This is a genomic window from Streptomyces sp. NPDC048171, assembly GCF_043202655.1.
Taxonomy (GTDB): domain Bacteria; phylum Actinomycetota; class Actinomycetes; order Streptomycetales; family Streptomycetaceae; genus Streptomyces.
This window is the reverse complement of record NZ_JBIDAU010000013.1, coordinates 113,152-167,775: the sequence shown is the minus strand read 5'-3', so window position 1 is coordinate 167,775 and position 54,624 is coordinate 113,152. Positions and strand designations below refer to the sequence as shown.

Annotated in this window: 55 protein-coding genes (2 of these 55 cut by a window edge); 26 read left to right on the top strand and 29 right to left on the bottom strand. The window is 73.2% G+C overall.

Annotated features, from left to right (window positions below):
- Positions 1–368: the 5' end (the start) of a dihydrolipoyl dehydrogenase family protein gene (locus ACGF3J_RS32625; RefSeq protein ID WP_393855441.1), read on the bottom strand. Its footprint begins 1,069 nt before the window's first position; the window shows 368 of its 1,437 coding nt (coding positions 1–368); the start codon lies at positions 366–368; its stop codon lies beyond the left edge, outside the window.
- Positions 369–485: 117 nt separating this feature from the next.
- Between ACGF3J_RS32625 and trxA the strand changes: the two genes are divergently transcribed.
- On the top strand, positions 486–875 hold the full coding sequence (trxA, locus tag ACGF3J_RS32620) for a thioredoxin (protein ID WP_393855440.1): 390 nt from the start codon (positions 486–488) through the stop codon (positions 873–875).
- Positions 876–882: 7 nt separating this feature from the next.
- Here the strand turns inward: trxA and ACGF3J_RS32615 are convergent, their stop codons facing one another.
- Both ACGF3J_RS32615 and ACGF3J_RS32610 read right to left on the bottom strand, forming a co-directional pair.
- A complete protein-coding gene (locus ACGF3J_RS32615) occupies positions 883–1,917 on the bottom strand; it encodes a LacI family DNA-binding transcriptional regulator (RefSeq protein WP_393855439.1) in 1,035 nt (344 codons plus the stop codon).
- Positions 1,918–1,965: 48 nt separating this feature from the next.
- The gene (locus tag ACGF3J_RS32610) at positions 1,966–2,643 is read right to left on the bottom strand and encodes a TetR/AcrR family transcriptional regulator (RefSeq protein ID WP_393855438.1); all 678 of its coding nucleotides are present in this window, start codon (positions 2,641–2,643) and stop codon (positions 1,966–1,968) included.
- 113 nt (positions 2,644–2,756) lie between these two features.
- Between ACGF3J_RS32610 and ACGF3J_RS32605 the strand changes: the two genes are divergently transcribed.
- Positions 2,757–3,320, top strand: a complete 564-nt coding sequence (locus ACGF3J_RS32605) for an NAD(P)H-dependent oxidoreductase (RefSeq protein WP_161330469.1) — start codon at positions 2,757–2,759, stop codon at positions 3,318–3,320.
- An 87-nt stretch (positions 3,321–3,407) separates the two neighbouring features.
- Here ACGF3J_RS32605 and ACGF3J_RS32600 read toward each other — a convergent pair whose 3' ends face one another.
- Positions 3,408–4,313 (bottom strand): LysR family transcriptional regulator, encoded by a 906-nt coding sequence (locus ACGF3J_RS32600; protein WP_161330470.1) that lies wholly within the window; start codon positions 4,311–4,313, stop codon positions 3,408–3,410.
- A 145-nt stretch (positions 4,314–4,458) separates the two neighbouring features.
- Here ACGF3J_RS32600 and ACGF3J_RS32595 point away from each other — a divergent pair, with 145 nt between their 5' ends.
- Positions 4,459–4,662, top strand: coding sequence for a hypothetical protein (locus ACGF3J_RS32595; protein ID WP_161330471.1), 204 nt, complete (start codon positions 4,459–4,461; stop codon positions 4,660–4,662).
- Positions 4,663–4,692: 30 nt separating this feature from the next.
- On the opposite strand, the gene ACGF3J_RS32590 is transcribed toward ACGF3J_RS32595, so the two are convergent.
- From ACGF3J_RS32590 to ACGF3J_RS32570, 5 genes are all read right to left on the bottom strand, one after another.
- A complete protein-coding gene (locus ACGF3J_RS32590; RefSeq protein ID WP_393855437.1) occupies positions 4,693–5,643 on the bottom strand; it encodes a TerC family protein in 951 nt (316 codons plus the stop codon).
- Between the two features lie 115 nt (positions 5,644–5,758).
- Positions 5,759–6,778 carry an RNA polymerase sigma factor RpoD/SigA gene (locus tag ACGF3J_RS32585; RefSeq protein WP_161331485.1) on the bottom strand — a complete coding sequence of 340 codons (1,020 nt, stop codon included), beginning with the start codon at positions 6,776–6,778 and terminating at the stop codon, positions 5,759–5,761.
- A gap of 58 nt (positions 6,779–6,836) precedes the next feature.
- Positions 6,837–7,262 (bottom strand): CBS domain-containing protein, encoded by a 426-nt coding sequence (locus tag ACGF3J_RS32580; protein ID WP_161331486.1) that lies wholly within the window; start codon positions 7,260–7,262, stop codon positions 6,837–6,839.
- Positions 7,263–7,283: 21 nt separating this feature from the next.
- The gene (locus ACGF3J_RS32575; RefSeq protein ID WP_393855436.1) at positions 7,284–7,730 is read right to left on the bottom strand and encodes a PPC domain-containing DNA-binding protein; all 447 of its coding nucleotides are present in this window, start codon (positions 7,728–7,730) and stop codon (positions 7,284–7,286) included.
- A gap of 257 nt (positions 7,731–7,987) precedes the next feature.
- The gene (locus tag ACGF3J_RS32570) at positions 7,988–9,979 is read right to left on the bottom strand and encodes a BTAD domain-containing putative transcriptional regulator (protein ID WP_393855435.1); all 1,992 of its coding nucleotides are present in this window, start codon (positions 9,977–9,979) and stop codon (positions 7,988–7,990) included.
- Positions 9,980–10,151: 172 nt separating this feature from the next.
- On the opposite strand from ACGF3J_RS32570, the gene ACGF3J_RS32565 reads away from it, so the two are divergent.
- Together ACGF3J_RS32565 and ACGF3J_RS32560 are read left to right on the top strand one after the other, a co-directional pair.
- On the top strand, positions 10,152–11,030 hold the full coding sequence (locus ACGF3J_RS32565; protein ID WP_161331869.1) for an alpha/beta fold hydrolase: 879 nt from the start codon (positions 10,152–10,154) through the stop codon (positions 11,028–11,030).
- Between the two features lie 110 nt (positions 11,031–11,140).
- A complete protein-coding gene (locus tag ACGF3J_RS32560) occupies positions 11,141–12,514 on the top strand; it encodes an MFS transporter (RefSeq protein ID WP_393855434.1) in 1,374 nt (457 codons plus the stop codon).
- 250 nt (positions 12,515–12,764) lie between these two features.
- Here the strand turns inward: ACGF3J_RS32560 and ACGF3J_RS32555 are convergent, their stop codons facing one another.
- On the bottom strand, positions 12,765–13,844 hold the full coding sequence (locus tag ACGF3J_RS32555; RefSeq protein WP_393855433.1) for a hypothetical protein: 1,080 nt from the start codon (positions 13,842–13,844) through the stop codon (positions 12,765–12,767).
- Between the two features lie 229 nt (positions 13,845–14,073).
- Here ACGF3J_RS32555 and ACGF3J_RS32550 point away from each other — a divergent pair, with 229 nt between their 5' ends.
- Both ACGF3J_RS32550 and ACGF3J_RS32545 read left to right on the top strand, forming a co-directional pair.
- A complete protein-coding gene (locus ACGF3J_RS32550; protein ID WP_393855432.1) occupies positions 14,074–14,445 on the top strand; it encodes an ArsR/SmtB family transcription factor in 372 nt (123 codons plus the stop codon).
- Entirely contained in the window at positions 14,442–14,756 is a 315-nt protein-coding gene (locus ACGF3J_RS32545) for a hypothetical protein (protein WP_161331751.1), read from the top strand. Before ACGF3J_RS32550 ends, ACGF3J_RS32545 begins: the two co-directional genes overlap by 4 nt.
- Before the next feature lie 82 nt (positions 14,757–14,838).
- Here the strand turns inward: ACGF3J_RS32545 and ACGF3J_RS32540 are convergent, their stop codons facing one another.
- Complete coding sequence (locus ACGF3J_RS32540) at positions 14,839–15,264, bottom strand: PPOX class F420-dependent oxidoreductase (RefSeq protein ID WP_393855431.1); 426 nt, start codon at positions 15,262–15,264, stop codon at positions 14,839–14,841.
- A 76-nt stretch (positions 15,265–15,340) separates the two neighbouring features.
- A complete protein-coding gene (locus ACGF3J_RS32535) occupies positions 15,341–16,231 on the bottom strand; it encodes an NAD(P)-dependent oxidoreductase (RefSeq protein ID WP_161331755.1) in 891 nt (296 codons plus the stop codon).
- A gap of 362 nt (positions 16,232–16,593) precedes the next feature.
- On the opposite strand from ACGF3J_RS32535, the gene ACGF3J_RS32530 reads away from it, so the two are divergent.
- A complete protein-coding gene (locus tag ACGF3J_RS32530; RefSeq protein ID WP_161331758.1) occupies positions 16,594–17,058 on the top strand; it encodes a type II toxin-antitoxin system PemK/MazF family toxin in 465 nt (154 codons plus the stop codon).
- An 18-nt stretch (positions 17,059–17,076) separates the two neighbouring features.
- Here ACGF3J_RS32530 and ACGF3J_RS32525 read toward each other — a convergent pair whose 3' ends face one another.
- Positions 17,077–17,892, bottom strand: a complete 816-nt coding sequence (locus ACGF3J_RS32525; protein WP_161331761.1) for a TIGR02452 family protein — start codon at positions 17,890–17,892, stop codon at positions 17,077–17,079.
- A gap of 287 nt (positions 17,893–18,179) precedes the next feature.
- Between ACGF3J_RS32525 and egtA the strand changes: the two genes are divergently transcribed.
- Genes egtA through egtD form a run of 4 tightly spaced genes read left to right on the top strand, consistent with a single transcriptional unit; the run spans position 18,180 to position 22,601 of the window.
- Positions 18,180–19,481, top strand: coding sequence for an ergothioneine biosynthesis glutamate--cysteine ligase EgtA (gene egtA / locus ACGF3J_RS32520; RefSeq protein ID WP_161331763.1), 1,302 nt, complete (start codon positions 18,180–18,182; stop codon positions 19,479–19,481).
- The gene (gene egtB / locus ACGF3J_RS32515; RefSeq protein WP_393855430.1) at positions 19,478–20,842 is read left to right on the top strand and encodes an ergothioneine biosynthesis protein EgtB; all 1,365 of its coding nucleotides are present in this window, start codon (positions 19,478–19,480) and stop codon (positions 20,840–20,842) included. The genes egtA and egtB overlap by 4 nt, the downstream gene beginning before the upstream one ends.
- Entirely contained in the window at positions 20,842–21,642 is an 801-nt protein-coding gene (gene egtC, locus ACGF3J_RS32510) for an ergothioneine biosynthesis protein EgtC (RefSeq protein ID WP_361359236.1), read from the top strand. The genes egtB and egtC overlap by 1 nt, the downstream gene beginning before the upstream one ends.
- Positions 21,639–22,601: an L-histidine N(alpha)-methyltransferase gene (gene egtD / locus ACGF3J_RS32505; RefSeq protein ID WP_393855429.1), complete on the top strand. Its 963-nt coding sequence runs from the start codon at positions 21,639–21,641 to the stop codon at positions 22,599–22,601. The genes egtC and egtD overlap by 4 nt, the downstream gene beginning before the upstream one ends.
- Before the next feature lie 12 nt (positions 22,602–22,613).
- Here egtD and ACGF3J_RS32500 read toward each other — a convergent pair whose 3' ends face one another.
- Positions 22,614–23,882, bottom strand: a complete 1,269-nt coding sequence (locus ACGF3J_RS32500; RefSeq protein ID WP_393855428.1) for an extracellular solute-binding protein — start codon at positions 23,880–23,882, stop codon at positions 22,614–22,616.
- Positions 23,883–24,139: 257 nt separating this feature from the next.
- Between ACGF3J_RS32500 and ACGF3J_RS32495 the strand changes: the two genes are divergently transcribed.
- Positions 24,140–24,355, top strand: coding sequence for a dodecin (locus tag ACGF3J_RS32495; RefSeq protein ID WP_122615348.1), 216 nt, complete (start codon positions 24,140–24,142; stop codon positions 24,353–24,355).
- Positions 24,356–24,378: 23 nt separating this feature from the next.
- On the opposite strand, the gene ACGF3J_RS32490 is transcribed toward ACGF3J_RS32495, so the two are convergent.
- Positions 24,379–24,870, bottom strand: a complete 492-nt coding sequence (locus tag ACGF3J_RS32490) for a hypothetical protein (RefSeq protein WP_393855427.1) — start codon at positions 24,868–24,870, stop codon at positions 24,379–24,381.
- A 59-nt stretch (positions 24,871–24,929) separates the two neighbouring features.
- On the opposite strand from ACGF3J_RS32490, the gene ACGF3J_RS32485 reads away from it, so the two are divergent.
- Complete coding sequence (locus ACGF3J_RS32485) at positions 24,930–25,949, top strand: LLM class flavin-dependent oxidoreductase (RefSeq protein ID WP_393855426.1); 1,020 nt, start codon at positions 24,930–24,932, stop codon at positions 25,947–25,949.
- 72 nt (positions 25,950–26,021) lie between these two features.
- Complete coding sequence (locus ACGF3J_RS32480; protein WP_393855425.1) at positions 26,022–28,367, top strand: ATP-binding cassette domain-containing protein; 2,346 nt, start codon at positions 26,022–26,024, stop codon at positions 28,365–28,367.
- Between the two features lie 45 nt (positions 28,368–28,412).
- Here the strand turns inward: ACGF3J_RS32480 and ACGF3J_RS32475 are convergent, their stop codons facing one another.
- From ACGF3J_RS32475 to ACGF3J_RS32450, 6 genes are all read right to left on the bottom strand, one after another.
- Positions 28,413–29,372, bottom strand: coding sequence for a DUF2382 domain-containing protein (locus ACGF3J_RS32475; protein WP_393855424.1), 960 nt, complete (start codon positions 29,370–29,372; stop codon positions 28,413–28,415).
- A 72-nt stretch (positions 29,373–29,444) separates the two neighbouring features.
- Positions 29,445–30,281, bottom strand: coding sequence for a lysophospholipid acyltransferase family protein (locus tag ACGF3J_RS32470; RefSeq protein WP_393855518.1), 837 nt, complete (start codon positions 30,279–30,281; stop codon positions 29,445–29,447).
- Positions 30,281–31,051 carry a GNAT family N-acetyltransferase gene (locus ACGF3J_RS32465; protein WP_393855423.1) on the bottom strand — a complete coding sequence of 257 codons (771 nt, stop codon included), beginning with the start codon at positions 31,049–31,051 and terminating at the stop codon, positions 30,281–30,283. The genes ACGF3J_RS32470 and ACGF3J_RS32465 overlap by 1 nt, the downstream gene beginning before the upstream one ends.
- 266 nt (positions 31,052–31,317) lie before the next feature.
- Entirely contained in the window at positions 31,318–32,064 is a 747-nt protein-coding gene (locus tag ACGF3J_RS32460; protein WP_122615354.1) for a succinate dehydrogenase/fumarate reductase iron-sulfur subunit, read from the bottom strand.
- Positions 32,061–34,010 (bottom strand): fumarate reductase/succinate dehydrogenase flavoprotein subunit, encoded by a 1,950-nt coding sequence (locus ACGF3J_RS32455; protein ID WP_393855422.1) that lies wholly within the window; start codon positions 34,008–34,010, stop codon positions 32,061–32,063. The genes ACGF3J_RS32460 and ACGF3J_RS32455 overlap by 4 nt, the downstream gene beginning before the upstream one ends.
- A 1-nt stretch (position 34,011) precedes the next feature.
- Positions 34,012–34,683 carry a succinate dehydrogenase gene (locus ACGF3J_RS32450; protein ID WP_161326319.1) on the bottom strand — a complete coding sequence of 224 codons (672 nt, stop codon included), beginning with the start codon at positions 34,681–34,683 and terminating at the stop codon, positions 34,012–34,014.
- Positions 34,684–34,814: 131 nt separating this feature from the next.
- Here ACGF3J_RS32450 and ACGF3J_RS32445 point away from each other — a divergent pair, with 131 nt between their 5' ends.
- Positions 34,815–35,699 (top strand): LysR family transcriptional regulator, encoded by an 885-nt coding sequence (locus tag ACGF3J_RS32445; RefSeq protein ID WP_161326318.1) that lies wholly within the window; start codon positions 34,815–34,817, stop codon positions 35,697–35,699.
- 105 nt (positions 35,700–35,804) lie between these two features.
- Here the strand turns inward: ACGF3J_RS32445 and rmdA are convergent, their stop codons facing one another.
- From rmdA to ACGF3J_RS32430, 3 genes are all read right to left on the bottom strand, one after another.
- Entirely contained in the window at positions 35,805–37,949 is a 2,145-nt protein-coding gene (gene rmdA / locus ACGF3J_RS32440) for a cyclic Di-GMP phosphodiesterase RmdA (protein ID WP_393855421.1), read from the bottom strand.
- Positions 37,946–38,758 carry an SAM-dependent methyltransferase gene (locus ACGF3J_RS32435; RefSeq protein ID WP_361359203.1) on the bottom strand — a complete coding sequence of 271 codons (813 nt, stop codon included), beginning with the start codon at positions 38,756–38,758 and terminating at the stop codon, positions 37,946–37,948. Before ACGF3J_RS32435 ends, rmdA begins: the two co-directional genes overlap by 4 nt.
- Positions 38,759–38,979: 221 nt before the next feature.
- The gene (locus tag ACGF3J_RS32430) at positions 38,980–39,921 is read right to left on the bottom strand and encodes an SCO0930 family lipoprotein (protein ID WP_393855517.1); all 942 of its coding nucleotides are present in this window, start codon (positions 39,919–39,921) and stop codon (positions 38,980–38,982) included.
- A gap of 763 nt (positions 39,922–40,684) precedes the next feature.
- Between ACGF3J_RS32430 and ACGF3J_RS32425 the strand changes: the two genes are divergently transcribed.
- The 3 genes from ACGF3J_RS32425 (at position 40,685) to ACGF3J_RS32415 (ending at position 42,313) form a co-directional block, all read left to right on the top strand.
- Positions 40,685–40,816 (top strand): hypothetical protein, encoded by a 132-nt coding sequence (locus ACGF3J_RS32425; RefSeq protein ID WP_307016582.1) that lies wholly within the window; start codon positions 40,685–40,687, stop codon positions 40,814–40,816.
- A gap of 16 nt (positions 40,817–40,832) precedes the next feature.
- Positions 40,833–41,597 carry a DUF4239 domain-containing protein gene (locus tag ACGF3J_RS32420; protein ID WP_202557495.1) on the top strand — a complete coding sequence of 255 codons (765 nt, stop codon included), beginning with the start codon at positions 40,833–40,835 and terminating at the stop codon, positions 41,595–41,597.
- A gap of 191 nt (positions 41,598–41,788) precedes the next feature.
- The gene (locus ACGF3J_RS32415; RefSeq protein WP_161326431.1) at positions 41,789–42,313 is read left to right on the top strand and encodes a hypothetical protein; all 525 of its coding nucleotides are present in this window, start codon (positions 41,789–41,791) and stop codon (positions 42,311–42,313) included.
- A 97-nt stretch (positions 42,314–42,410) separates the two neighbouring features.
- On the opposite strand, the gene ACGF3J_RS32410 is transcribed toward ACGF3J_RS32415, so the two are convergent.
- Complete coding sequence (locus ACGF3J_RS32410) at positions 42,411–42,905, bottom strand: hypothetical protein (RefSeq protein ID WP_161326430.1); 495 nt, start codon at positions 42,903–42,905, stop codon at positions 42,411–42,413.
- Between the two features lie 330 nt (positions 42,906–43,235).
- Between ACGF3J_RS32410 and ACGF3J_RS32405 the strand changes: the two genes are divergently transcribed.
- Entirely contained in the window at positions 43,236–43,901 is a 666-nt protein-coding gene (locus ACGF3J_RS32405) for a class F sortase (RefSeq protein ID WP_161326429.1), read from the top strand.
- 29 nt (positions 43,902–43,930) lie between these two features.
- Here the strand turns inward: ACGF3J_RS32405 and ACGF3J_RS32400 are convergent, their stop codons facing one another.
- Positions 43,931–44,764: a polysaccharide deacetylase family protein gene (locus ACGF3J_RS32400; RefSeq protein WP_161326428.1), complete on the bottom strand. Its 834-nt coding sequence runs from the start codon at positions 44,762–44,764 to the stop codon at positions 43,931–43,933.
- A 110-nt stretch (positions 44,765–44,874) separates the two neighbouring features.
- On the opposite strand from ACGF3J_RS32400, the gene ACGF3J_RS32395 reads away from it, so the two are divergent.
- A complete protein-coding gene (locus tag ACGF3J_RS32395) occupies positions 44,875–45,336 on the top strand; it encodes a universal stress protein (RefSeq protein WP_161326427.1) in 462 nt (153 codons plus the stop codon).
- Positions 45,337–45,436: 100 nt separating this feature from the next.
- Positions 45,437–46,843 carry an amino acid permease gene (locus ACGF3J_RS32390; RefSeq protein WP_161326426.1) on the top strand — a complete coding sequence of 469 codons (1,407 nt, stop codon included), beginning with the start codon at positions 45,437–45,439 and terminating at the stop codon, positions 46,841–46,843.
- 24 nt (positions 46,844–46,867) lie between these two features.
- Here ACGF3J_RS32390 and ACGF3J_RS32385 read toward each other — a convergent pair whose 3' ends face one another.
- Complete coding sequence (locus tag ACGF3J_RS32385; protein ID WP_393855420.1) at positions 46,868–48,022, bottom strand: CapA family protein; 1,155 nt, start codon at positions 48,020–48,022, stop codon at positions 46,868–46,870.
- 253 nt (positions 48,023–48,275) lie between these two features.
- Between ACGF3J_RS32385 and ACGF3J_RS32380 the strand changes: the two genes are divergently transcribed.
- From ACGF3J_RS32380 to ACGF3J_RS32370, 3 genes are all read left to right on the top strand, one after another.
- A complete protein-coding gene (locus ACGF3J_RS32380; protein ID WP_161331174.1) occupies positions 48,276–48,830 on the top strand; it encodes a sigma-70 family RNA polymerase sigma factor in 555 nt (184 codons plus the stop codon).
- A gap of 141 nt (positions 48,831–48,971) precedes the next feature.
- The gene (locus tag ACGF3J_RS32375) at positions 48,972–49,487 is read left to right on the top strand and encodes a hypothetical protein (RefSeq protein WP_161331173.1); all 516 of its coding nucleotides are present in this window, start codon (positions 48,972–48,974) and stop codon (positions 49,485–49,487) included.
- 170 nt (positions 49,488–49,657) lie between these two features.
- Entirely contained in the window at positions 49,658–50,308 is a 651-nt protein-coding gene (locus ACGF3J_RS32370; protein WP_161331172.1) for a zf-HC2 domain-containing protein, read from the top strand.
- 3 nt (positions 50,309–50,311) lie between these two features.
- On the opposite strand, the gene ACGF3J_RS32365 is transcribed toward ACGF3J_RS32370, so the two are convergent.
- Both ACGF3J_RS32365 and ACGF3J_RS32360 read right to left on the bottom strand, forming a co-directional pair.
- Entirely contained in the window at positions 50,312–51,175 is an 864-nt protein-coding gene (locus ACGF3J_RS32365; protein WP_161331171.1) for an Fpg/Nei family DNA glycosylase, read from the bottom strand.
- Between the two features lie 40 nt (positions 51,176–51,215).
- Positions 51,216–53,318: a SpoIIE family protein phosphatase gene (locus ACGF3J_RS32360; protein WP_161331170.1), complete on the bottom strand. Its 2,103-nt coding sequence runs from the start codon at positions 53,316–53,318 to the stop codon at positions 51,216–51,218.
- Positions 53,319–53,436: 118 nt separating this feature from the next.
- Here ACGF3J_RS32360 and ACGF3J_RS32355 point away from each other — a divergent pair, with 118 nt between their 5' ends.
- Positions 53,437–54,624 carry the 5' portion of a lipase maturation factor family protein gene (locus tag ACGF3J_RS32355; RefSeq protein ID WP_161331169.1) on the top strand. It continues 234 nt past the right edge of the window, so only the first 1,188 of its 1,422 coding nucleotides appear in the window; its start codon is at positions 53,437–53,439; its stop codon lies beyond the right edge, outside the window.

Sequence of the window (54,624 nt, the reverse complement as noted above, 5' to 3'; positions counted from 1 at the left end):
GGCCCGGCGAGCCGTCCCAGCCCGCGGTGCAGGTCGGCGCCGATGCCCTCCACCCACTGGACCTGGCCGTCGTCCTTCCAGTGGGAGGTGAACCCGTCCCGGCGGGCGAGCACCGCCGCGGTGTCGAGGGGGCCCTGCACCGAGTCGGCGAGACCGGGCAGGCGGCGGGCGTCCGCGCGGGCGAGGACCGGGCGCAGCAGGGCCTTGCTGGGCATGCACGCCCAGTAGGAGCATTCGCCACCGACCAGTTCGCTCTCCACGATCGCGGTCGACAGACCGGCCGCCCGGGTGCGGTCGGCGACGTTCTCCCCCACGGGGCCCGCGCCGATCACGACGACGTCGTACGCGATGGAATCCGATTGAGTCATGGGGTCAGTCTGATGGGTGGTGTGCGACGTGGTCACATGGGTACGCGCGCGGAATACCCACCAGGTCGGCAGTGTTGTGCCGACGTTGCACCCCGATTCAGGAAGAGGGATCACCTCATGACCAGCACCGTGGAACTCACCAAGGAGAACTTCGACCAGACGGTCACGGACAACGAGTTCGTTCTGATCGACTTCTGGGCGTCGTGGTGCGGTCCGTGCAAGCAGTTCGCGCCCGTCTACGAGAAGGCCGCGGAGGCCAATCCCGACCTGGTGTTCGGGAAGGTGGACACCGAGGCGCAGCCGGAGCTGGCCCAGGCCTTCGGTATCCAGTCGATTCCGACGCTGATGATCGTCCGGGACCAGGTGGCCGTGTTCGCGCAGCCGGGCGCGCTGCCCGAGGACGCCCTGACGGACGTGATCGGCCAGGCCCGGAAGCTGGACATGGACGAGGTGCGCAAGGCGGTCGCCGAGCAGCAGGCGCAGACCGACGGCGAGAGCGGCCAGTAGGACGGGTTCAGCTCGACTCGCGGTGGACCACCGCCGCGCCCAGCACCTTGTGACGCTCGGGCGCGGCGCCGGGGTCCTGGACCGCGCGGTCGACCAGTGCGGCCAGGTCGCGGCCGGAGGGCAGCTCCAGGTGGACGGTGCTGAGCCGGGGCCGGAGCAGGCGTCCCAGCATCAGATCGTCGGCCCCGATCACGGCCGCGTCGCCGGGTACGGCGAGGCCGGCGTCCTGGAGGGCCCGCATCAGCAGCATCGCGTACTCGTCGTTGTACGCGAACACCGCGTCGAGACCGAGCGAGCCCCAGCGTGCGGCCAGCCGGGCGGCGTCCCGCTCCTCGTAGGCGAGGGGCAGCTCGGTGACGGTGGCGCCGGTGCCGCGCACGGCACGGCGGGCGCCGTCGAGGCGGGGCGCCGAGAAGACGTCGAGGCCGGGTTCCGCGGGCACGACCACGCCGATGGCGCGCCGGCCCCGGTCGTAGAGGTGGCGGACCGCGCCGTGACCGACGCCCTCCTGGTCCGTGAGCAGGGCGTGTGCTCCCTCGACCGCCTCGGGGCCGAGGGTGACGACCGCGCGGGCGCCGGAGCGCTTGAGGACCTCCACGCCCTGCGGGTCCAGATCGGCGCCGGGGACGAGGACGGCCACCGGGCGCAGCTCCGCCCAGGCACGGGCGGCCTCGTAGCCGTGCAGCCCGACAGTGCCGTACTGCACGACCGTGTAGTCGAGGCGGGCCAGGGCCCACTGGAGTTCGCTGAGGAACCGGCTGTAGAGGGGGCCCGCGGGAAAGGACGGCGCGGGCATGAGGACCATCCGGCTGTGTCCGGCGCGCAGGGAGCGGGCCGCGGCGTGCGGGACGTATCCCAGCTCCCTGGCCGCCTCGTGCACCCGGCGGCGGGTGGGTTCGCTGATCCGGACTGCGCCGGTGTTGTTCAGGACGTAGGAGACGGTCGCGCGCGAGACGCCGGCCAGCCGGGCCACATCGGCGCTCGTGGGCACGGAGCGCGGTGCGAGGGACTCGGCGGCGGACGGTTTCGGTATCTGCACCATGACGTACGGCATCTTGGCAGAAGCCGGATACGGGGCTCCGGTCGGGGCTCAGGCGACCGGGGGCTCGGTGCGGGTGACCCGTGCCACCAGGTCCAGCCAGCCCTCGCGAAGCCGCTCCGAGGGCATCCCGCACTGTTCGGTGAGGTGGTGGAGCAGGGCGACGTCGAGGTAGGCCAGGAGGGTGTGGGAGAGCAGTTCGCTGTCCGCATCCGGGTCCGCCTGCCGGAGCAGCAGGGCCAGGTGACCGCGTAGGAAGCGGCGCGGGGCGAAGGTGTGGCGGCGCTCCGCGCTGGGCTCCGCGGCCAGTTGCACGTCCAGTTCGTCGATCGAGCGGCGCAGCATCGCGCAGCCGAAGGCGCGCAGCCGCTCGACGGGCGGGGCGCCGGGGCCGAGCGGCGGCGGTCCGCTGAGCAGGGCCGCCTGGAATTTGCGCTCGGAGTGGTCGAGGAGGGCCGCGAGCAGCCCGGTGCGGTCACCGAAGCGGCGGAAGACCGTCCCCTTGCCCACCGAGGCCGCGGCGGCCACCGCCTCCATGGTGACGCCGGCCGCGCCGTGCTCGGCGACCAGCCGCTCGGCGGCCTCCAGCAGCCGGGCTCGGTTGCGGGCGGCGTCGGCGCGCAGGCAGGGCTCGTCCTCGGCCGGCCCCGCGCCGAGTTGCAGCAACTCCAACTCGGTCTGGCCGACGTTCTCTTCGGACTTCGGGAAGGGCGGCGGGGCGGCGGACATGAACCCAGAGTAAAGCATGGGAAGAAAACTGGACCGCGGTCCGTTTGGGATGCTAGAAACTAAACGGACCCCGGTCCGGATCTATCGCGGCAATCGTTTCAGTGGGAGTACTCATGTCTGTCCGCATCCTTGCGCTCGTCGGCAGCCTTCGCGCCGGTTCGCACAACCGCCAGCTCGCCGAGGCGGCCGTCAGGTTCGCGCCGGAGGGCGCCGAGGTGCACCTCTTCGAAGGTCTCGCCGACATCCCCTTCTACAACGAGGACATCGACGTCGAGGGCAGCGTCCCGGCCGCCGCCGCGGAGCTGCGCGAGGCCGCCCGGGCCGCCGACGCCTTCCTGCTCTTCTCCCCCGAGTACAACGGCACCATCCCGGCCGTCCTGAAGAACGCCATCGACTGGCTGTCCCGCCCCTTCGGCGCGGGTGGCTTCGCCGGCAAGCCGGTCGCCGTGGTCGGCACCGCCTTCGGCCAGTACGGCGGCGTGTGGGCGCAGGACGAGGCCCGCAAGGCCGTGGGCATCGCCGGCGGCAAGGTGATCGAGGACCTGAAGCTGTCCATCCCCGGCTCGATGACGCGCTTCGCCGAGACCCACCCGTCGGACGACGCCGAGGTGGCCGCCCAGCTGACGGAGGTCGTCGCGCGGCTGCACGGCCACGCCGACGAGGCCGTCGCCGCCTGAGCGGCACCCAGGACGCGTGGGGGACCGGAGCCCGGGCGGGCTCCGGTCCCCCACGCGTGTGCGCCCGGCCTGCGTGACCGGCGTGTGTCAGGCCACCGCCGCGGCGGCCAGTGTGCGCAGTTCCGCCAGCGCCGCCGCGACCGCCGGCCGCCGGTGACCACCGCTCCTGGTGCAGGTCAGCAGCTTGCGGTGCGGGCGGTCCGCGCAGGGCACCCGGACGATCGGCAGCTCGGGGGTGAGCTGGGCCAGCCGGGGTATCAGCGCCACGCCGAGCCCGTGCGCGACCAGGTGGGCCGTGACGTTCCAGTCCAGCGCGTGGTGCACCACGTCGGGGGTGAAACCGGCGGCCCCGCACGCCGACATCACGTGGGGGCGGCAGGGGCTCTGCGGCACCGGCGCGATCCACGCCTCGTGCGCCACGTCGGCGAGGTCCGCCCCGGCCCGTCCGGCGAGCGGGTGCCCTTCGGGGACGACCAGGTCGAACGGGTCGTCCAGGAGCGGACGCTGGTCGAAGCGCGCGTCCGACCGCGTCGGGTTGGACGGCGTCGCCTCCACCACCGCCAGGTCGCTCTCGCCCTCGAAGAGCAGGTCGAAGCTCTCCGCCACCTCGACCTCCCGGATCCGGACCGACAGCCGGGGGTGCCGTTCGCGCAGCCGCGCGGCCATGGGCGCCAGCAGCACGGAGACGGCGACCGGGAACCCCGTGACCCGCAGCGGCCCGGCGGGGGCGCCCTCCCCCGCCCGCAGATCCAGTTCGGCCTCGTCCCAGCGGGCCTCGATGGCGTCGGCGTGCGCGAGCAGGCTCTCCGCGGCCGGGGTGAGCCGTACCCCGCGCCCCTGCGGTTCCAGCAGGTCCACGTCCAGGTCCCGGGCGAGCTGACGGATCTGCTGGGAGGCGGCGGAGGGGGTGAAGTGCAGGGCGCGAGCGGCCGCGGTGACGGTGCCGTAGTGGGAGACGGCCCGCAGGACGTGCAGCCTGCGCAGATCAATCATGAAGCGCACGCTTCACGGTGGTGTCCGTAAAGTCAACCTGGACGTGAACGGACGAGGAGTCGCACCCTGGCTGTGTCGCGGCGGCCGACGCGGCGTCACGTTCCGCCGGTCCCGCCGGCGCACCATCGAGCCACGAGGAGTCGCCATGCCCTGCACGACCGGCGCCGTCTGCCCGCACTGCGGGTGGCCCGACGGTGCCGAGCCCTTCCAGGTGCTGTCCGCGCATCCCACCGGGGCGGGCGGGACCCTGTGGACCCGGTGTGCCTGCGGTTCGCTCCAGGCCCGCGTCGTCGACGGCGGCGGCAGCCGTGTCGTCTCCCGCGGCCGGCCGTCACGGGCCGGCCGCTGACCGGCGGCCCGGCCCCGCGAGTCAGTACGTCTAGGGCTGCTCCTGCCGCCGCGCGGCCCACAGGCTCGTCGCCGTGGTGACGGCGAGGACGAGCACGATGAAGCCGAGCGAGAACGGGATGCTGATCTCGGGGACGTGCACGCCGGACTCGTGCAGGGCGTGCAGTACCAGCTTCACGCCGATGAAGCCGAGGATGACCGACAGTCCGTAGGAGAGGTGGACCAGCTTCTTCAGCAGGCCGCCGATGAGGAAGTACAGCTGGCGCAGACCCATCAGGGCGAACGCGTTGGCCGTGAACACGATGTACGGGTCCTGGGTCAGGCCGTAGATCGCGGGGATGGAGTCGAGCGCGAACAGGATGTCGGTGAAGCCGATGGCGAGCATCACGACCAGCATCGGCGTCATGACCCGCCGGCCGTTCTCCTCCACCCACAGCTTGGTGCCGTGGTAGCGGTCGGCGACACCGAAGCGGCGCTCGATCGACTTCAGCAGCTTGTTCTCCTCGTACTCCTCGTCATGCCCGCCCTTGCGGGCGTCCTGGATCAGCTTCCACGCGGTCCAGATGAGGAAGGCACCGAAGATGTAGAACACCCAGGAGAAGGCGGAGATGATCGCCGCGCCGGCCGCGATGAAGGCGGCGCGCAGGACGAGGGCCACGATGACGCCGACCATCAGCACGCGCTGCTGGTACTGCGAGGGCACCGCGAACTTCGCCATGATCAGGACGAAGACGAACAGGTTGTCGACACTGAGCGACTTCTCGGTGATGTAGCCGGCGAAGAACTCGCCGCCCGGACCGCCGCCGCCGACCAGGATCAGCCCCACGCCGAAGAGACAGGCCAGGATCACCCAGACGGCGGTCCAGATCCCGGCCTCCCGGATCGACACGTCGTGCGGCTTGCGGCCGATGAATAAGTCCGCGGCGACCAGGACGCACAGGCCCGCGACGGTCAGCAGCCAGACGCTGAGGGAGACGTTCAACCGGTGCTCCTCGGGCGGGCGGGGACGGGAAGCGCGTACGGGTTCTCCGTCAGGGTGTTTCCGGGATGCGGTCCGGGCAACCCCGGCCGCGCGTCCGGCCCGCGCACCGGTGTGGTCAGCTCGCCCAGTCCAGCAGGCGGTCCCGGGTCTCGGGGGCGCGCAGATGGGCCAGCGAGGCCTTCTCGAGCTGGCGGACGCGCTCCCGGGTGAGGCCCACGTGCTGGGCCACCTGGTGCAGGGTGCGGGGGCGGCCGTCGTGCAGGCCGTAGCGGAGGCTGAGGATCAGGGCCTCGCGGGGTGCGAGGGTGCCGACTGCCTCCCTCAGCTCCGCCGCGAGCGCCTGGAACTCGGCGACCTCCGGGGCCCGCAGCACCTCGGTGTCCGGGATGAGGTCGCCGACGACGGTCTCACCGGTCTCGTCCACCGGAGTGTCCAGGCTGACCGCGTCCCGTCCGACCCGGCGCAGCCAGACGACCTTGTCGGCGTCGATGCCGCTCTCGGCGGCGACCTCCTCGGTGGTCGGCTCGCGGTCGAGCCCGCCGCGGAGCCCCCGTTCGACCTTGGCGAGCTTCTGGAGCTGCTCCACGACGTGGACCGGCAGCCGCACCGTGCGCGCGTGCGTCGCCAGGCCCCGTTCGATGGCCTGGCGGATCCACCAGGTGGCGTACGTGGAGAACTTGAAGCCCTTGGTGTGGTCGAACTTCTCCACGGCCCGGATCAGTCCGAGGTTGCCCTCCTGGATGACGTCGAGGAGGGGCAGCCCGCGGTGGGCGTGGCGCTTGGCCATCGACACGACGAGCCGCAGGTTGGCCCGCACCATGTGGTCCTTGGCCGCCTGGCCGTCGTGGACGGTCTCCTCCAGTGCGCGGCGCGCGCCGGGCGTGGGGGCGGGTTCGCCGGTGTCGGCCGACTCCAGCTCCTCCCTGGCCCGGACGCCGGCCTCGATGCGCACGGCCAGCCGTACCTCGTCCTCGGCGGTCAGCAGGGGTGTCGCGCCGATCTGGCTCAGGTAGTGGCCGAGCAGGTCGGGTTCCTCGTCGGGTTCCGGGATCCGGCTGCGCAGCCGCGCGGTGCGGGCGGTGGTGCGGCGGTCCTCCCCCGCCTCCGCCCGGGGGGTTCGTGCCAGGGGGGCCATGTCGCTTCCTCCGTCCCTGCCCGGCGCCGGGCCCTCACGCTGCCCGCGCCCGGGTACGTCAGTGGCCGGGCGCGGCCCGGCTGATGTCCGCCAGCGCGGAGTGCGGTTCGTCGGCGGCGGCGAGGTCGCCGAGGGTGACCACGCCGACCGGGACGCCGCCGTGCTCGACGACGGGGAGCCGGCGCACGGCGTGGTGCCGCATCAGTTCGGCGGCGTGGTCGGTGGTGTCGTCCGGGTCGAGGGTGACGACGGGCGGCGGCGTGCACACCGCGCCGACGGTGGTCTCGTCCGGGTCCCGGCCGTCGGCGACGCCGCGGATCACGATGTCGCGGTCGGTGAGCATGCCGAACAGGTCGCAGTCGTACGTCACCAGGACGTCGCCGACGTTCTCCTCCCTCATCAGCCGGGCGGCCCGTGTCACCGTCGTCATGGGCTCGACGGCCACCGCGGCCGGTGACATCACGTCTCGGATGCGCCGTGTCATGATCGCGCCTCCTGAGCGTCGCTACGGGGTTGTACGGCCCGGGTCGATCAGGGCCAGGCCGATGTCGGGGTGGTGGGTCTTGGCCAGTTCGGCCGGGCTGTCCCGCACGACGACCTCCAGCGTCGGCCAGACCCGTCCGGACAGCAGGTGCCCTCCGCGGGTGGAGCCGTCGGAGAGGCCCAGTACGGCGTGCAGGTGCGGGGTGGGTCCCTGGTCGGCCACGGCGACGTCGCCGAGCAGCGACAGCACCTCGCACTGCTCCTCCACGGGGATGCGCCGGTAGTCCTTCGCCCGCCGGTCGAACCAGCCGACGACCGCCTCGGAGAAGGCACCCACGGCGGTGACCTGGGACGCTGTGAGCGACCGGTCGCGGGCGAAGGCGCCGAGTTCGGCGACCGCGTCCTCGCCGGCCTCCAGCACCACTACGTACACCGCGGACGGACCCCCCTGCACCTGCTGCCACTTCATGCGCACCGGGTACCCGACGCGGATCCGGGCAACCGGGCGACGGCCGACCGCCGAGCCGTCGGGGGTCACCACGTCAGGGGCCTGCCGCGAGGTCCCGCCTCCAGGGCCCGCGCGGCCGCTTCCAGCGTCGCGACCAGGGAGCGCAGGCCGCGCGGGTCGTAGCGCGGTCCTGCGGGAGCGGGACGTCCGCGACTACGGCTTCACGGACTGGGTGTACGGCCGCACCGCGCTGACCCCCGACGAGGAACCCGCGATGTTCACGCCGATCCCCCTGTCCCCAGCGCCCGCCTGATCGCCGCGAGCCAGTCGTCGACCGGCCCGAAGGTGAGCAGCCCGCTGCCCGCGCCCGCGAGTTCGCCGGAGGCGGGCAGCAGCCGTGCGTGGGTGCGCTCCAGGGCCGCGCGGTCGCCGAGCCGGAGGGCGAGCGCGGCCTCGGCGCAGCACAGTGCCTCGTACAGGAGGTCGGGCGGCGGCTCCGTCAGGGCGGCGAGGGCCGTGCGGGCCTCGGCGGCGCGGCCGTCGGAGAGGAGGGCGAACGGCTCGGCCCACGGGCGGTACGGCCCCCAGTCCGCGCCCGGGTCCACCTCGGCCGCCCGCCCGTGGGCGAGGCGCAGGCCGAGCAGGGCGAGGGGCAGCAGTCCGCGTTCGAGGCCGGGCATGCCCGCGCCGTCGAGCCGGGCGGCGGCGGCGCGGTAGGCGGCCGCGGCGGTGTCGTACGGGCTGCCCGTGGCGGCCAGGCGCAGGGCCCGGTACCAGTCGGTGAAGACGGCGACCAGCGGCCGGTCGTGCCGTGCGGCAAGGCGGTCCACGGCCGTGGCCTGCTCGTCTGCGGCGGTGAGGTCGGCGAGGGCCGAGCGGGCCTGGAGGCGGATCAGGTGGCCGAGGACGGTGTGGTTGACCAGGCCGTGCCGGGTGCCGAGGGCGACGAGTTCGGCGCCGACGGCGTCGCGGCGGGGGGCCAGCCCGGCTCTGGTGCAGGACTGCATGAAGACACCGTTGAGGGCGAAGGCGAGCAGCGCCGGGTCGTCCAGGCGGCGGGCGACGCGCTCGGCCTCGGCCGCCGCGCGCGGCCCGCGCTCGGACCGTACGCCCCGGGACTCCAGGGCGACGGTGGCCAGCAGGCGGCAGCGTGCCGCGTCGGCGGTGGCGTCGTCGGGGAGGGCGGCGAGGGTGCGTTCGGCCGCCTCGACGATCCGGCGGGCGCCCTCGGGGTCGTCGCCGCGGGTCCAGACGGCGGGGACGTCGTAGGCGCCGATCACCCGGGCCGTCAGCTCGGCGTCGCCCGTCTCCTCGGCTGCCGCGATCGCCGCCGTCCGGTGCTCCCGGGCGGCCTCCAGACCGCCGCCGCCGGTGACGGCGAGGGTGCGCAGCAGGCCGACGGTGGACTCCAGACGGGCGTGCGCGCCGGCGGCGACGGTGCGGTCGTACGCCTCGGTCGCCGCCGCCCACAACCTGGCCGCCGCGTCCGCCGGTTCACCGGGCGGGTCCAGTTCCGGGTCCTGGGCGAGGATGCGGGCCTCCAGGCCGCGCAGCCGGGGACCGGGGTCGAGGCCGAGCTGTCCGGCCAGCCGGCCGCGGGCCCGGCGCAGTACGGCGAGGGCGTCCCCCTGACGGCCGGTCCGGTACAGCGCCAGGGCGAGCAGGCGCCAGGCCTCCTCGCGCCAGGGGTGCCCGGTGAGGTGCGCGTCCAGGTCGGGGACGGCCTCGGCGGCCCGGCCCAGTTCCACGAGCAGTTCCGCCCGGCGTTCCACGGCCCGCAGCCGCAGTTCGGTGAGCCGGGAGCGCTCGCCGCGGGCCCACTCCGCCCCGCTGAACTCTGCGTACGCGGGACCCCGCCACTCCTCCAGGGCCGCCCGGAGCCGCTCCGGGGCCTGCGCGGCGGGCCCGCGGTCGGCCTCGGCGACGGCCGCCTCGAAACGCCACGCGTCCACGGAGTCGGGCGCCGCGCGCAGGGTGTATCCGGGGCCTTCGGTGACCAGCAGCCGGGCCGGGGCGCGTGGCGGGCGGTCGGGTTCCAGGGCCCGGCGCAGGTCCCCGACGAAGGTGCGCAGCGCTCCCACGGCTCGCGGCGGGGGTGCCTGGGATGTCTCCCACAGGTCCTCCACCAGGCGGGCGACGGGGACGACCCGCCGTCGGGCCAGGACCAGCCGGGCCAGTACGGCGCGGTGCCGGGGGCCCTTGAGGGCGAGCGGGTCGCCGCCGCGCTCGGCCGTGACCGGTCCGAGCACACCGAACGTGACCGCTTCCATGTTCCGTCCGTTCCGATCCGTCTCGCCCGTGCGGGCACCACGGTACGCGTGCTGATCGGTTGCTGATCCGGGCCCGGCAGGCTCGGAGGCAGTCACCGGCACGACGTACGGCAGTAGGCACGACGTACGGCGGAAGACCTGGTGTACGGCACGAGAGAGGCACGGCCCACCCATGACACCGACCATTCCCGACTTCACCCACGACCGCGTCACGGTCGCCGATGGTGTCGCCCTGCATGTGGCGGTCGGCGGCTCCGGCAGCCCGGTCGTACTGCTGCACGGCTTCCCGCAGACCCATCTGATGTGGCGGCACGTCGCCGTCGGCCTCGCGGCCGACCACACGGTCATCTGCCCCGACCTGCGCGGCTACGGCGCCAGCGACAAGCCGTCCGATCCCGACGGCACGGCCTACTCCAAGCGGACCATGGCCGCCGACGTCGTGGCTCTCGCCCGGGCGCTCGGGCACGAGCGGTTCGCGCTGGCGGGGCACGACCGGGGAGCGCTCGTCGCGGTGCGGGCCGGGCTCGACCATCCCGACGCGGTGACGCACCTGGCGGCGCTGGACGTGCTGCCGACCCTCGACATGTGGGACGTCCTGCGCGGCACCACGGCCGCGGTCGGGTTCCACCTGTTTCTGATGGCGCAGCCGCCGGGTCTGCCGGAGCAGCTCATCGGCGCAGCGCCGGACGCGTTCTTCGGTCACTTCCTCGACGTCTGGACCCGCGACCCGGAGGCCCTGCCCGCCGACGTCCGGGCCGCGTACCTCAAGGCGTCCCGTGAGGCGGTGCCCTCCATCGTGGCCGACTACCGGGCCTCGGCCGGCATCGACGTCGAGCACGACCGGGCCGACCGGGAACGGGGCAACAGGCTGCGGATGCCGGTGTCCGTGCTCCAGCAGGACTGGGGCGCGGCCCTCGGTTACGACGCCGCCGCGTTGTGGCGGGCGTGGGCGCCGGACCTGTCGCACGACACCGTCGACTGCGGGCATTTCATGGCAGAGGAGGCGCCGGGCGAGGTCACGGGGGCGCTCCGGACGCTGCTGGCGCGGTAGGGGCACACCGGGGCGCTGACGGCTCGGTCTTCGCATTCCCTCCATGCACAACCCTGGGTTGTGCCACTTGGATGGCCGGTTGTTTGATCCGGGGCCGTCCGCTCGTTTGGATGTCGGGCGTGACGGAATCGGGTGCGGTGGGATCGGGCGCGGTGGGATCGGGCGGGACCGGCGGCGGGTCGCTGGGGCGGGGGTTCGGGTGGCTGTGGGCCTCGTACGCCGTCAGCACCTTCGGCACACGGCTCGCGTTCGACGCCTTCCCGCTGATCGCGGTCCTGGCGCTGAACGCCGGTCCGGCACAGGTGTCGGCGCTGGCGGCGGCCGGTCTCGCGGTGGGCGCGGTGGTGGCGGTGCCGCTGGGGCCGTGGGTGGAGTTCCGGCGCAAGCGGCCGGTGATGATCGCGACGGATCTGATCCGGTGCGCGGTGCTGGTGACCGTGCCGGTCGCGTTCGCGTTCGGGCGGCTCGGCTTCGCCCACTTGCTGGTCGTGTCGGTGGTCGTCGCCGCTGCCGACATCACGTTCCGGGCCGCCGCCGGTTCCTGTCTCAAGGCGCTGGTGCGGCGGGAGGACCTGCTGGCCGCCAACGGCCGTTTCGAGGCGACGAGTTGGACCGCGACGATGCTCGGGCCACCGGTCGGCGGGGCGGCCGTCGGTCTCTTCGGGCCCGTGGTGACGGTGGCGGTCGACGCGGCCAGCTACCTGCTGTCGGCGCTGGGCATCCGTGCGATCGGCCGCGGCGAACCGCTCCCCGAGCACGCGGGCCCTGCCCGGACTTCCCGGCTGCGGTCCGGTGACCTGCTGGAGGGGTGGCGGTACGTCCTCACCTCGCCCGCGCTGCGTCCGCTGTTCTTCAACACGCTCCTGGTCAACGGCCTCATCATGGCGACCGCGCCGCTGATGGCCGTCCTCATGCTGGGCGATCTGGGCTTCGCACCCTGGCAGTACGGGCTCGCCTTCGCGGTGCCGTGCGTCGGCGGCCTGATCGGCTCCCGGCTGGCCGGACCCCTCGTGGCGCGCTTCGGGGAGCACCGGGTGCTGGTCACCAGCGGGGTGCTGCGGGTGTGCTGGCCGGTGGGGCTGGCCTTCGTCGGCCCGGGTGTGCCGGGTCTGGTCCTGGTGATGGCCGTCGAGCTGGCGCTGATCACGTCGGTGGGGGTGTACAACCCGGTGTTCGCCACGCGCCGGCTGGAACTGACCCCGCCGGACCGGGTCGCGCGCACCCTGACCGCCTGGACGATCAGCGGCAAGCTGACGACCGCGGCACTGACGGCCCTGTGGGGCCTCCTGGCGTCGCTGACCGGCCTGCGCACGGCGGTCGCCCTGGCGGGCGTGCTGCTCCTGGCGACGCCCTTGCTGCTGCCACGCTGGGGCGCGGGGTCCGGCCCGGAGGGGAGCCGGGGCTCCGACCCGGCCTCGGCCCCGGGTTCGGGCGCGGATCCCGACCCTGGACAGGGGGCCGGTTCCCCGAGCCCGGTCGCGTAGCCCCGTCGAGGACCGGGAACCCCCGGCGGGGGGGGGGGGGCGGCAAAGAGGGCGGACAGTCGTAGCCGTACGCAACCTCCGTCGCCGGGAGGCGGCGGCGCCGATCCCGACAGCAGACCCGGCCTCGGACCCGCGCCCGGCGACGGGCTCCCCGGACCGGCGGCCCAGCCCTCCCGAACACGCCCGCGCGACAACGGCGCCCGAGCGCGGCACGCGCAAGGTCCCGCCCAGAACCAGCGCCCCGACTCCCCTACTCCGGCGGCACACCCCGCCCCAGAACCGGGAACTCCCGCCGCGCCGCCGCGAACAACGCCGGGCAGTCCGGGCCGTACGCCATCGCCGCCGCGAAGACCGCGCCGATCGCGGCACGCAAGGGGTCCGGGTCGGCGGCGGCGCGCAGGGCGGGCAGGGCCATGGGCCGCCGTAGTGGGCCGCCCGGGCAGTCCGTGGACGGGTCCACCGCTGCCGCGGCGATGCGCTCGTCGGTGAAGAAGCGGTCCCAGACCTGGCAGGGGTCGTCGAACGGGGGCGGCAGGGGCGCTCCCCGGTCCAGCGCGGCCAGCGCGGCCGATATCCAGTCGAGGTCGGCCAGCCCCGCCACGGTGAGGGCACGGTGCGCCGCCCACCGCGCGAGACCCCGCTGCGTCGCCGGACCCGCGGCGTCGACGGCGTCGAGGAGGTCCCGGTCCAGCGGTACGAGCCCGCGCGCGTCGGCGCCGACCTCGCGCACCCGTCGGCTGGGCAGCCGGCCGCCCCAGGATCGGACCTCGGCGCGCTCACGCTCGGACGGCTCCCCGCATCGGGGGGCGGGCAGCGCGCGGGCGTACCGGTGCCGGTCCCGGGCGCTGCGCGAGGTCTGCCGGACGACCAGGTCCGCGGCGGGCGGGGCCGGCCAGAACTGGAGCAGATAGTGGCCGACGGGACCGGAAGCCGCGGTGGCGCGGAGGTCGGCCGCCCCACCCCGGTCCAGACCGCGCCCGCAGTAGCGCACCCGGTGGTCGGCCGGTGGCAGGTCCACCTCGCACAGCGCCGCGTGTCCGCAGGGCAGGACGGCCGTCGACGCGGAGACCGGCCGGAAGGAAGCCTCCACGACCTCCTCCCAGCCGTCGTCGAGGGGCGGCGGCGCCCGGTGCACCTCGACGGTCAGGCCGACCCGCCCGGTGCACGGTCCCGTGTCCAGCAGGAGACAACCCGGGACGGCCGCGCCGCACAGACCGTTGGTCTGCCCGGCGCAGGCCTCCGACGGCCCCGGGCCGTACGGGTCCCGACGGCTGTCCACGTGGAACCGTCCCTGGACGACCGGCAGTTCACCTCGGTAGACCGTCCGCACGCCCCATCCCCCTCACATCCGGCACATCCGGCTCCGTGAAGCCACCAGTATGCGGAGGGGGACTGACAACGGCCGGTTCAGCGGGCGAGCCCTCTCATGCGTCCCCCATCCGTCCCCTACTCGACCCCGACTTGTCCCCGACTTGTCCCCGAGATGTGTCAGGAATCTTTGACAGGTCTCCGCGCCCCCTGTCAGCCTTCACTGACAGGTACGACGGAAAGGGGCCGCGATGCCCGAGGTCCCGCCTCCGGCACCGACCAGCGACGAGCTGCTCAAGGTGCTCTCCGCGCTCGGCAACCCGCACCGCATGCGGATCGTCGCGGCGCTCCTGGAGAGCCGGAACTACGTCAGCGCGCTGGCCCGGCTGATCGGCATGGGCCGCCCGCTGCTGCACATGCACCTGCAACGGCTGGAAGCGGCGGGGCTGGTCGTCGGCACGCTGGAGGTCGGAGCGGACGGCAAGTCGATGAAGTACTACGACGTCACCCCGTTCCTCTACGAACTCACCCCGCATGTCGTCGCGCGGGCGGCCGCGACGCTCACCGAGACCACCGACCCCGACCGCGCCGCCGGCCGGACCGCGAAAGAGGAAGCTAAGTGAACGAGGACGTGGTGACTCTCGCCGCAGGAGCCGAGGAACTGGGGGTCCTGGTCGGTGCCGTGGGCGCGGCCGGGTTCTTCGGTCTGATGATCGTGATCGTCTGGCAGGTCGCGGCCACCTGGCGGGCCAGGATGGTGGCGGCGCGCGAGGAGCAGTACAAGGATCTCGCCACGAGGTACGCGCGACTCCTGGAGGACACCGTGGAGTTGCAGCGCCGTACGGCGGAGGAGCAGCGGCAGACCCTGGACGAGCTGACGCAGACCCGGCTCTCGGTCGGCTCGATGGAGAAGATGATGCGCGAGATCGAGTAGCCGCCGCGGACGTACGGCCGGGAGCGGCAACTCCCGGCCGTACCACGGCGGAACACCCCGGGGACCGGGCGGACGCGACGGGTCAGCCGGACGCCTGGTCGCTGTCCTTCAGTGAGCCCCAGCCGTGCCAGCGCTCCACCTCGATCCAGGCGCTGACCCGGGGGCGCTCCCGGTTCGGGTACGGCTTCCCGGTGTACCGCGTGGAGAGCCGGTCGATGCCCGTGAGGTCCTCGTCGTCGCGCATCTCGCTGACGCGGCCGATGAGGGTGACGTGCGTGTACCAGTCGTCGTCCGCGAGGACGGTGAGGGTGACGCGCGGGTCGCGGCGCAGGTGTCCCAGGCGGACGCGCCCGGCGTCGAGGTTGACCAGCACGCGGCCGTCGTCCTCCCACAGGTACCAGGTGGCCGTGGAGACGGGCGCGCCGTCCGAGCGGAGGGTCGCCATGACGGCCGGGTTGGGACGGCGCAGCAGTGCGACGGCCTCGGGCGGCAGCGGTGGCTTGGACATGCGGGCTCCTTCTCGTCCTCGTGTGCGCCGAGATCGGCTCGGCGTCGCGGTCTCGGGTTCCCCGTACCCCGGGCGCTCAGTGGGACGACTTCTCCTCGAAACTGGCGAAGTACGCCGCCGCCATGTCCTCGTCGCCGTGCCCCTGCGCGGCGGCGCGTGCCAGGCGGTCCGCGCCGGCCGCGGCGAGGTCCAGGCGGACGCCGTTGGCCTCACCGGCCTCGACGATGAGCCGGGCGTCCTTCTCGGCGGTGCCGACCGCGAACTGGGCGGGTGTCAGCGCGCCGTCGCGGATGAGGCCCGCCTTGGCGCGCAGATAGCCCATGTCGAGGGGCCCGCCGGCGATGGCGTCGAGGAAGGCGTCCGGGTCCACGCCGAGGGCCTTGGCGAGCGAAAGGCTCTCGCCCGCCGCGTTGTTGACGGCGAGCACCCAGCTGTTGGCCACCAGTTTCAGCCGGGTCGCGCTGCCGGCCGCGCCGTCCTCGCCGGTCCACACGGTGCGGGAGCCGACGGCGTCGAACACCGGCCCCACCCTGTCCCGGGCCGCGGCCGGCCCCGCGGCCAGCACCAGCAGCTGACCGGCCTCCGCGGGCTGCCGGGTGCCCAGAACGGGCGCGTCGACGAAGAGGAGGCCGTGCTCGTGGGCGAAGGCGGCCAGGTCGGCGACCGCGTCGACGCCGGCGGTGGTGGACTGCGCCCACACCGTGCCGGGCCGCAGACCGGGTACGGCGCGCCCCATGACGTCGAGCGCGACCGGGCCGTCGTACAGCATCGTGAGGACGACGTCCGCGTTCTGTACGGCCTCCTGGGGGTCGGCGGCGACGTACGCGCCGTCGGCGGCCAGCGGCTCGGCCTTGTCCCGGCTGCGGTTCCAGACGCGGACGGTGTGTCCGGCGCGGGCGAGGTTGCGGGCCATCGCGGCACCCATGATGCCGGTGCCCAGGACGGTCACGGTGAGCTGGTCGGTCATGACGTCGCTTTCTGACTCGTGCGGTCGCGGCCCCGCCCCCGGGCGGAGGCGGGGGCCCGGTGATCAGCCTGCCACCCGATCACGAACGGCGCCGACCCGAGGCGGGCGAGCCGGGGGACCACCCGCGGGCGTCCGAAGGGCGGCGACCGGGGCCGGGGGCACGGCGAACACGGGACACGGCGGCCGGGTGGGGGCCGACAGGCCGCGGCGGCCGGCCGGGACACGACGGGCAACCGGGACAGGACGAGCGGCCGACGAGCTGAGACCGGCGGTCAGCGGCTCCACGGGCGGCCGGGGCGCCGGGGCGGCCCGTCGCGGGTCCCCTCGCAGGGCCCGCGGCGACGTCCCGTACGGTACGGCCCGTGAGCGCCTCTACCGACGACATCGACAGCGACGGTGACACCGTCCCCGGCCGTTACGGTCCCTTCGCGACCACGGAGGCCGTCCCCGGGAGGGTGGGCCGGGTCCGTACCGAGTACTCCCCCGCGCACGACGGCGATCCCGATCCCGGTGAGATCGTCTGGACGTGGGTGCCCTACGAGGAGAACGACGGCAGGGGCAAGGACCGGCCCGTGCTCGTCGTCGCCAGGGAGGCGGCCGGCACGGTGCTGGCGGTGCAGTTGTCCAGCAGGCGGCACGACGGGGACCGGGACTGGGTGCCGATCGGGAGCGGGCCGTGGGACCGCTCCGGGCGGGACTCGTGGGTCGACGTGGAGCGGGTGCTGAGGCTGCACGACGGGGGCATGCGCCGGGAGGCGTGCGCCCTGGACCGGATGCGGTTCAATCTCGTACGGCAGCGGCTTCGGGAGCGCTACGGCTGGAGCTGAGGCGCTCCCGGCCGCCGGTCACCCGCCCTCGGGGAAGGCCCGCGCGAACGCCTCCCGGACCGTGGAGCCCGGCGTGCGGTCCAGGATGCCGAACGCCACCCGTTCGAAGGCGGTGGCGAAGCGTCCGCCGGGCCCGAGCAGCGTCCGGAACGCGCCGGCCACCTGGGCCGGGTCGTTGCGGAACACCCCGCAGCCCCAGGCGCCGAGCACCAGCCGCCGGTACCCGTGGGCCACGGCCGTCTCCAGCACCCGCTCGGCGCGCGCTGACAGGGCGGCCGGCAGTTCGCCGGCGCGCTCCGGGGCCGTGCGCAGCACCACGCCCGCGTTGGGCGCGGCGGAAGTCAGGAATCCGGCCGGGTACGGCTCGTCGAGCAGGCGGCCGCGGTCGTCCCGGAAGACGGGCACGGCCGGGGAGTGGATGACGCGGTCGGTGTAGAACGGGTCGCGGTGGGCACGGTGGTGGTCGTAGAACTCACGCGCCCGCAGCAGGCAGGTGTACAGCGCGGAGCCCCGGCACAGGGCCTCCTCCTGCGCCTGGGCGCCGTTCAGGTAGCCCCCGCCGGGATTGCGGGCGGAGGCGAAGTTGAGCACGGCGACCTCGCCGCCGAGCCGGCGGGCGGCCTCCAGGCTGCTCTCGCCGGTGACTTCGAAGACGGTCCGCACCGGGGTGAAAACGCCTGGTGCCACGGGCTCCGGCCCGTACATCCGCGTGCCCTCGCGGGCCCGTTCCACCGCCGCGCCGACCGGCACCTCGCGGCCGGCCGCCGTGCGGTAGCTCCCGGCCGCCACGATCTGCTCGGTCTGCTGCGCGAGGCCCCGCAGGCGCGCGCTCACGGCGCCACCCCCGTGGACGCCCTGACCACGCGCCGCGCGGTCTCCCCCGTCGTGCTCATGCGGGAATCCTGAGTGATGCTGGTGGTGCGTCGCAACGGAGTTTTGCTGTCGGCAGACGCTGGGGAAAGTCCCCGGAAACAACCGGGTCGCGGACATTACCGATCTGGAACGTCCCGAAATGCGTCCTTGTGCGGACCGGCACGAGGGTCTTGGGTGGGACGAGTGTGCCGACCCGGCCCACCTGATCATGGGTCGGCGGCATGGTGGAATCTCAGGAGGATCCCGACATGTCCGATTCGGTTGGTGGCTGTATCCGGCCACGTACCGCCGTCAGTGAGGCCGAGGTCGAGGCGCTGGTCCACGGCATCTGCTTCAAGACCGGTCCGCCCAGGCTCCTCGGTGTCGAGGTGGAATGGCTGGTCCACGAGCTGCGCGCGCCGCGGCTCCCCGTATCACCCGAACGGCTCCAGGCGGTGTACACCGCGCTGCGGGCCGTGCCCCTGAGGTCGGCGCTGACCGTCGAACCGGGTGGCCAGCTGGAGCTGAGTTCGCTCCCCGCGGCCTCCCTGATGGAGTGCGTCCGTACCGTCTCCGCCGACCTGGACGCCGTCCGCGCGGTCCTGCGCGAGGACGGCCTCGCCCTCGTCGGCCTCGGCCACGATCCCTGGCACGAGCCCCGCCGCTATCTGCGGCAGCCGCGCTACGACGCGATGGAGGCCTGTCTCGACCGTACCGGCCCTGCCGGGCGCTTCATGATGTGCACCTCCGCGTCCGTGCAGGTCTGCGTGGACGCCGGGCAGGAGGAGCCCGGCCCGCTGGGGCACGTACGCCGCTGGTGGCTGGCCCACCAGCTGGGCGCGGTCCTGGTGGCCGCGTTCGCCAACTCCCCGCTGGCCGGCGGCCGGCCCACCGGCTGGCGGTCCACCCGGCAGCTGCGGTGGGCCGAGATCGGCACCGAGCGGGCCGGCGGCCCCCGGCTCGACTCCGACCCGCGCGGCGCCTGGACCCGGCACGTCCTGGACACGCCGGTGATGTGCGTGCGCAACGACGGCGGGCCCTGGGACGTACCGGAGGGGATGACCTTCCGGGAGTGGACCCGGAACCAGGTGCCGAGGCCGCCGACCCGGGAGGACCTCGACTACCACCTGACCACGCTGTTCCCGCCGGTCAGGCCGCGCGGCCACCTGGAGCTGCGCATGATCGACGCGCAGCCGGGGAACGACGGCTGGATCGTGCCGCTGGCCGTGACGGCGGCGCTGTTCGACGATCCGGAGGCCACCGAGACCGCCTACCGGGCCGTCAAGCCGCTCGCCGAGCGCACCCTCGGCCTGCCCGGCCCGCACAACCCGCTGTACGAGGACGCCGCGCGTGACGCCCTCACCGATCCGGAGCTGCGCGAGGCGGCAGACACCTGCTTCACGGCCGCGCTCGACGCGCTGCCCCGGCTCGGCGCCACGACCGCGGTCACGGACGCCGTCGCCGGGTACCTGGAGCGCTACGTCCGCAGGGGCCGCTGCCCCGCCGACGATCTGCTGGAGATGCCGGACGGCGCGAGCCGTGGCCCGCACGGGAGGGAGACCCGCTCATGACCGACCCCGCCATGGACACCGCCACCGACACCCACACCCACACCGCCGCCGACCCCGGCGACGGCGACGCGCTGCGCGAGCGGGCCCTGTCGTCGCTGGTCCGGGCCCGCGCCCGCACCACGCTGCTGACCAGCTGCGTGGAGGGCCCCGACCTCACCGGCCAGGTGTCGCCGCTGATGTCCCCGCTGGTCTGGGACCTGGCGCACATCGGCAACCAGGAGGAGCAGTGGCTGCTGCGCGCGGTGGGCGGGCAGGAGGCGATACGGCCCGAGATCGACAGCCTGTACGACGCCTTCGAGCATCCGCGCGCCGAACGGCCCCGGCTGCCGCTGCTGTCGCCCGCCGAGGCCCGCGGGTACGCCGCCGACGTGCGCGGACGGGCGCTGGACGTGCTGGAGGGGGCCGCGTTCCACGGGACCCGGCTCACCGAGGCGGGCTTCGCCTTCGGGATGATCGCCCAGCACGAGCAGCAGCACGACGAGACGATGCTGATCACCCACCAGCTCCGCAAGGGCCCGCAGGCGCTGAACGCTCCGGACCCGGACCCGGCGGGGCTGTTCACCGGGCCGTCGGAGGTCCTGGTGCCCGGGGGCCCGTTCACGATGGGCACCTCGACCGAGCCGTGGGCGCTGGACAACGAACGGCCCGCGCACCGGCGGGAGGTGGCGCCGTTCTTCCTCGACACCACCCCGGTGACCAACGGCGCGTACCGGGCGTTCATGGACGACGGCGGCTACGACGACCCCCGCTGGTGGGCGCCGGAGGGCTGGGACCACATCCGCCGGCACTCCATCACCGCCCCGCTGTTCTGGCGCCGCGACGGCGGGCAGTGGCTGCGGCGCCGCTTCGGGGTCACCGAGGTGGTGCCGGCCGACGAGCCGGTGCTGCACGTGAGCTGGTACGAGGCCGACGCGTACGCCCGCTGGGCCGGCCGCAGGCTGCCCACCGAGGCCGAGTGGGAGAAGGCGGCCCGGCACGACCCGGCCGGCGACCGCACCGCCCGCTACCCGTGGGGCGACGCCGAGCCGGGACCGGAGCACGCCAACCTCGGCCAGCGCCATCTGCGCCCGGCGCCCGCGGGCAGCTACCCGGCCGGTGAGTCGCCGCTGGGCGTGCGGCAGTTGATCGGCGACGTGTGGGAGTGGACGTCGAGCGACTTCGCCCCGTACCCGGGGTTCAAGGCGTTCCCGTACAAGGAGTACTCGGAGGTGTTCTTCGGTCCCGAGTACAAGGTGCTGCGCGGCGGTTCGTTCGCCGTGGACGCGGTGGCCTGCCGGGGCACGTTCCGCAACTGGGACTATCCGATCCGGCGGCAGATCTTCTCCGGGTTCCGCACCGCGCGGTCGGCGGAGGTCGCCTGATGTGCCGGCATCTCGCGTACGTCGGCCCCGAGGAGCCGCTCGGCCGGCTTCTGGTGGCGCCGCCGCACGGCCTGTACCGCCAGTCGTGGGCGCCCCGCCACCAGCGGTACGGCACGGTCAACGCCGACGGGTTCGGCGTCGGCTGGTACGCCGCGGGCGACCCGGTGCCGGCCCGGTACCGGCGGGCCGGGCCGATCTGGGCGGACCAGTCCTTCGCCGACCTGGCCCGCGTGGTGCGCACCGGGACGCTGCTGGCCGCCGTACGGGACGCCACGCTGGCGGGCGCCGACGCGGAGGCCGCGGCCGCGCCCTTCGCGGCGGACACCTGGCTGTTCAGCCACAACGGTGCCGTGACCGGCTGGCCGGGCTCGCTGGCGGGGGTGGCCGGGACGCTGCCGGCCGGGGAGCTGCTCTCGCTGGAGGCCCGCAACGACTCGGCGCTCGTGTGGGCGCTGGTGCTGGCCCGGCTGCGGGCCGGGGACGACGAGGGCCGGGCGCTGGCCGAGACGGTGCTGGAGGTCGCCGCGGCGGCCCCCGGCTCCCGGCTCAACCTGCTGCTCACCGACGGCGCCGCGATCACGGCGACCACCTGGGGCGACACCCTGTGGTACCTGACCCGCCCCGGCGGCGGCACGGTCGTCGCCTCGGAGCCGTACGACGACGACCCGCACTGGCGGGAGGTCCCCGACCGCACGCTGCTCGTGGCGGGCCGCACGGAGGTGCAGCTAACCCCGCTCAAGGAACCGGGCGATCCCGCCCCCGCAGACGCCTTCGCCTCTCCCAAGGAGCCCCGCACGTGAGCCAGTTCCGACTGACCCGCACCCTGCCCGAGGACGCCACGGGCGCCGCCCTGCGCGCCGATGTCCTGGCGGGCCTGACGAGCACGCCCAAGTGGCTGCCGCCCAAGTGGTTCTACGACGCGCGGGGCAGCGAGCTGTTCGAGGAGATCACCGCGCTGCCCGAGTACTACCCGACCCGGGCCGAACGGGAGATCCTCGTCGACCGGGCCGGCGAGATCGCCGCGGCGACCGGCGCCCGGACCCTGGTGGAGCTGGGTTCCGGCTCCTCGGAGAAGACGCGGTTCCTGCTCGACGCACTGACCGGCCTGCGCGGCTATGTGCCGGTCGACGTCAGCGAGAGCGCTCTCGCCCAGGCCGGGGAGGCGATCGTCGCCGAGCGGCCGGACCTCCGGGTGCACGCGCTGATCGCCGACTTCACCGGCGGGCTGACGCTGCCCGACACGCCGGGGCCCCGGCTGGTGGCGTTCCTCGGCGGCACGATCGGCAACCTGCTGCCGGAGGAACGGGCCGCGTTCCTGTCCGCCGTACGCGCCCTGCTCTCCCCGGGGGACGCCCTGCTGCTGGGCACCGACCTGGTCAAGGACGAGGAGGTGCTGGTCCGGGCGTACGACGACGCGGCCGGGGTGACCGCCGAGTTCAACAAGAACGTGCTGTCCGTGATCAACCGGGAGCTGGAGGCCGACTTCGCGCCCACCGCCTTCGAGCACGTGGCGCGGTGGAACGCCGAGCGGGAGTGGATCGAGATGCGGCTGCGTTCGCGGGCCGCGCAGACGGTCAAGGTCCAGGCGCTGGACCTGGCCGTGGACTTCGCGGACGGGGAGGAGCTGCGTACCGAGGTGTCCGCGAAGTTCCGGCGGGAGGGCGTGCGGGCCGAACTCGCCGCGGCCGGGCTGGATCTGACCCACTGGTGGACCGACGGCGCGAAGCGGTTCGCGCTGTCGCTGAGCGTGGTGCGCTGAACCCGCGCGGGCTCAGCGGGCGTTGACGTCCAGCAGTTCGGTGATGCGGTCGGAGGCCCGGCGGGCCTCCGACTTCGCGTCGGACCCCGAGAGCACCTTCGTCATGTAGTCCTTGATCGGGTTGTCCGCCTCCACGGCGCCCCAGCGGGGCGTCCCGGGGGTGGCCCGGCCCTGGGCCGCGCCGGCCGCCATGGCCTCGGCGCCCTCCTCCCCGGCGACGGCCTTGGCGAGGGACGTCTTGTTGGGGACGTAGTTCATGGTGCGGGCCAGGTCGGTGTTCCACTTGGCGCCGGCCAGCGCGTCGACGACGGCGAGGGCGCCCTCGTGTTCGTCGGCGTTCTTCGGGACGACGAGGTCGGAGCCGCCGGTGAAGACGGCGCCGGGCTTGTCGGACGTCTTGCCGGGCACCGGGAAGAAGCCCAGCTCGCCCTTGAGTTCGGGGTTCGCGCGGACGATGGACTGGGCGAGGCCGGGCACCGCGACGATCTGCGCGACCTGGCCCTCGGCGAACACGTCGCCCTGCGGGGGGTGTTCCTCGTCGGCGTCGACCGGGCCGTCGCCGAGGGCCTGCAGTTCCTGGTAGAAGTCCATGCCGCGCAGGGCGGCCGCGGAGTCCAGGGCGCCCGTCCAGGTGCCGCCGTCACCGGCCTGGTCGGCCAGCTCGCCGCCCTCGTCCCAGATGAAGCCGGAGAGCGTGTACCAGTCCTGTCCGGCGAGGTAGATGCCCTGGCGGCCGTCCGCGTCGAGCTTCTCGGTGGCGGCGATCCACTCCTCGCGGCTGCGGGGCGGCTCGGCGACGCCGGCCTGCTCGAAGAGGTCCTTGCGGTAGATGACGACGCGGTTGGCGGCGTACCAGGGGATGCCGAACTGCTGGGACATGTACTGTCCGGGTTCGGCGAGGCCGGGCAGCCAGTCGCGGATGCCCCAGTCGCGCATCGACTCCAGGGTCAGGTCCTGGAGCCGGCCGCCCTCCGCGTACTGCGGCACCTGGGTGTTGCCGACCTCGATGACGTCCGGCCCGTCCGCGCCGTCGCCCTTCAGGGCGGTCTGCACCTTGTCGCCGATGCCGGTCCACTCCTGGATGCGGATGTCGAGGTCGAGTTCCGGGTGGTCCTTCTCGAAGTCCTCGGTGAACCGCTGCAGGAAGTCCTGGGAGGCGCTGTCCTTCATCAGCCACACGGTGACGGTGCGCCGGTCGCTCCCGCCGTCCTGCGAGATCAGTCCGCAGCCGCTGAGCAGGGAGGCGGACACACAGACAAGGGCGAGGGGGCGTCGTCTCACGAGGGGTCCTTCTGTCTGACGGACAGGGGGCGGAGGCGGACAGGGGTGTCCTGCGCACGCGAAGGGAGACCCGACATGGGGGGCGAGCCCGAGGCTCGAACGGGTGTCTGGAATTTTGGTATGTACCAATAGGAGGGGTCAAGGGGGTGACGCAGAGTTACCCGCCGGGGAGGGCGATGCCTCGCGCTCGGCCGCGACTTGGGGCACGGTGGAGTGACGCATGACACACCGCCGCCCGCGCGGAAGGGAGCACCCGCATGTCGAACCACACCTACCGGGTCACCGAGATCGTCGGCACCTCGCCGGACGGCGTCGACCAGGCCGTCCGCAACGGCGTCAGGCGCGCCCAGCGGACGCTGCGCAACCTGGACTGGTTCGAGGTGACCCAGGTGCGCGGCCAGATCGAGGACGGCGAGGTCGCGCACTGGCAGGTCGGCCTCAAGGTCGGCTTCCGCCTGGAGGAGTCGGACTGAGCCCTCGGCGCCTCACCGGACGGTCAGGTGCGCCCCTCGCGCTCCTGCGCCACCCGCAGTTCGGCCGAACGCGCCGCCCAACGCGCCCGGACGACGGCGAAACCGGCCCGCGCCGCGTCGTCGCAGACCAGTTCATCGTCGTCGACGAGGACCCGGACCTCGCGGGTGCGGGCGAGCCGCCGCAGGATCTCCAGCTTGGTGCGCCGGGCGGGCCGCCGGTCGGTGTTGCCCCGCATGTGCACGGGCCCCTCGGGCAGGCCGTGCGCGGCCAGCCAGTCGAGCGTGTCGCGGCGGCAGCGCTCGGGCCGCCCGGTGAGATAGACGATCTCGCACTCCTCGGCGTGCTCCCGCACCAGCGCGACGCCTTCCGCGAGCGGCGGATCGTGCGGGGCGGCGGCGAAGAACGCGTCCCAGTCGCGCGGCCGGCGCTCCAGAAAGCGCTGTCGGTGCGCGGTGTCCGCGAGGGTGTTGTCCAGGTCGAACACGGCCACCGGGGGCCTGCTGCTGTCGGTCACCCGACCACACTAGAACGCGGCACCGGGAATCTGTGCGGGCCCCGGACGTTGAACCGGATGTGACCTCGACGATCGCCACCACACGCTTCTCCGTCCTCGACCGCTCCCGCATCCGGGCGGGCCGGACCGCGGCGGAGGCGCTGCGCGACACCGTGGAGCTGGCGCGGGAGGCGGAGCGGCTCGGTTACCACCGGTTCTGGGTGTCGGAGCACCACGGCGTGCCCGGGGTGGCGGGCTCGGCGCCGACCGTGCTCGCGGCCGCGGTGGCCGGCGCCACCAGCCGCGTACGCGTCGGCACCGGGGGCGTGATGCTGCCCAACCACCGGCCGCTGGTGGTGGCCGAGCAGTTCGGCGTGCTGGAGTCGCTCTTCCCCGGCCGGATCGACATGGGTCTCGGCCGCTCGGTGGGCTTCACCGACGGGGTCCGCCGGGCGCTGGGCCGCGACAAGGACGACGCCGACGACTTCGAGGGACAACTGGCCGAGCTGCTGGGCTGGTTCCGCGGCACCTCGCCGACCGGCGCGCACGCCCGCCCCGCCGAAGGGCTGGACGTGCCGCCCTTCGTCCTGGCGATGGGCGAAGGGGCGGCCGTGGCGGCCCGCGCGGGCCTGCCGATGGTCATCGGCGACCTGCGCGACCGCGACCGCATGCGCCGGGGCATCGACCGCTACCGCGCCGGGTTCCGCCCCTCCGAGTGGAGCCCGGAGCCGTACGTCGTCGTGTCCGGCACCGTCGCCGTGGCCGGCACCCCCGAGGCGGCCCGGCGGCTGCTGGTCCCGGAGGCCTGGTCCATGGCCCACGCGCGCACCCGCGGCACGTTCCCTCCGCTGCCCCCGGCCGAGGAGGTCGAGCCGCGGACGATGACCGCCAAGGAACGCGACCTGTACGAGTCCGGGCTCGCCGGGCACATCGCCGGCACCGAGGAGCAGGTCGCCGAGGCGCTGGAGACGCTGGTGGAGGAGACCGGCGCCCAGGAGGTGCTGGTGACCACCAGCACGTACGACCGCGCGGCGCTGCTGGACTCCTACCGGCGGCTCGCCCGCGTCGTCGGCGCGGGGACGTCCGCCGCCACGGCGTAGAATCGCGGGGTTTGTCCCCCCGCTCTCCCCGCTCTCTCCCCCGAGACCGAAGACCGTTCGGAGTTCCCCGCGATGCACAGCCCCCACGACCCGTACGTCCGGGTGCGCGACGCCCGCGAGCACAACCTCAAGGGCGTCGACGTGGACGTCCCCCGGGACGTGGTCGCGGTGTTCACCGGTGTCTCCGGCTCCGGGAAGTCGTCGCTGGCCTTCGGGACGGTCTACGCGGAGGCGCAGCGGCGCTACTTCGAGTCGGTCGCGCCGTACGCCCGCCGGCTGATCCACCAGGTCGGCGCTCCGAAGGTGGGCGAGATCACCGGGCTGCCGCCCGCCGTGTCGCTCCAGCAGCGGCGCTCCGCTCCGACGTCCCGGTCCTCGGTGGGCACCGTCACGAACCTCTCCAACTCCCTGCGGATGCTCTTCTCGCGGGCCGGCGACTACCCGCCGGGCGCCGAGCGGATGGACTCCGACGCCTTCTCGCCGAACACGGCTGCCGGGGCCTGCCCCGAGTGCCACGGGCTCGGCCGGGTGCACCGCACGACCGAGGAACTGCTGGTCCCGGACCCGGGGCTGTCGATCCGGGACGGCGCGATCGCCGCGTGGCCGGGCGCCTGGCAGGGAAAGAACCTGCGGGACGTGCTCGACGCCCTCGGGTACGACGTGGACCGGCCCTGGCGCGAGCTGCCCGCCGCCGAGCGCGAGTGGATCCTGTTCACGGACGAGCAGCCCGTGGTCACGGTGCATCCGGTGCGCGACGCGGGCCGCATCCAGCGGCCGTACCAGGGCACGTACATGAGCGCCCGGCGGTACGTGATGAAGACCTTCTCGGACTCCAGGAGCGCCACGCTGCGGGCGAAGGCCGAGCGCTTCCTCGCCAGTACGCCCTGTCCCGTCTGCGGCGGCGGGAGGCTGCGGGCCGAGTCGCTGGCGGTGACCGTCGGCGGCCGGACCATCGCCGAACTGGCCTCGCTGCCGCTCTCGGAACTGGCCGGGGTGCTGCCGACCGGGGGCGAGACGGCGAAGGTGCTCACCGGGGACCTGGTCTCGCGCATCACGCCCGTCGTCGAGCTGGGCCTCGGCTATCTGAGCCTGGACCGCCCGACGCCCACCCTGTCGGCGGGCGAGCTGCAGCGGCTGCGGCTGGCGACGCAGCTGCGCTCCGGGCTGTTCGGGGTGGTGTACGTCCTCGACGAGCCGTCGGCGGGGCTGCACCCGGCGGACACGGAGGCACTGCTGACGGTGCTGGAGCGGCTGAAGACGGCCGGCAACTCGGTGTTCGTGGTGGAGCACCACCTCGGCGTGATGCGCGGCGCCGACTGGATCGTGGACGTCGGCCCGCTGGCGGGCGAGCACGGCGGACGGGTGCTGTACAGCGGCCCGGTCGCCGGACTGGCGGAGGTCACCGGGTCCGCGACCGCCCGTCATCTCTTCGACCGCTCCCCCGCCCCCGTACGGCGGACGCGAGCCCCCCGGGGCACCGTGACGGTCGGTCCGGTCACGCGGCACAACCTGCGCGGGGTGACCGCGGCCTTCCCGCTCGGCGTGCTCACCGCGGTGACCGGCGTGTCCGGCTCGGGCAAGTCGACGCTGGTCGGCGAGATCACCGAGGACCTGCCGGGGGTGGGGCGGCTGGTCTCCGTCGACCAGCGGCCGATCGGACGCACCCCGCGTTCCAACCTGGCCACGTACACGGGCCTGTTCGACGTGGTGCGCAAGGTGTTCGCCGCCACCGACCAGGCCGGGGAGCGCGGTTACGGCGTGGGCCGTTTCTCCTTCAACGTGCCCGGCGGGCGCTGCGAGACCTGCCAGGGCGAGGGGTTCGTCAGCGTCGAGCTGCTGTTCCTGCCGAGCACGTACGCGCCGTGCCCCGACTGCGGCGGGGCGCGCTACAACCCCGGGACACTCGAAGTGGCGTACCGGGGACGGAACATCGCCGAGGTCCTCGACCTCACGGTGGAGGACGCGGCGGAGTTCTTCGCGGACACCGCGCCGGTGGCGCGCAGCCTGGCCGCACTGCTCGACGTCGGGCTCGGCTATCTGCGGCTCGGCCAGCCTGCCACCGAGCTGTCCGGCGGGGAGGCGCAGCGCATCAAGCTGGCGAGCGAACTCCAGCGGGGCCGCCGCAGCCACACCCTGTACCTCCTCGACGAGCCGACGACCGGCCTGCATCCGGCGGATGTCGAGGTGCTGATGCGCCAGTTGCACGGTCTCGTGGACGCCGGGCACACGGTGGTCGTCGTGGAACACGACATGGCCGTGGTGGCGGGCGCCGACCACGTGATCGACCTCGGGCCGGGCGGCGGTGACGCGGGCGGGCGGATCGTCGCCGCGGGGTCGCCCGCCGAGGTGGCGCGTGCCGAGGGCAGTGCCACCGCGCCCTATCTGGGCCGGGCCCTGGACGGCGGGACGCGCCGGTGAAGCCGGTTCACCAGCGCTGGTTCTCGCGGTGAGGGCGGGGAAGGGTCACTCGCGGCCCCGCGGGACGTCGTCCTCGTCGAAGGTCTCGGTCTCGGCCTCGATCCGCTCCTTGCGGACCTGGCCGCGCACCGTCTCGTTCTCGGTGTGCTCCTCCATGGTCATGCGGACGCGCTCCACCGGGACGGCCTCGGTCTCCACGACGGGGCGTTCCGCGTGCAGCGTGATCTCGTGCTCGGCCTCGCTGATCTCCGGCCCGGACAGCGCGTCGCCGCGGTTGGCGTCCGTGATCGGCTCGCGCACCACACGCACTTCCTCGTGCTTCAGGGGCACGGTCTGCTGCACCTCTTCGGTGACCACGTACTTGCGCAGCCTGGCGCGGCCCGTCTCACGTCGCTCGACGCCGACGTGCATCTGCTCCTCGGAGCGGGTCATGGCCTCGTCTTCGCGCAGGCCCGTACGGTCGGGGGCGTCCCGGCGTCCGGCCATTCCGGCCGCGCTGCCCGTGCCCATGTCCGTACCGGTGCCGATGCTCGTGTCGCGGCCCATGTCCGTGTCGCCGGTCCCACGGGTCGTGTCGGCCAGACCCGCGGCACCCGCCGCGCCGGCGGCTCCCGCCGTGCCCGCCGGTCCGGGACCGGCGGCCCAGCGGCCGTCGTCGGTCCGCTCGGCCTCGGACAGCACGCTGTCCCAGTTGATGCCGTAGTAGTCGTAGAGCCGGTGTTCCTCGGTCTCCGACAGATGGCCGCCCGCGTCGACGTCGACACTGGGCGCGCCCTTGACCTGGTCCTTGCCGTAGGGAACCTCTAGGTGGTCCTGCACCAGCGCGGCGTCGCGAATGGGCACGAAGGACTCGCTGGAGCCGAACATGCCCGTCTTGACGCTCACCCACTCGGGGCGCCCGGTCATGTCGTCGAAGAAGACATGCTTGGCGTCGCCGATCTTGTTGCCGTCCCCGTCGTAGACCGGTTGGTCCAGGACGTTGGCGATCTCTTCACGGGTGATCATCTGCCATCACCCTCCTTTCGAGTGCCTGCCTTCCGGTTGTCCGCATCCAGCGCTACGGAAACGGCACATACCTCACAAAACACACATACTTTTCGAAGGTGCTTTCCCCAGGTGACCGTGCGGGTCGCCGGGCGGAGCCATCCGCTGGGCCGCCTCCGCCAGGGCGCGGCGGTCGGGGTGGCGGCCAGGCGGGACGACGGGGCACACCTCCACCTCGGCGGTCAGCCCGCGGGCCGACGCCACCCGCCACATCGAGGCGAGCAGGGTGTCCGCGCCGACGAACGCCGGTGCCGTGCTCACCCCCCGCTCCCCGGCCCGGTACCGAAGACGCACCGGCTGGACCGGCACCCCGGCGTCCAGCGCGGCCTGGAACACGGCCCGGCGGTAGGCGCCCCCGGCGCGCCCGCACCAGGTGCTGCCCTCGGGGAAGGCGGCGACGGCGGCGCCCGCGCGCAGGGCCAGCGCGAGCGCGGCGACCGTGTCCGGCAGCGCCCGCAGCCGGTCGCGTTCGATGAACAGCACCCCGCCGCGTGCGGCCAGCGCGCCCGCCACCGGCCAGCCCCGGATCTCGCTCTTGGCCAGCATCCTGGCGGGGCGTACGGCGGCCAGCAGCGGGATGTCGAGCCACGAGACGTGGTTGGCGACCAGGAGCAGCCCGCCCGCGGGCGCGGCGGCACCGCTGACGCGGACCCGCACACCCGCGGCCCGCACCACCCACCGGGACCAGCGCGCCACCACGACGGACGGCACCCACAGCCGGACCGGCGTCAGCACGACCGCGACCGCGGCGAGGACCAGCACGGCGACCGCTGCGAGCCGCAGCACGGCGCGCGGTACGGCCACCGCGGCCCGGGACGGGTCCACGCAGGTCGCCGGGGTGCAGGGGGCGACCGGCAGCCAGGCGCCCATCACGCCGGGACGAGCGAGAGGAAGTGCCGCAGGTAGCGCGGGTCGACCCGGCTCATCGGCAGCAGCACGTACAGGTCCGCGACGCCGAAGTCCACGTCGTGCGCGGGTTCCCCGCACACCCAGGCACCGAGGCGGAGGTAGCCGCGCAGCAGGGCGGGCAGCTCGGTGCGGGCGGCGGGCGCGGGCGTGCGCGGGATCCACGGCAGCAGCGGCCGCACCCGGTACTCCTCGGGCGCCAGGTTCTTGGCCCGCACCCGGTCCCAGGTGGCGGCGGCCAGCGATCCGCCGTCTGCGAGCGGGAGCGAGCAGCAGCCCGCCAGCCACTCGTGGCCCCGGTCGGTCATGTAGCGGGCTATGCCGGCCCAGATGAGCCCGATGACGGCGCCGTCACGGTGGGCCGGGTGCACGCAGGAGCGGCCGACCTCGACCAGCCCGGGCCGGATCGCGTCGAGCGCCGTGAGGTCGAACTCGCTCTCCCCGTACAGCCGTCCGGCGACCGCCGCGCGCTCCGGGGGCAGCAGCCGGTAGGTGCCGACGACCTGCCCGGTCGCCTCCTCGCGCACGAGCAGGTGGTCGCAGTACGCGTCGAAGGGGTCGACGTCGTACCCGGGCTGCGCGCTCGCCAGCAGCGCGCCCATCTCCCCGGCGAAGACGTCGTGCCGCAGCCGCTGGGCGGCCCGCACGTCGTCCTCGTCGCGGGCGAGGGCGACCGTGTAGCGGTGGGGTACGGCAGGCTTGGAGGGACGGTCTGCGGTCAGTACGCCGGTCATGGGTGCTCTCCTGGTCGCGGTGCGGGTCCGCCACAGTTCTTCCGACGCCGGCTGTACTGCGCGTGACCACTGCCGGGAGAGCGGATGTGCGCTTGCTGAATGCCGGGCGCGCAAGCGAGACGGGGCCGAGGGGAGCACCTCCCCCGGCCCCGCCCGTCCGCACCTGACGGCGAACGTTCACTTGCACGCGCCCCAAAGGGGCGCGGGGAACCGCGCGAGCAGCCACGACCTACCCGCAGCCGCCCGACGACAGCACCCCCACGGCGCTACCGCTGCACCTTCCGCGCAGCCCGCAGCCACTCCTTGTTCATGCTGGTGATGGACATCAGCGGAATGCCCTTGGGGCAAGCGGTCGCGCACTCACCCGTCAGCGTGCACCCGCCGAACCCCTCCTCGTCCATCTGCCCCACCATGTCCAGCACCCGCGTCTCCCGCTCGGGCGCCCCCTGCGGAAGGACGTTGAGATGGTTCACCTTCGCGGACGTGAACAGCATCGCCGCCCCGTTCGGGCACGCCGCGACACATGCCCCGCACCCGATGCACTCGGCGTGCTCGAAGGCGAAGTCGGCGTCCGGCTTCGGCACCGGCGCGGCGTGGGCCTCCGGGGCGGCGCCGGTCGGCGCGGTGATGTAGCCCCCGGCCTGGATGATCCGGTCGAAGGCGGACCGGTCGACGACCAGATCCTTCACGACCGGGAAGGCCGAAGCCCGCCACGGCTCGATGTCGATCGTGTCGCCGTCCTGGAAGGACCGCATGTGCAGCTGGCAGGTGGTGGTGCGCTCGGGTCCGTGCGCGTCGCCGTTGATGACCAGCGAGCAGGCGCCGCAGATGCCCTCGCGGCAGTCGTGGTCGAAGGCGACGGGGTCCTCGCCCTTGAGGATGAGTTCCTCGTTGAGGGTGTCGAGCATCTCCAGGAAGGACATGTCGCGGGAGATCCCGTCCACCTCGTACGTGGACATGGCGCCGTCGGCGTCGGCGTTCTTCTGCCGCCAGACGCGCAGGGTGAGCTTCATGCGTAGCTCCGCTGGGTGGGGTGGACGTACTCGAAGACCAGGTCTTCCTTGTGCAGGGTGGGCGCGTCGCCGGTGCCGGTGAACTCCCAGGCGGCGGCGTAGCCGAACTCGTCGTCCTTGCGGGCCGCCTCGCCGTCGGGGGTCTGGGACTCCTCGCGGAAGTGGCCGCCGCAGGACTCGGAGCGGTGCAGCGCGTCGAGGCACATCAGCTCGGCGAGCTCCAGGTAGTCGACGACGCGGTTGGCCTTCTCCAGGGACTGGTTGAACTCCTCGCCGGTGCCCGGGACCTTGATGCGGCGCCAGAACTCCTCGCGGATCTGCGGGATGCGTTCCAGCGCCTTGCGCAGGCCGGAGTCGGTGCGGGCCATGCCGCAGAACTCCCACATCAGCTCGCCCAGTTCGCGGTGGAAGGAGTCCGGGGTGCGGTCGCCGTCCACGGAGAGGAGCAGGTTGAGCCGGTCCTCGGTCTCGGCGACCACCTCCTGCACCGCCGGGTGGTCGTCGTTCACCTCGTCCTTGTGCGGGTTGCGGGCGAGGTAGTCGTTGATCGTGGCCGGGAGGACGAAGTAGCCGTCCGCCAGGCCCTGCATGAGCGCGGAGGCGCCGAGCCGGTTGGCCCCGTGGTCGGAGAAGTTCGCCTCGCCGATCGCGAACAGGCCCGGGACGGTGGTCTGGAGGTCGTAGTCGACCCACAGACCGCCCATCGTGTAGTGCACGGCGGGGTAGATCCGCATCGGCACCCGGTACGGGTCCTCGTCGGTGATCCGCTGGTACATGTCGAAGAGGTTGCCGTACTTGGCCTCGACCGCCTTGCGTCCCATGCGCTCGATCGCGTCGGCGAAGTCCAGGTACACGCCCTGGCCGCCGGGGCCGACGCCCCTGCCCTCGTCGCAGACGTTCTTCGCGGCGCGGGAGGCGATGTCGCGGGGGACGAGGTTGCCGAAGGACGGGTAGATGCGCTCCAGGTAGTAGTCGCGCTCGTCCTCGGGGATCTGGTTCGGCGGCCGGTCGTCGCCCTTGGCCTTCGGCACCCAGATCCGGCCGTCGTTGCGCAGCGACTCGCTCATCAGCGTGAGCTTGGACTGGTGGTCGCCGGTGCGCGGGATGCACGTGGGGTGGATCTGCGTGAAGCAGGGGTTGGCGAACCAGGCGCCGCGCCGGTGCGCCCGCCAGACGGCGGTCGCGTTGGAGTTCATGGCGTTGGTCGACAGGTAGAAGACGTTGCCGTAGCCGCCGCTGGCCAGCACGACGGCGTCCGCGAAGTAGGTGTCGATCTTCCCGGTGATCAGGTCCCGGGCGACGATGCCGCGGGCCCGCCCGTCCACGACGACCAGGTCGAGCATCTCGGTGCGCGGGTGCATCTCGATGTTGCCGGCCGCGATCTGCCTGCTGAGCGCCTGGTAGGCGCCGAGGAGCAGCTGCTGGCCCGTCTGGCCCCGCGCGTAGAAGGTGCGGGAGACCTGGACGCCGCCGAAGGAGCGGGTGTCGAGGAGGCCGCCGTACTCGCGGGCGAAGGGCACGCCCTGCGCGACGCACTGGTCGATGATCTCGACCGAGATCTGCGCCAGCCGGTGCACGTTGGACTCGCGGGAGCGGAAGTCTCCGCCCTTGACCGTGTCGTAGAACAGGCGGTGGATCGAGTCGCCGTCGTTGCGGTAGTTCTTCGCGGCGTTGATGCCGCCCTGCGCGGCGATGGAGTGCGCCCGGCGCGGGGAGTCCTGGTAGCAGAACTGGACGACGTGGTAGCCCTGTTCGGCGAGGGTGGCGCCGGCGGAGCCGCCCGCGAGGCCGGTGCCGACGACGATGACGGTCTGCTTGCGCCGGTTGGCGGGGTTGACCAGCTTCGCCTCGAAGCGGCGCGTGTCCCAGCGCTCGTTGACCGGGCCCTCGGGGGCCTTGGTGTCGGCGACCGGCTCACCGGTCGTGTAGTCGGCGTAGGTTGTCATGTCAGCTCACCACTCCGGTCATGACGCCCACGGGTACGGCGACGAAGCCGGCCGTGAGCAGCAGCGCGAGGACGTTCGCGACGGTCTTCAGGGCGCGGTCGCGGGTGCGGCTGCCGACGCCGAGGGTCTGGGCGGCGCTCCACAGGCCGTGCCGCACGTGGAACCCGAGGGCGACCACGGCCGCGATGTAGATGACGTTCCCGTACCACGTGGAGAACGTGTCGATGATGTTCTGGTAGGGGCGCAGGTGCTCGTAGCCGCCGGGGTGCACGGTGCCGGTCGTCAGGTCGAGGATGTGCCAGACGATGAACAGGCCGAGGATGATCCCGCCCCAGCGCATCGTGCGGGTGGCGAAGCTCTTGCCCGCCTTCTTGTTCGCGTACTTGGTGGGGCGCGCCTTGATGTCGCGGCGGCTCAGCTGGTACGCGGAGGTGGCGTGCGCGACCACGGCGGCCACGAGGACGACGCGGATCAGCCAGAGCGTCCACTCGTAGTGCATGAACGGCTCGCCGACGGTGCGCAGCCAGTGGGCGTAGTGGTTGATCTCCTCCGGCCCGAAGAAGATCTTCAGGTTCCCGATCATGTGGGCGACCAGGTAGAGCAGCATGACGAGACCGCTGACCGCCATCACTGTCTTCTTGCCGACGGTCGAGTCCCACACGGTGCGCGCCATGGACGGCCGTCGGTCCGTCCGCGTTGCCAGAGCCATGTCACAGGACGCTACGGGGAGGATGCCCCATCGGTCCAAGACATGGTCTGCCTGGATTCCATAGGCAGTCCCTATCGAGGGCGTATGCTCGCCGTATGCAGTTGCAACAGCTTCAGTACTTCGTGGCGGTCGCCGAGACGCGGCACTTCACCCGCGCCGCGGAGGCGGTCCACGTGGCGCAGCCGTCGCTGTCCCAGCAGATCAAGGCGCTGGAGCGGGAGCTGGGCGCGGACCTGTTCCTGCGGGCCCGCGGCAACATCACCCTCACCGACGCCGGGGAGGCGCTGCTGCCGCTGGCCCGGCGCATCCTGGCCGACGCGGACACCGCGCGGCACGAGGTGCTGGAGCTGGTGCAACTGCGTCGCGGCCGGGTGCGGCTGGGCGCGACTCCGAGCCTGTGCACCGGGCTGCTGCCGGACGTGCTGCGGGCCTTCCACGACCGCTATCCCGGCATCCAGCTCATGATCGAGGAGGGCGGCTCGCACGACCTGGTCCGGGAACTGGCGCGCGGCGCGCTCGACCTCGCGCTGGTCGTGCTCCCGCTGCCCACCGCCTCGCCGGCACTGACCACGGTGGAGCTGCTGCGCGAGGACCTGGTCGTGGTGTCGTCCCCGGAGTCGGCCCGGCCGGGCGGGGGACGCCGGGCCGTGGACATCGCGGATCTGGAGGGCGAACGTCTGGTGATGTTCCGGCACGGCTACGACCTGCGGGAGCTGACCGTGGCCGCGTGCCGCTCCGCGGGGTTCGAGCCGGACTTCGCGGTGGAGGGCGGGGAGATGGACGCGGTGCTGGGATTCGTCCGGGCCGGGCTGGGGATGGCGGTCGTCCCCCGCATGGTCGCGGCCCGCTCCGGCCGCGGGCTGCGGGTGACACCGCTGGCCCGGCCCGGGCTGCACCGGACCATCGCGCTGGCGCACCGCAGCGATGTGGCTCCGCCGCGGGCGGCTCGGGAGTTGCAGCGGATGCTGCTCGAACGGTGACGGTTCCTTCGCCCGAGCCCCGGGGGCGCCGTTTTCGTTCAGCGCCGTCCGGGGCCGCGGGTGCGTCGTGGCTGGTCGCGCAGTTCCCCGCGCCCCTTCGGGGCGCTAGGCCGTCGCGTCCACCAGGGCCAGTTCGTGCAGGCGGTCCGGGGGGCCGGGGCGGGCGTAGTACCAGCCCTGGGCCGTGTCGCAGCCCAGTATGCGCAGCTGTTCCGCCTGGGCGCCGGTCTCCACGCCCTCGACGGTGACCGAGAGGTCGAGGCTGTGGGCCAGGGCGACGATGCCCTCGACGATCTTGAGGTCCACGGGGTCGGCGGGGAACCGCTGCATGCTCTGCGTGAAGGAACGGTCCAGCTTGAGGACGCTGACCGGCAGCCTGCGCAGGTTGGCGAGGTTGGAGTAGCCGGTGCCGAAGTCGTCCAGGGCGATGTCGACGCCCATCTCGGCCAGCCGGCGCAGCGGCTTGAGCAGGTCGTCGTCGGCTCCGATGAGCGCCGACTCCGTCACCTCCAGGCACAGCGCGTCGGGCGCGACCCCGGTCCGCTCCAGGATCTCGACGGTGTCCTGGACCAGGCCCGGGTGGGTGAGCTGGCAGGGCGAGAGGTTGACGTTGATCCGCAGCGGGCCCGCCGCGGTGGTGTCGCCGTACCGTTCCCGCCAGGCGCGGGCCTGCCGCACGGACTGCTCCAGGACCCAACGGCCCAGCGGCACGATCAGCCCCGTGTGCTCGGCGAGCGGGATGAAGCGGTCCGGGCCGAGCACCCCGTGCTGCGGGTGCAGCCAGCGCACCAGCGCCTCGGCGCCGCGCACACTGCCGTCGCCGAGGTGGACCAGCGGCTGGTACTCGATGAAGAACTCGCCGCGCTCCAGAGCGGCCGGCAGGGCGGTGGTGAGCCCGTGCCGGGTGATGACGCGCGCGTCGGCCTCCGGGTCGGCCAGCTCGAAGCGGTTGCCGCCCGCCGACTTCGCCCGGTACATGGTGATGTCGGCGCTGCGCAGCACTTCCGCCGGGCTGCGTTCGCCCGCCGGGCCCTCCACGATGCCGATGCTGCCGCGCACGGTCAGTTCGCGGCCGTCGACGCTGATCGGGGCGAGCAGCGCGTTCATGATGCGGCCGGCCAGCTCGTCGACCTCGTGCCGGGTGTCGGGGCCGGTGGTCAGGGCGACGAACTCGTCGCCGCCGAGCCGGGCGACCATCTCGCCGGGCGCCGTGGCGCAGGCCTGGAGCCGGTCGGCGACCTCCACCAGAAGCCGGTCGCCGGCCGCGTGACCGAGGCTGTCGTTGACGGTCTTGAAGCCGTCGAGGTCGAGGTAGCACAGGCCGAAGCGCTGGCCCGGGCCGGCGTTCAGGGCCTTCTCCAGGCGTTCGAAGAAGAAGCTCCGGTTGGGCAGTCCGGTGAGCGCGTCGTGGGTGGCCTCGTAGCGCAGCCGCAGGTTGAGCAGCCGCCGCTCCGTGGTGTCCTCCATCAGCGCCAGCTGGTACTGCGGGGTGCCGTCGGCGTCCCGCAGCAGGGACACGGTCAGGTTGGTCCACAGGACCGTGCCGTCGGGCCGGTAGAAGGCCTTCTCCACGTGGTAGTGCTCGCGCTCGCCGCGCACCAGCTCGTCGTAGAGCCGCCAGGTCTGCGGCGCGTCGTCGGGGTGCGTCCACTCGGTCGCCCTGCGGCCGCCGAGGGTCGGGTCGGCGATGCCGAACATGCGCATCAGCGCGTCGTTGACCTGGAGGACGTTGCCCTCCAGGTCGGCGATGCCGATGCCTATGGCGGCGCCCTCGAAGACCGCGCGGAAGCGGGCCTCGCTGGCGTGCAGCGCCTCGGCCACCACGCCCTGCGCCTTCAGCGCGGCCTGCGCGATGGCCTCCTGCTCGGCCAGGGTCCTGGCCCGCAGCGCGCCGGCGTACCCGGCGGCCATCGCGTGCTGGAGCCGCGCCGACCGGGCCCGCAGGCCCTCGGGGTCGCCGTCCTCGCCGCAGTAGAGCACGAGGTAGGCGTCGACGCAGTCGAGCGTCCGGGCGAGCGCCTCGGGGTCGGTGCAGTGGGCGTCGACGAGCGCGGCGCCGACCGCCCGGGCCTCGGCCGCGTCGAAGGCGCGGGCGCGCAGCACCTCGCTCAGCCGGCGGGCCAGCGGCAGCAGTTGCTCCTCGAACTCGGGCCGGGTGGACGACGTCGAGGTCACCGGGAACACGGCCCGGCTCCAGATCGTCGCGAACCTGCGCAGTCTGTCCTCCGGCCCGTCCGGCTCCGCCCTCACGCCGTACGTCCCACGCCGGCGAACCCGGAGAACGCGTACGGATCCTCGTCCTCCGGCGACCCCTCGGGCCGCCAGCGCGGCATCGGAACCAGTCCGGGTTCCACCATGTCGTACCCCTTGAAGAACCGCGCGATGTCGTCGCGCGAACGCATGATCAGCGGATTGCGGATGTCCCGGTACACGTCCACCGCTCCCCCGGCCCGCTCGGCGGGCAGCGGGATTCCCTCGTACGAGGCGTGCGTGAGCACGAGCAGGCTGCCGGGCGCGAGCGCGTCGCTCAGCTCGGCCACCGCGGCGTACGGGTCGTCCGCGTCTTCCACGAAGTGCAGTATGGCAACCAGCAGGAGGGCGACCGGTCGATTCAGGTCGATCAGCCCCCGCACCTGCGGGCTGTTGAGGATCTCCCCCGGTTTGAGGAGGTCCGCCGCCACCACCCCGGCGTCGTCGTTGCCCGCCAGGACGGCCTCGCTGTGGGCGACCGCCACCGGGTCGTGGTCGACGTACACGACGCGGGCGCCGGGGCGCGCGCGTCCGGCCACCTCGTGGACGTTGCCGAAGGTGGGGATGCCGGAGCCGATGTCCAGGAACTGGTCGATGCCCTCTTCGGCCGCGAAGCGCACGGCGCGGCGCATGAACGCCCGGTTCGCCTGCATGATCTTGGGGAGCCCCGGCAGGAACTCCATGGCGCGGCGGGCGGCCTCCCGGTCGACCTCGAAGTTGTGCGAACCGCCCAGGTAGAAGTCGTAGATCCGGGACACGCTGGGCACCGAGATGTCGATGCTGCGGGGGGCCCAGGCGGGACGCTCCATCCAGTTCTCCAAGGCGTAGCCGGTCCGGTGTTCGAGCTGAGGCTACTGATCGTCCGCCAAAGGAGCGAGCCCAAACGGAAATTGACCGTCCGTTCCCGGTCACTGCCTGCGGCACATGCGGGGCACCAAGGCACATCAAAGCGCACGAACGGGGCCGTCCCCTCCGTCCGGGGACGGAGGGGACGGCCCGCTGCGCGCGCCGAGGGCGGGGGCCGCTACTTCTACGGCGCCCCGACCGGCTTCCCGTCGGGCTTGACGGCGTACCAGGTGCCCCCGACGCCCTGTCCGTTGGTGTCACCGGCCTTCTTGTCGCCGGCGAAGGTGTAGATCGGCCAGCAGTCGATCGTCTGCTGGGCGGCGCCGTCGGGCCGGGTGAAGCTCATCAGGCCCTCCTTCTCCACGCCCTTGGTGTCGTTGGCCTCGACGGGGGCGACGACCGGCCACTTCTCCAGGCAGGCGCCGGTGCACGCCGAGACGGGCTTCGGCCAGGCCTCGTCCTTCATGAAGCGGTAGACGGTCATGCCGTTCTTGTCGACGACGATCTCGCCGAGCTTCGGATCCTCACGGGTGGAGAGCCCGGCCAGATCGGCGGCCTTGGCCTTCTTTCCGTCGGCGGCGAGCGCGAACCACTTGCCGCCGACCCCCTGGCCCTTGGCGTCCCCGGCGGCGGCGTCCTTGGCGTAGCGGTACGCGGGCCAGCCGCCGATGGTCAGCTGCTTGGTGCCGTCGGGGCGGGTGACCTCGCCGAGCAGGTCCTTGTCGATGCCCTCCCCGGCGAGAGCGTCGTCCGCGGCGACCGGCGGCCAGGCGGTGGCGCAGTCGTTCTCGCAGGTGGTCTTGGGCGGCTTGGCGGTGTCGGCGTCGAAGCGGTAGAGGGTGTGGCCGGCTCCGTCGGTCACCACCTCGCCGATCTCGGCGTTCGTGGAAACCGACAGCTTGCCCGCGGGCTCCGGCGCGCTCGCCGAACCCTGGGGCTTGGCCGAGCCGTTGCCGATTCCGTCGCCGGCCCCCGCCCCGATGTCGCCGACGTCGCCGGGCGCGGCCGTGGCGCCCACGTTCTGGCTGCCGGTGGCGGCGCCGCCGTCCTGGCCGCACGCCGTCGTCAGCGCCAGCAGCACCGCAGCGCTCGCCACGAGTGAGGCGCTCCGCCAGGAGGTCTTCATCGTCAATCCCCGATCATCGTGAAGGTGTTGCGGCTCCCGTCCGGGCGGCCGCACGACACTGGGTACGCACGGGGGTGCCGGTTGTGTTCAACGGAGGGCGGGATTCTTTCCGGCGGCCACCGCCGGCGGGGGTCGTACACGGGTGCGAGACCCGGCGCGGGCGGGCCGGCGGAGGTCAAACCGCTGGTCGGCCCGTGTCCCTCCTTCGGGGCAATCACCGGGCACTCGGGTGTGGCCCGGTGCTCCAGGCTTCATGATCTGCGTCGTGCATGGACCCGAACCGACCCGATCCGTCGCCGGCGGACGGGTGTTGGCCCTGGTGACGCTGACGTTCACGCTCGTCGGCGTGCCCGTCGGCACCGCGCAGGCGGACGCCTGCGCCTACGCGTCGACCGGACCGGACGGTGCGCACGCGGTGGCGGTGGCCGGGAGCAGCGCCTCCTGGCCCACTTTCCCGCCGTGCCCCAAGCCGACGCCAACACCGACGCCGACACCGACACCCACGCCGACGCCGACGCCGACGCCGACGCCCGAGCCTCCGCCCCCGAAACCCACTCCCCCAGCGCCCCCCGCACCGAAGCCCCCGCCGCCACCACCTCCCGCCAGACCGGAACCTCCGCCACCACCCCAGCCGCGACCGGCCCCCGCACGGCCCACGCCGACGCCGAAGCCGACGCCGAGCCCCACCCCCAGGCCGGCCCCTCCCCCGGCACCCGCCCCCTCCCCGTCGGCCACGCCGGCGCCCCGACCGTCGCTGAGTCCGGTGCACTACCCGCGCCATCGCGCCGCCCGGCCGGCCCAGCGGTCCTCGCGCGGTGCCACGTCGCCGCTCGTCTTCGTCCTGCTCATCACGGTGCCCGCGGTGGTCGCCGTCGCCGCGCTCCGTGCGCGCTGAATCCTGGAGGCCTCTCTTGCCGGAATGGCTTGTTCTCACCCTCGCGATGCTGGCCGCCTGCGCCGTGGTGGTCGTCGTCACCCTCCTGCGGCACCGCGCGGCGTCCGACGACGAGGACATCACCGAGACCCCGGACGTCATCGAGTACATGACGATGTGGATCGGGGTGGTGTACGCCATCGTCCTGGGCCTGGCCATCGCGGGTGTCTGGGAGGCACGCAGCGCCGCCCAGGACAACGTGCAGACGGAGGCCGTCGCGCTGCACGAGATCTCGGAACGTGTCCGGTCCTATCCGCCCGACGTCCGTGACCGCATCCGGGAGGATGTCAACGCCTATGTCGGACACGTCGTCACCGCCGAGTGGAAGGCGATGGCCGACCGCGGCGAGGTGACCGACCGCGGCACCGAGCTGCTCGACCGGGTCCGCGCGGACGTCACCGACTACGAGCCGAGGTCGGACTTCGAGGCCCAGGCGTACCAGCCGCTGGTGGACCAGGTGGCCGCGGCGGACCAGGCCCGCAGCTCCCGCGCCCAGTCGACGGGCGAGACCATGCCGGGGGTGGTGTGGTTCGGGCTGATCGCCGGGGGCGTCATCACGATCGGGATGGTCTTCGCCCTCCAGATCCGGCGCACCACGCGCGAGCTGGTCCTCGCCGGTCTGTTCTCGGCGCTGATCGCGTTCCTGCTCTTCCTCATCTGGGACTTCGACGCCCCCTTCAGCCGAGGGGTCGCCGCGTCGACCGATCCGTTCCTGAGCCTCTTCCCCGACGTGAAGGGCTGAGCCGGGCCAGGGGGCGTCGAGGCGTCCGACACGCCGTCACCGTCCCCTGAGCGGCCCACAAGGTTGCCCCATTCGCGCGACTGCGATCGCGTCTCCGGGTCCCGTTTCCTAGCGTTTCGGACATCGAGGAGCGTTTCTGGCGCGAGCGGAACAGGTCCGCCGCCGCTCCTCGGGGACCCGGAGGATTCACCATGCGCGCGATACCCGTCGCCTCGGTCGCACTGCTGGGGGTCGCCGCCCTCTCCGCCTGCGTACCGGCCGGGGCCGCCGTGGGCGGACACGACTCGACGTTCGGCTTCACCGTCACCCCCGCGACCGTCGCCCCCGGCGACGAGGTCACGCTGGGGGTGAGCCGCACCGACGCCGGGTGCCGAGGACGGGTCACGGTCACGTCGCCGGTGTTCGACACGGTGACCATCCCGCGGGACGACTACTCGGCGACGGCGCGGGTGCACCACGACGCCCGGCGCGGGGCGGTCTACCAGGTGACGTTCGACTGCAGGCACAGGACCGGCACCGTGGACCTGACCATCGCGGGCGGCTCGCACCACTGGACGCCCGAGTCCCACCACCCCAAGGGCGTGCACGCCGGCGAGGGCGGCAGCATCGCCGGAATCGACGTGAAGCAGCTCGGGCTCGGTGCCGCCCTCGTGGCCGGCTCGGTGGGCGTCGCGTACCACCTCTCGCGCCGCCGCTCCGGCGAGGACGGCGCCTGACCCTCTGAGCCTCCGCGCGCACGGTGCTTCGCCCCGGATCCCGTGAGGATCCGGGGCGAAGCACCGTGCGCGCGGGGACAGGGCGGACGGCAAGGCGTCAGATGCGCCGCTCCGAGCGGCGGCGCAGCCAGAACAGGCCACCGCCGGCGACAGCCGCCGCGACGAGCCCGCCGCCGATGGCGATGTCCGTCGACGTCGCCCCGTCGGAGCTGCTGCCGCCGATGCCGCCGCGGACACCGCCGATGACCGTGAAGGCGGCCGGGCGGGTGAGCCGCCTGCCCGAGCAGTTGACGGTGATGTCGTACGAGCCCGGGCGGGCGTCCTGCCTGATGGTGGCGGTGCCCCTGGACGTCTCGTTGGCGCCCCTGACCGGGGTCAGGTGGGTGGTCCGGAAGGCGTCCGAGGTCATCGTGCCGCCCTGCGGGCAGCCGTCGACCGTGACGGTCATCTGACCGCCGCGGGCGATGACGCTGGGCATGGCGACGATGTTTCTGGGCTGGTTGTGGTCGCCGCCGGCGGTGGCCGTGGGGGCGGCCAGCCCGAGGACAGCGACCGCGGCGCCGGCTGCCGCGAGGGCACGAGTGTTACGCATCTGATCCTCCGCGGAAGACGCCCCGGGTCCCGTTCCCGGTCGATCGGCGAGAAAGCGCCTCCCAGAAAGACCCTCAGTTGCCTTGCGCGGGGCCGCATTTCGGGAATGGTCCGTACTGGTGAGGGGCGTACCGGGCCACAACCGCGCCAGTGGATATCGCCGCAGGTCACACACCGTCAGAAATTTCCGGCCGTCCCGTCCCGGATGGCGCACGCGAGGAGGCGCCCGCCACCCGTTCGCCGCCGCCCCGTCGCCGGTCCCCCGCGCTGCGCTTAGCGTGCTGGTATGCGCGGATGATCCGGCGACGGCCGGGTCGAGAGGGGATGGCGAATGTACGACTCCGAGTTGGCCGAAGAGGAGGAGCGGCACAGGAGGCGCGCTCCCTGGGGCGTCATAGCGCTTGTTCTGCTGACCGGCCTCGCGCTCATCCGGAACGGCTCGGGGGAATTCGACGTGGGCCCGCCGCAGCCGGCGTCCGCCGCCGCCTCGGACACCCGGGTGGCGGCCGGTGACGGCGCGGCGAAGGGGGTGGCGCCGCTGCCGTACTCGGTGCCCGACCGGGTCGCGATCCCCGGCATCCAGGTCGACGCGCCGATCATGCAGGTCGGCCTGGACGCGGAGGGCTGGGTGGACGCGCCGCCGCCCGAGGACCCGAACCTGGCCGGCTGGTTCACCGGCGCCGTCGCTCCCGGGGAGAAGGGCACCGCGGTCGTCGTCGGTCACGTCGACAACCAGCAGGGCCCCGCCGTCTTCTACGGACTCGGGGCGCTGAAGAAGGGGAACAGGGTCGAGGTGCACCGCCAGGACGGAAAGACGGCGGTGTTCGAGATCTACGGCATCGAGGTGTTCGAGAAGAACAACTTCCCCGGCGACCGGGTCTACGCCTCGAAGGGCAGCCCCGAGCTGCGGGTCATCACCTGTGGCGGCGGCTTCTCGAAGCAGAACGGCTACGACGGGAACGTCGTCGCCTTCGCCCGCCTGGTCGAGGCCCGCTGAGCGGCCCCGGCCCGGCGGGCCCGGCGAGGTCAGACGTGGCTTCGCCGGGGGACGGTGAGGTGGTAGCCGGAGTCCAGCAGCCGGGGCAGGTAGCGCCGCAGGGCGCGGACGCTCTGTGAGCGGTCGCCCCCGGCGTCGTGGGAGAGCACCACGACGCCGGGGGCGGCGCCGTCCTCGACCCGGTCGACGATGGTGCGGGTGCCCGGAGTGGTCCAGTCGAGGGTGTCCACGGTCCAGGCCAGCGGTTCCATGCCCAGCTCGGCGCCGAGCCGGAACGCCTTGCGGTTCCACGCCCCGTAGGGCGCCCGGAACCAGCGGGGCGGCTCGCCGTAGGCCTTGTCGATCACCTCGCTGGTGCGCTCCATCTCGGAGCGGATGCGGCGCCGGGAGAGGGTGGTCAGCAGCGGGTGGGACCAGGTGTGGTTCCCGACCACGTGTCCCTCGTCGGCCATGCGGGAGAGCAGGTCCCGGTTGAAGTCGGCCATCTCCCCGCACACGAAGAACGTCGCGCGCACGTCGTACTTGGCCAGGGTGTCCAGGATGTCCGGCGTGTACTCGGGGTGGGGTCCGTCGTCGAAGGTGAGCAGCATGGTGCGGCCCCGGCCCGTCATCCGCAGGATCGGCTCGCTGCGGACCGGTGGCCGCCCGGGTGCGCCGCCGGGCGCGCCGTACCCGGTCAGGGGCTGGAGGCGGTAGGCGGAGGATTTGAGGGGGCCGCGCCCCGGGGGCCCGGGAGCGGGCGCGGCCGGCGGGGCGGGGCCGTCTCCGAGGCCCGCGGCGAGTGCGCCGGCGGTACCGGCCGCCGCGGCAGCCGCGGCACCGGCGAGCAGCCTCCGGCGCGAGAGCAACTGATCCTTCTTCATGACTCATCCCTCGCCCGGTCACGGCCCGGCGCACCTGTGCAACACCGGTGCGGCGGCATGGAACCACCCGCCCGGCCCAAGATCGTCGAAGACTCCGATAGCCTCACCGCGTGACGGAACAGCACTCCCACCGGTTCGAACGGGGCACGGACGGGCCGAAGGTCATCGTCGCCGGTGTCGACGGCTCCGACTCCTCGCTCAGGGCCGCGGCCTACGCCGGCGGGCTGGCCCGGCGCCAGGGCGCGCTGCTCGCGGTGGTGTACGTGCAGCCGATGCTGGCCGGGGGCGCGGCGCTCGGGGCGCCGGTGGCGGAGACCACCGACGAGATCGCCGAGGACCTGGTGGCCCAGATCCGGGAGGCGACCGAGCGGGTGAAGGGGATATTCGACATCCGCTGGGAGTTCCACACCCTCCGCGGCGACCCCTACAACGGTCTGGTGGCGACGGCCGACCAGCTCAAGGCGGACGCGGTGGTGGTGGGCGCCTCCGAACAGGCGGGACACCGGTTCGTCGGCTCGGTCGCGGTGCGGCTGGTGAAGGCGGGGCGCTGGCCGGTGACCGTGGTGCCGTAACGGCTGACGGACGCGGTGTGCGTCGCGGCTTCCGTAGCGGACGCGGGTGAGTCATCATGATCCACCGTCAGCCGTTGCCGTTCACAAAGAGGTGAGGCGCGTGGCCCGGTTCCGCATGGGTGAGGGTGTTCTCCGCCGCAAACCCATCGAGCACATCGAAGAGACGGAGAGCGGCGGGGGCCTGGAGCGCTCGCTGGGCTTGTGGCAGCTGACCGCGATCGGTGTGGGCGGCATCATCGGGGCGGGCATCTTCACGCTGGCCGGCACGGTCGCCAACGGCACGGCGGGCCCCGCTGTCCTGGTGTCCTTCCTCATCGCGGGCGTCGCGAGCGCGGCGGCCGCGTTGTCGTACGCCGAGTTCGCCGGGCTGATCCCGAAGGCGGGCTCCGCGTACACCTACGGCTACGCCGTCCTCGGGGAGCTGGTGGGCTGGTTCATCGGCTGGGACCTGCTGCTGGAGTACACGGCGATCGTGGCGGTGGTCGCGATCGGCATCTCCGGCTACTTCAGCTTCCTGGTGGGCGAGATGGGCGCCGACCTGCCGAACTGGATGCTGGGCGCGCCCGGCACCGGGGACGGCCACCGGATCGACCTGTTCGCGGCCGTGCTGTGCCTGCTGATCGCCTATCTGCTGACCCTGGGCATCAGGAACGCGGCCCGGTTCGAGATGGTCGTGGTGGTCCTGAAGGTGCTGGTGGTGCTGCTGGTGATCGCGGTCGGCGTGTTCCACATCGACACCTCGAACTACAACCCGTTCTTCCCGTACGGGGTCGGCGGGGCGTTCACCGGTGCCGCGACGGTGTTCTTCGCGGTCTTCGGCTACGACGCCATGTCGACGGCGGCCGAGGAGTCCAAGGACGCCCAGCGGCACATGCCGAAGGCGATCATCTACTCCCTGGTCGTCTCGATGGTGCTGTACGTGGCGGCCTGCCTGGTCCTGACCGGTATGCAGAACTACAAGGACATCGACCCGGAGAGCGGCTTCTCCACGGCGTTCAAGTCGGTGGGCCTGGGCGGGCTGGCGGACGTCATCGCGGTGGGCGCCATCATCGGCATCCTGACCGTGATGTTCACGTTCATGCTCGGCGTCACCCGCGTGTGGTTCTCCATGTCGCGGGACGGTCTGCTGCCCAAGTGGTTCGCCAAGACGCACCCGACGCGGCACGTGCCGACCCGGGTCACCTGGATCGTCGGTGTCGCGTCGGCCGCGATCGCCGGGTTCCTGCCGATCGGCGAGGCGGCCGAGCTGACCAACATCGGCATCCTGCTGGCGTTCGTGGTGGTGTGCGCGGCGGTGATCGTGCTGCGCTACCGCCAGCCGGACCTGCCGCGCACCTTCCGCACCCCGTGGATGCCGTTCGTGCCGGCGGTCGGCATCGTCTTCTCGATCTGGCTGATCACGTTCCTGCAGTGGCAGACCTGGGCGCGGTTCGCCGTGTGGTTCCTGGTGGGTCTGGTGATCTACTTCGCCTACTCGTACCGGAAGTCGGAACTGGCGCGCCGTTAGCGGGGGGCGGGAAGCCGGTACGGGCTACTTCCCCATCACCAGCCCGTCCTCGGCCGCGCCCCGGCCGAGGACGACGTCGCGGATCCGGTCGCGCACCCCGCGTACCTCGGCGCCCTGCTCCAGCGCCTGGTTGAGGTTCACCACCCGGCCGGCGTCGACGTCGAACAGCTGCGGGACGAACTCCGCCTTGGTGACCCGCCAGCGTTCGCCGGACCGGGCGGGCGGGGCGAAGGTGAAGCGGCCGATGGTCGACTGGTTGCCGCGCGGATCTCGGGCGCCCGAGTCGTTGATCATCTCGCCGGCGATCTGGTCGCCCATGCCGTAGATCACCCAGGTGCCGTTGACCTTCTCGTACGCCTGCGGGACATGGGCGTGGGTGCCGAGGATCAGGTCGATGTCGGGGCGGTCGCCGGTGCGTGCCGCGGTGAGGCTCTCGGCCAGGGCCAACTGGTCGCCGTCCGGCTCGTCCTGCCACTCGGTGCCCCAGTGCATGGACACGACGACGACGTCCGCGCCCGCCTCCCGGGCGGTCCGCGCGTCGGCGACGATCCGTTCCTCGTCGATCATGCCGACCGCCCAGGGCTGCCCGTCGGGCAGGGGGTGGCCGTTGGTGTGGAGGGTGTAGGCGAGGTGGGCGACCTCGGCGCGGCCCGCGCGCAGCACCGTCGTGGTGCGCGACTCGGCCTCGGTGCGCGCCGTCCCGGCGTGCCGCACCCCGGCCCGGTCGAGGGCGTCCAGGGTCCGGCGGATGCCGTCGGCGCCGTCGTCGACGCTGTGGTTGGAGGCGGTGGAGCAGCCGTCGTAGCCGGTGGCGGCCAGCGCCTTGGCGACCTCGGGCGGGGACTTGAAGAGGGGGTAGCCGCTGTAGTCGCCGGGCGCGCCGTACACGGTCTCCATGTGGCACAGGGCGAGGTCGGCCCGCGAGACGACGGGCCGGGCGCCGGCCAGCATGGGGCCGAAGTCGTGGCCGGTGCCGCCGGCGTCGAAGCGGGCCCGCTCGATGATCGTGTCGTGCGGCAGGACGTCGCCGGAGGCGACCAGCGTGAAGACGCCGGTGTCCGCGGCGGACGGGGCCGGCGCCGGTCGCTTCGGCGGTTCGTGGTCGCGGGCCTGGCAGGCCGCGCCCGCGGTGAGGAGGGCGGTCAGGGCCAGGGCCACCTGACGACTGCGTGTGATCATCCGTTCACTCCGCTGAGGTCGCACACACCGAGGAATAGTCACATTTACCTACAAACAGGTAATGAGGTTCGTGGCGTCACGGGCGGCTACGACACGCTCATTAGCCCGTCCGGCGTGCGCGAACGGGGTGCGCGACCGGTCCGGCCGGGTGGGCCGACCGTTCGTCGTACCGTTCATCGACGCGATCGACCGTCCGTCGCACACCCGTGCGCGTGCCCTGTCCCCGAGCGGCGCCCTGCGGTGCCATACGGCCATGACGGCCGGAATCACCCTGACGGACAGGACGCACGGGACGACCGCCGAGCACGAGCTCGCCGCACTGCAGCGCGAGCACGGCCGGCCGCTCTTCGCGCTGCTGCTGCGGCTCAGCGACGGCGACCGGCAGCGCGCCGAGGACCTGGTGCAGGAGACCCTGGTCCGCGCCTGGCAGCACCCCGAGGCACTGCGCGCCGAGAACTTCGACTCCGTACGGCCCTGGCTGCTCACCGTGGCCCGGCGGCTCGCGATCGACGCGCGCCGGGCCCGGCAGGCCCGCCCGGCCGAGGTCGGCGACGCCGTACTGGAGAACGCGCGGGTCTGCGCCGATCACGCCGAACGGGCCGCCGCGGCCCTCGACGTGCGCGAGGCTGTGAAGACACTCACTCCGGAGCACCGTGAAGTCCTGGTGCTGGTGTACTTCCAGGGGGCCAGTGTGGCGGAAGCCGCCGCGGCCCTCGGCATCCCACCCGGTACCGTGAAGTCCCGCGCGTACTACGCGTTGCGCGCCCTGCGCAGGGTGCTACCGGGTTACGCCGCCGACCTGCGGTGAAACCGGCCCAATGGTCAAACCTCCGTAAAGCGCCTTGCCTGGGACCCCGGTTGAGTAATCGGCTGTCCTCATCCGTGTTCCGGACGGGGGCCCATGACCCGGGTCGGGCGACGCGCACGCACCGGAGGAAGGCAGGAAGGGATGCTGCACAGAGGTCAAGAGAGCACGGACGGCACCGGTGGGGGCGAACTGACCGTCCCCATGGCGTGGTTGTACGCCGAGTACATCGCCGACGAGCTGCTGCGGACCGGCGACCTGATGCCGCCCACGTCCTTCGAGTTCCGCGCCGGGCGTGACGCGCTGGCGCTGACGGTCTTCCTGTCCGACACGGAGAACGAGCTGAGCGGCATCCGGGTCGTCACCCACCTGGAGACGTGGCTGTCGCTGACGGCCTACGACCAGCCGTGGCACGAGTGGGTGCGGGTGCGGCTGGCCGAGGTCACGGCCGACACGGTCGCCGCCGGCCGGCACTCGCCCGACCTGGAGCTGGCCCGGGCGGCCTGGCGGTGGCTCCAGGAGACCGAACTGCTCGCCCCGGACCTGAACGCGGTGCCGGGCGGCGCGGGAGTGACCGGCGAGGACGAGGGGCCGAAGGTGTGGACGCCGGCCTGGCAGCTGGGCCTGCCGCTCGGCCATCTCGCCATCCATTTGTTCTAGCGGTCCGGACCGGCCCGTGAACTTTTCGGGAGGCGGACCAATCCGCGTCCGCGGCCGCTCCGAACACCTTGGCCGCGATTCTGTCGTGGCTTGAGTGATTCGGCCGTCCGGTGCGTACGGGTGGGAGCAAGGAGTAACCCCACCCGCACCCAACGGCACGAGGATTCGGCATGAGGTCCCTGGAAAGGCATCGTGACGTCGGCGCCTACGCGCTCGGCGTGCTGGACGAGGCGGAAGCGTTCCGCTTCGAGGACCACCTCATGGAGTGCCCCCGGTGCGCGGCCCAGGTGACCGAGTTCGGCCCCGCCACCCGCCAGTTGATGCTCTACCGGCGTGCGACACCGCGCCTGGTCCATCCTCTGACCAGGCCCGGACCGCGGCTCCTGGACCGCCTGCTGTCCGAGGTGGCCACGCGTCACCGGGCCGGCCGCAGGCGGGTGCTGTACGCCCTGGCCGCCGCGGTCGTGTGCGCCGTGGCCGCGCCCGGCGCCGTGCTCTACGCGAGCCAGGGCGAGCGGGCGGCGCCGCTCAGCGCGACCGACGAGCGGTCCGGGGTGTGGGCGCGGATCACCGCCGAGGACGAGGCCTGGGGCACCGACGTGATGCTGGAGGTCAAGGACGGGGCCGGACCCCGGCCCTGCCGGCTGGTCGCCGTCGGCCGCGACGGCACGGAGCAGACGATCACCAGCTGGAACGTGCCCGGCCACGACGACCGGCGGAACACCATGCGCGGCGGAGCCGCCCTGCACCCCGACCAGATAGCCCGCTACGAGGTGCGGACCGCGCACGGCGAGCACCTGGTGACGCTGCCGGCCGGCTGACCGTCACTTCAGCAGCCGGGACATCCGCCGGTCCGCGAGCGGCTTGCCGCCGGTCTGGCAGGTCGGGCAGTACTGGAGCGAGGAGTCGCTGAAGGAGACCTCGCGGATGATGTCGCCGCACACCGGGCAGGGCTCTCCGGTGCGGCCGTGCACCCGCAGCCCGCTCTTCTTCTCGGCCTTCAGCCGTCCCGCCGCGATGCCCCGGGAGCGGTCCACCGCCTCGGTGAGCGTGGCACGCAGGGCCGCGTACAGCCGCGCGGTCTCCTCGTCGGTGAGCGAGGCGGCCAGCTTGAACGGGGACATCTTCGCCGCGTGCAGGATCTCGTCGCTGTACGCGTTGCCCACACCCGCGATCAGGCTCTGGTCGCGCAGGGCGCCCTTGAGCTGCCGCCGCTCGTCCCGGAGCAGCCCGGCCAGGCGGGCCTCGTCGAAGTCGTCGGCGAGCGGGTCGGGGCCGAGCCGGGCCACGCCCGGCACCTCCTGCGGGTCGGCCACGACGTACACCGCGAGCCGCTTCTGCGTGCCCGCCTCCGTCAGGTCGAAGCCGGCCCCGGTCTCCAGGGCGACACGCAGCGCGAGGGGTCCCTTGCCCGGCCGGGGCATGCCGCTGGGGAGGCTGTCCCTCCAGTGCAGCCAGCCGGCCCGGGCGAGGTGGGTCACGAGGTGCGGGCCGCCGTCGGTCGCCACGTCGAGGAACTTGCCGTAACGGCGCACCGCGGCCACCTGGTGGCCCTCCAGGGCGGTGAGCGGAGGGTCGTACGTCTTCAGGACGCTGATCGCCACGGGCAGGACCCGGACGATCTCGCGCCCGGCGAGATGCTCGGTGAGGAAATCCCGGAGCGCCTCGACCTCGGGCAGTTCTGGCATACGTCAAGAGTGCCACCGGGGACCGGCAACGCCCGCGGATTCAGCCCGCCCCGTGCGCCGTCCGGTGCGAGACCATGAACTCGGCCCACACGCACTTGCCGCCGCCGCGCGCCTCCACGCCCCAGACGTCGGCGATCGCCTCGACCAGGAGCAGTCCCCGCCCGGAGACACCCTCGTCCCCGGCGTCCCGGCGGCGCGGCAGGGCGCTGGAGGAGTCCTCGACCTCGACCCGCAGCCGCCGGTCGGTGCCGGTGAGCAGCCGCAGGGTGACGATCGCGGAGCCCTCGGTGTGCAGGAGGGCGTTGGTCATCAGCTCGTCGGCGACCAGTTCGATCTCGTCGCTCTGCCCCTTGGCCCCCCAGGACCGGACCGCCGCGCGGACCATGTGCCGGGCCTCGGTGAGGCCCTCGGGGTCGCCCGGCGACACGTGCTGCTGGACCCGGCCGAAGGTCCGGGGCGCGCCCGGCCCGTGGCGGCGCAGCAGGAGCAGCGCCACGTCGTCGTCGCCGCGCCGCTCGTCGGCCACGTCGATGAGCCGGTCGGCCAGGTCCCGTACGTCCGGCGGGCCCGCGGTGATCAGGCCGGCGAGGACGTGCATCCCCTCGTCGAGGTCGGCGCCGGGCTGCTCGACCAGCCCGTCGGTGCACAGCAGCAGGGTGTTGCCCGGGTCCAGCTCCAGGGTGGCGACGGGGTAGGCCAGGCGCCCGAACTCGGCGGACAGGCCGAGCGGCAGCCCGCCCTCGACGCGGACGTGCCGGCAGCTCCCGTCGCCGTACCGCAGCAGGGGGTCGAGGTGCCCGGCGCGGACCACCTGGACCACGCCGGTGCCGAGGTCGGCCTCGGCGTAGAGGCAGGTCGCGAAGCGGTCGGTGTCGAGTTCGTGGAGGAAGACGGAGGCCCGCGCCATCACCGTGGCCGGCGGGTGGCCCTCGGCGGCGTAGGCGCGCAGCACGATGCGCAGCTGGCCCATGACGGCGGCGGCGTGCGTGTCGTGGCCCTGGACGTCGCCGATGACGGCACCGACCCGCCCGCCGGGCAGCGGGATCAGGTCGTACCAGTCGCCGCCGATGTCGCGTCCGAGCGCGCCGCCGATGGAGGCGGCACGGTAGCGGACGGCGACGTCGCAGCCGGGAACGCTGGGGATGGTGCGCGGCAGCATGGCCTGCTGGAGGCCCTCGGCGAGGTCCATCTCCTGCTCGTAGAGCATGGCTCGCTGGAGGCTCTGCGCGATGCCGCTGCCGAGCGCGACCAGCACGTTGCGGTCCTCGGCGGAGAAGCCGCGCCGGTCGCTGTAGAGCAGGCCGACGGCGCCGATCGGCCGGCCCTGGGCGATCAGCGGCAGATAGGCGGCCGCCGTGATGTCGAGGTGGGTGATGTCCTTCCACAGCAGGGGGTAGCGCTCCGCGAAGTCCTCCGGCGACTCGATGAAGCGGGGGCTGAGGGTCCGTACGGCCTCGCTCATCGGGTAGGGCTCGTCGATCCGGGTGACCCGGGTGCCGGGGACGAACGTGTTGTCGGGCCCGTCGGCGACCAGCCGGATGCGGCCCGCCTCGACCAGGCCCATCACCAGGCTGGTGGCACCGAGCCGGGTGAGGCCGTGGGTGTCCCGCAGGACCTCGATGACCTCGTCCACCGTGCGGGCGTGCGCGAGCGCGGCCGTGGCGAGCTGGACGACGTTGGTGAGCCGGCGACGGGCCTCGTCCTGCGCGGCCTGCTCGCGGCGGGCCTCGATGTCGCCGACCTCCTGGGTGGCGTCCCGGACGATGCCGATGATCCGGCGGGGCCGGCCGGTCCCGTCACGGCGGATGTAGCCCTGGGTGCGCGTCCAGCGCAGGGTGCCGTCGCGGCGGCGCAGGCGGAAGTACGTGCCGTAGTTCTCGCTGCCGTCCTTGATGGCCTGGGCGACGACGGCGTCCAGGCGGCGGCCCTCCGCCGCGGGAACGCGCACGGCCAGGGATTCGGGGCGCCCGTCGAATTCGTCCGGGCGCACATCGAAGACCTCGTGGGCCTGGGCGTCCATGTGGAGCAGCCCCGTGTCCAGGTCCCAGTCGAAGCTGCCCATGCGGTTGAGCGCCAGGATCGGGTCCGGGTGGGCGGGCCAGTCGTCCGGGACTGACAGGGCGCTCGCTCCCCGATCGGCCATGGACCCCACCTTGCCAGGATTCGCCCGATTCTTCGACTCCTGGTCCGCTCGCCCGCTCAGCCGCGGCAGGCCCCGGGCGTGCGGGGTACACGGAGCGTGGACGAGAGGAGCCCGCCCCGTGGAGTGGTTCACCGCACCCGACTACTGGCTGAGCCGGCTGGTCTTCCAGCGGGCCCTGGCCGTGGTGTACCTGGTCGCGTTCCTGACGGCGGCGCTCCAGTTCCGGGCGCTGATCGGCGAGCGCGGGCTGCTGCCCGTGTCCCGGTTCGTCGAACGGGTGCCGTTCAGGCGGGCGCCGAGCCTGTTCCAGCTGCGCTTCTCGGACCGGTTCTTCGCGGGCTGCGCGTGGGCGGGGTGCGCGGTGTCGGCGGCCCTGTTGGCGGGCCTGGACGCGCTGCTGCCGCTGTGGGGCGCGATGCTGCTGTGGCTGGTGCCGTGGGTCCTGTACCTGTCGATCGTCAACGTCGGGCAGACCTGGTATTCGTTCGGCTGGGAGTCGCTGCTCCTCGAGACGGGTTTCGTCGCCGTGTTCCTCGGCAACGACGAGGTGGCGCCGCCGGTCGTCGTGCTGTTCCTGCTGCGCTGGCTGCTGTTCCGGGTCGAGTTCGGGGCGGGGCTGATCAAGATCCGCGGCGACGAGTGCTGGCGCAGGCTGACCTGTCTGGACCACCACCACGAGACCCAGCCGATGCCGGGCCCGCTGAGCTGGTTCTTCCACCACCTCCCCCGGCCCCTGCACCGCGTCGAGGTGGCCGCCAACCACGTCACGCAGCTCCTGGTGCCCTTCCTGCTGTTCACCCCGCAACCCGTCGCGACGGCCGCCGCCGCGCTGATGATCGCGACCCAGCTGTGGCTGGTGCTGTCGGGCAACTTCTCCTGGCTGAACTGGATCACGATCGTGCTGGCCCTGTCGGTGGTGCGGTACCCCGGCGACCCGCCGTCCGTGGCGGCCGCCCCGCTCTGGTACGAGATCGTGGTCCTGGCGGTGGCGGCGCTGCTGGTGTTCCTCAGCCACCGCCCGGTGCGCAACATGATCTCCCGCCGGCAGGTGATGAACCGCTCCTTCGACTCGCTGCACCTGGTCAACACCTACGGCGCCTTCGGAACCGTCAGCCGGATCCGCTACGAGGTGGTGGTCGAGGGCACGGCCGACGAGGTGGCCCGGGAGGACTCGCGGTGGCGGGAGTACGAGTTCAAGGGCAAACCCGGTGATCCACGCCGCTGGCCGCGTCAGTTCGCGCCCTACCACCTGCGCCTCGACTGGCTGATGTGGTTCGCCGCGCTGTCGCCCTCGTACGCCGGGTCG

Bases quoted from the DNA above. Each gene is read 5' to 3' on its own strand.
- trxA (WP_393855440.1), top strand. From the start codon at position 486: ATGACCAGCACCGTGGAACTCACCAAGGAGAACTTCGACCAGACGGTC.
- ACGF3J_RS32615 (WP_393855439.1), bottom strand. From the start codon at position 1,917: ATGGTGCAGATACCGAAACCGTCCGCCGCCGAGTCCCTCGCACCGCGC.
- ACGF3J_RS32610 (WP_393855438.1), bottom strand. From the start codon at position 2,643: ATGTCCGCCGCCCCGCCGCCCTTCCCGAAGTCCGAAGAGAACGTCGGC.
- ACGF3J_RS32605 (WP_161330469.1), top strand. From the start codon at position 2,757: ATGTCTGTCCGCATCCTTGCGCTCGTCGGCAGCCTTCGCGCCGGTTCG.
- ACGF3J_RS32600 (WP_161330470.1), bottom strand. From the start codon at position 4,313: ATGATTGATCTGCGCAGGCTGCACGTCCTGCGGGCCGTCTCCCACTAC.
- ACGF3J_RS32595 (WP_161330471.1), top strand. From the start codon at position 4,459: ATGCCCTGCACGACCGGCGCCGTCTGCCCGCACTGCGGGTGGCCCGAC.
- ACGF3J_RS32585 (WP_161331485.1), bottom strand. From the start codon at position 6,778: ATGGCCCCCCTGGCACGAACCCCCCGGGCGGAGGCGGGGGAGGACCGC.
- ACGF3J_RS32580 (WP_161331486.1), bottom strand. From the start codon at position 7,262: ATGACACGGCGCATCCGAGACGTGATGTCACCGGCCGCGGTGGCCGTC.
- ACGF3J_RS32575 (WP_393855436.1), bottom strand. From the start codon at position 7,730: ATGAAGTGGCAGCAGGTGCAGGGGGGTCCGTCCGCGGTGTACGTAGTG.
- ACGF3J_RS32570 (WP_393855435.1), bottom strand. From the start codon at position 9,979: ATGGAAGCGGTCACGTTCGGTGTGCTCGGACCGGTCACGGCCGAGCGC.
- ACGF3J_RS32565 (WP_161331869.1), top strand. From the start codon at position 10,152: ATGACACCGACCATTCCCGACTTCACCCACGACCGCGTCACGGTCGCC.
- ACGF3J_RS32560 (WP_393855434.1), top strand. From the start codon at position 11,141: ATGTCGGGCGTGACGGAATCGGGTGCGGTGGGATCGGGCGCGGTGGGA.
- ACGF3J_RS32550 (WP_393855432.1), top strand. From the start codon at position 14,074: ATGCCCGAGGTCCCGCCTCCGGCACCGACCAGCGACGAGCTGCTCAAG.
- ACGF3J_RS32540 (WP_393855431.1), bottom strand. From the start codon at position 15,264: ATGTCCAAGCCACCGCTGCCGCCCGAGGCCGTCGCACTGCTGCGCCGT.
- ACGF3J_RS32535 (WP_161331755.1), bottom strand. From the start codon at position 16,231: ATGACCGACCAGCTCACCGTGACCGTCCTGGGCACCGGCATCATGGGT.
- egtA (WP_161331763.1), top strand. From the start codon at position 18,180: ATGTCCGATTCGGTTGGTGGCTGTATCCGGCCACGTACCGCCGTCAGT.
- egtB (WP_393855430.1), top strand. From the start codon at position 19,478: ATGACCGACCCCGCCATGGACACCGCCACCGACACCCACACCCACACC.
- egtC (WP_361359236.1), top strand. From the start codon at position 20,842: ATGTGCCGGCATCTCGCGTACGTCGGCCCCGAGGAGCCGCTCGGCCGG.
- ACGF3J_RS32495 (WP_122615348.1), top strand. From the start codon at position 24,140: ATGTCGAACCACACCTACCGGGTCACCGAGATCGTCGGCACCTCGCCG.
- ACGF3J_RS32480 (WP_393855425.1), top strand. From the start codon at position 26,022: ATGCACAGCCCCCACGACCCGTACGTCCGGGTGCGCGACGCCCGCGAG.
- ACGF3J_RS32475 (WP_393855424.1), bottom strand. From the start codon at position 29,372: ATGATCACCCGTGAAGAGATCGCCAACGTCCTGGACCAACCGGTCTAC.
- ACGF3J_RS32470 (WP_393855518.1), bottom strand. From the start codon at position 30,281: ATGGGCGCCTGGCTGCCGGTCGCCCCCTGCACCCCGGCGACCTGCGTG.
- ACGF3J_RS32465 (WP_393855423.1), bottom strand. From the start codon at position 31,051: ATGACCGGCGTACTGACCGCAGACCGTCCCTCCAAGCCTGCCGTACCC.
- ACGF3J_RS32460 (WP_122615354.1), bottom strand. From the start codon at position 32,064: ATGAAGCTCACCCTGCGCGTCTGGCGGCAGAAGAACGCCGACGCCGAC.
- ACGF3J_RS32455 (WP_393855422.1), bottom strand. From the start codon at position 34,010: ATGACAACCTACGCCGACTACACGACCGGTGAGCCGGTCGCCGACACC.
- ACGF3J_RS32450 (WP_161326319.1), bottom strand. From the start codon at position 34,683: ATGGCGCGCACCGTGTGGGACTCGACCGTCGGCAAGAAGACAGTGATG.
- ACGF3J_RS32445 (WP_161326318.1), top strand. From the start codon at position 34,815: ATGCAGTTGCAACAGCTTCAGTACTTCGTGGCGGTCGCCGAGACGCGG.
- ACGF3J_RS32435 (WP_361359203.1), bottom strand. From the start codon at position 38,758: ATGGAGCGTCCCGCCTGGGCCCCCCGCAGCATCGACATCTCGGTGCCC.
- ACGF3J_RS32430 (WP_393855517.1), bottom strand. From the start codon at position 39,921: ATGAAGACCTCCTGGCGGAGCGCCTCACTCGTGGCGAGCGCTGCGGTG.
- ACGF3J_RS32415 (WP_161326431.1), top strand. From the start codon at position 41,789: ATGCGCGCGATACCCGTCGCCTCGGTCGCACTGCTGGGGGTCGCCGCC.
- ACGF3J_RS32410 (WP_161326430.1), bottom strand. From the start codon at position 42,905: ATGCGTAACACTCGTGCCCTCGCGGCAGCCGGCGCCGCGGTCGCTGTC.
- ACGF3J_RS32405 (WP_161326429.1), top strand. From the start codon at position 43,236: ATGTACGACTCCGAGTTGGCCGAAGAGGAGGAGCGGCACAGGAGGCGC.
- ACGF3J_RS32400 (WP_161326428.1), bottom strand. From the start codon at position 44,764: ATGAAGAAGGATCAGTTGCTCTCGCGCCGGAGGCTGCTCGCCGGTGCC.
- ACGF3J_RS32385 (WP_393855420.1), bottom strand. From the start codon at position 48,022: ATGATCACACGCAGTCGTCAGGTGGCCCTGGCCCTGACCGCCCTCCTC.
- ACGF3J_RS32380 (WP_161331174.1), top strand. From the start codon at position 48,276: ATGACGGCCGGAATCACCCTGACGGACAGGACGCACGGGACGACCGCC.
- ACGF3J_RS32375 (WP_161331173.1), top strand. From the start codon at position 48,972: ATGCTGCACAGAGGTCAAGAGAGCACGGACGGCACCGGTGGGGGCGAA.
- ACGF3J_RS32370 (WP_161331172.1), top strand. From the start codon at position 49,658: ATGAGGTCCCTGGAAAGGCATCGTGACGTCGGCGCCTACGCGCTCGGC.
- ACGF3J_RS32365 (WP_161331171.1), bottom strand. From the start codon at position 51,175: ATGCCAGAACTGCCCGAGGTCGAGGCGCTCCGGGATTTCCTCACCGAG.
- ACGF3J_RS32360 (WP_161331170.1), bottom strand. From the start codon at position 53,318: ATGGCCGATCGGGGAGCGAGCGCCCTGTCAGTCCCGGACGACTGGCCC.